The following is a 54,179-nucleotide window of genomic DNA, read 5'->3' as shown; positions in this document are numbered from 1 at the left end:
AGATCGACGCGCCCGACACGGACATGAACACGCTCACGGTCCGCGGGCAGGCGCGGGCGGTGCGAGCGGTGGTGCGGGCCGGCGACCGCGTCGTCGCCGACGCGGGCGACACCTCCGAGGAGCGGTTCGCGCGGCGGCTTCGCGAGTTCGTGGCCGACCCCGAACCCGTCGAATCCGTCGACGTCGACGCCGCCCACGGCGCGGACGAGTCCGACCCCGTCGTCGGCGCGGCGAGCGTCGTCGCGAAGGTGGCCCGCGACGCGCGGGTCGCCGCCATCGACGCGGCGTACCCCGACTACGACGGCGTCGGCAGCGGCTACCCGAGCGACCCGACGACGCGGGCGTTCCTCCGCGCGTACGTCGCCGACCACGGCGACGTCCCGCCGCACGCCCGGCGGTCGTGGTCGACGTGCGCGGACGCGCTCGCGGCCGCCGAGCAGTCGGGGCTCGACGAGTTCTGATCTCGTCTCTACGCCGCGCTCCTACGCTTCGCGCAGCGCCAGCGCCGCCAACAGCGCCTCGAGTTGGACCTGCTCGTTCGCGCCCTCGGCGATCCGGTAGTCTGTCTCGCCGATCCGCTCCATCAGCCGGACCGCCTCGCGCTCGTGGAGGTCGAAGTCCCACACCGAGCGGTGGAGCTGGTCTATCACGTCGCCGCCGGCCATCCCGGTGTCCGTGAGCAGGGTGTCGAGCGTCGCGCGCGCCTTGGTGAAATCGCCCGCCAGCGCGTCCGTCACCATCGACTCGATCTCCTCCGGGCGGGCGGTCGCCGTGATCGCGTACACCGCCTCCTCGTCGACCACCTCCCCGGTCGTCGCCGCGGCCTGAAGCGAGTTGATCGCCCGGCGCATGTCGCCGTCGGCGGCGTAGACGAGCGCGTCGACGCCGGCGTCGGTCACCTCGATCCCCTCCGCGGCGGCGATCTCGCGGGTCTGGGCGGCGATCGCCTCGTCGGAAAGGGGGGAGAAGCGGAAGACCGCACACCGCGACTGGATCGGGTCGATGATCTTCGAGGAGTAGTTACACGAGAGGATGAAGCGGGTGTTGTCTGAGAACTGCTCCATCGTGCGGCGGAGCGCTGCTTGGGCGTCATCGGTGAGCGAGTCCGCCTCGTCGAGAAACACGATCCGGAAGTCGCCGCCGAACGACGACCGGGCGAACCCCTTGATCCGGTCGCGGACCACGTCGATGCCGCGCTGGTCGGAGGCGTTGAGCTCGAGGAAGTTCCCCCGCCAGTTGTCCTCGCCGTATATCTCGCGGGCGATGGCGGTCGCTGCGGTCGTCTTTCCTACACCGGCAGGACCACTGAAAAGAAGATGGGGGACGTCGTCCTGGTCGATGTAGCTCTGGAGCCGCTCGACGATCTCCTCCTGGCCGTGGACGTCCTCGAGCGTCTGCGGTCGGTACTTCTCGATCCAGATCTCGCGTCCCGTCGCGGTCGCCGCCGGCGAAGACCCCTCGCTCATACACGGATCGAGGGGTCGGCGGGGTGATAAACGAACCGAGAACCCGACGGCGGGCGGTCGGTCACTCGTCCGCTCGCTCGTCCGGCACCGGCGGGGGCAGCCGTCGTTCGAGTTCGTCGCGGAACGCGGTCAGCGTCAACACGTCGTCTTCGGCCTCCTTCAGCGCGCTGCGCGTCTCCGGGTCGATCCGCGGCGCGAGAACGATCGCGGCGGCCCCGGTCGAGGCGGTTCGGGTCCGCCAGCCGACGTACCGCTCGCCGAGCCACGCCGGCAGGTCGGCGAGCAGCACGGCGTTGCGCCACGCGAACTCCCGGCTTCCCTCCAGTCCGAGGAGCATCAGTCGGTCGTCGATCGGGCTGAAAAGCGCCTCCGCGGCGGCGACGCCCGCGGCGTCGTACACCGCGACGAGCGCCTCCTGGACCGCCGCGACGAGGCGGGCGAGGACTGCGTTGATCCGGTCGTGGTCCGTCCGCTTGCGGCCGCGGTCCGGGTCGATCCCCACGTCCCGAAGCGTGTACGTGAGGTCGTAGGTGATGTGGGCGTTGATCCCCGAGAGGGCGTCCTGGAGGACGAGCCCCTCCCCGCGGACCGCGGCCGCGAACCCCAACAGCCACGCGCGGGGAAGCGCGTCGAACTCGCGGCGCTCGAAGGCGACGAGCGCCCGCCGGTACCGCTCCGCGAACGCGACGAGGTACGCCTCGACCCACTCGTCGTCGGCGAAGAAGTCGGCCTCGATCGCGTCCCCGACCGCTCTCGTCATCCGGGCGTACACCGTGAGGAACACCGCGCGGCGGTCGTCGCGCTCGCGGAGGTACGCCTCGGTTCGAGTCAGCCGGTCCGCGACGTCCGCCACGGAGGCGAACGGCTCGGCGAGCGGATCGAGCAGCGTCGCGTCCGGCTCGTCGTCGAGTTCCGCGGCGAGCGCCTCGGCGTCCACGTCGGTCGACCGCCTGTAGGCGGCGAGTAGCGCCCGAAGTTCGGCGGTCGTCGGGACCGTGGCGCGGATGGGAAGCATGTGATGTGAGAGATCGTGACGTGATGACGAGAACCGTCCTCGACGTCGGATACACGGCCGGACGCGAAAACGCTGGCGGCGGTGGCGGTCGCGGCTCCGGCCGCCGGTGTCCCGTCAGAGCCGCTGGAGCTCGTAGGCGAACACCCAGACGCCCATCAGCACCCCGACGGGAACGACGACCTCGGCGACCTCCTCGGAGATCGGCAGGCCGGCGACGTCGACGAGGAGCCGCGTCGTCGTCGCAGCGAGCTGCGCGAACAGTTCGAACTCCGCCCGGATCGTGTTCGTCAGCACCGACCCGACGACGAGCGTCACCATCGCCGCGACCCCGTGGATCGTCCCCCGAACATGTGGCATACCCAAGGGATCTGCGACGGGGAGTATAGGGCTTTCGTCGAGAGGAAAGAACGAGACGCGCTTCGCCGCGGGCCGCCGACACGGGCCGCCGATACGGTTCGTCGGGTCCGTCCGCGCCGGCCTCACTCGAACTCGGCGACGAGCTCGGGGACGACGTCGAAGAGGTCCCCGACGATCCCGTAGTCGGCGATGTCGAAGATGGGCGCGTTCGGGTCGGTGTTGATCGCGACGATGGTGTCGGAGCCCTTCATCCCGGCGACGTGCTGGACCGCCCCGGAGATGCCGACCGCGATGTACACGTCGGGGGTGACGACCTTCCCGCTCTGGCCGACCTGTCGGTTCTTCGGGAGCCACCCGTTGTCGACGATCGGTCGCGAGGAGGAGAGGGTCGCGCCGAGCGCGTCGGCGAGGTCCTCGACGAGCTCGAGGTTCTCCTCCTCGCCGATCCCGCGCCCGACGGAGACGAGCACGTCCGCGTCCGCGATGTCGACGTCGCCGCCGCCGACCTCCTCGAAGCCCTTGACGCGCGCGCCCGACTCGGGTGTCTCGACGTCGACGGACTCCACCTCGGCGTCGCCGACGCCCTCGGCGGGGGCGAACTCGCCGCCCCGCATCGTGAGACAGAAGCGGTCGCCCTCGACGGCGACGCTCGTCTCCACCTTCGAGCCGTACATCTCGCGGGTCACCGTCAGGCCGTCGTCGTCGTACTCGAAGCCGAGCACGTCGGTGACGAGCGGGAGGTCCAGCCGCTCCGCGACCGCGGGTGCGTAGTCGAGGCCGTTGACGGAGTTGGGCGCGAGCACGGCGGTCGGGTCGATCGTCTCCACGAGCGCGTCGACGGCGGCCGCGTAGACGGTGTGGTCGAACTCCTCGCCGTTCGCGACGGCGTGGATCCGGTCGACGCCCGGCCGGTTCAGATCGTCGGCGAACCGCTCGACGTCGCCGGCGACGACGGCGACGTGGAGGTCCCCGCCGAGGGCGTCCGCCAGCTCCCGGCCGGCGGTGAGCAGCTCGAGCGAGACGTCGCGAAGCTCCCCGCGGCGGTGTTCGGAGACGACGAGCACGTCGCTCATCACGCGTCCACCCCCTTCTCGCGCAGGACCTCGGCAAGGCGACCCGCGGCCTCGCCGGCGTCGCCCTCGATGAGCTCCGCGTCGGACTCGCTCTCGGGCTCGTACATCTCCGTCAGCGTCAGCGCGCTCTCGACGTCGGCGGGGGAGAGCCCGAGGTCGGCGAGGTCCGTCGCGGCGATCTCCTTGCGCTGCGCCTGTCGGATCCCCCGAAGGCTGGCGTACCGCGGCTCGTTGAGCCCGGTCTGGACGGTCAACACGGCGGGCAGGTCGACCTCCGTCAGCTCCTCGATCCCGCCCTCCAGCTCGCGGTGGACGTTCGCGACCCCCGCCTCGGCGTCGAGGTCGAGGTCGTTGACGACGGCGGCGTGGTCGAAGCCGATCCGCTCGGCGAGCGCGACGCCGGTCGCGCCGAAGGCGGTGTCGGCCGCCTGGACGCCGCTCAGGACGAGGTCCGGTTCCTCCTCGTCGACGATCGCCTCGAAGACGTCCACCTTCGAGGCGACGTCGGCGAACGATCCCTCGAAGGCGTCGTCCCACACCCGGACCGCGCGGTCGGCACCCTTCGCGAGGGCCATCCGAATCGTCTCCTCGGCGCGCTCGGGCCCGATCGTGACGGCGACGACTTCGTCCGCGATCCCGGCCTCCGCGAGCTGGACGCCCGCCTCGACGGCGTAGTCGTCCCACTCGTTGAGATCGTACTCGAGGTCCGACGCCGCGATGTCGGTCCCCTCGATCTCGAAGTCGTCGTCGGCCACTCCGACCTCCTTCACGGTCACGAGGACTTTCATGGACGTTCCTCCGGGGGTCGTGGTGTAATGGTTTTCGGAACGCGTCCCGCCGCGACGCCGACGCTCGCCGGCGGGGAGCGATTCCGATCCGGGGCCTGCTCAGTCGTCCGCGCTCGCGGGGTCGCCGTCGCCCCCCGTCCGGCTCGGGAGCATCGGGGTGCCGTCGGCGCGGGGGCCGAGCCGCGGCCCGTGCGGGGCGTCGTCGGGGTCGATCCGCCGGCGCGTGCGGTAGTCGGTCGACCGCTCGACGGGGGTCCGGCCGATCGCCGTGATCATCTCGACGTAGTCGTCGAACGAGCGGTACTCGCCGTACTCGCCGCCCGCGCGCTTCGTGATCTCCTCAGAGAGGATCGTCCCCATGAAGTCGTCCGCGCCGCAGTTGAGGAGTTTGAGCCCGTGTGCGTCGCCGGATTTCACCCACGACGCCTGGACGTGCTCGACGTTGTCGAGGAAGAGCCGGGCGACGGCGACGACGAGCTCGTCCTCGTCACGGGAGGGGCCGGAGTCGACGACGCCCTGCCGGTACAGCGGGGTGTTCCGATGGATGAACGACAGCGGCACGAACTCCGTGATCCCGCCGGTCCGGTCCTGGAGGTCGCGGATCACCGACAGGTGTTTCGCGCGGTGCTCGACGGTCTCGACGTGGCCGTACATCATCGTCGAGGTCACGTCGAGCCCCGCGGCCACCGCACCCGCCATCGCGTCGACCCAGTCGTCGGTGCGGATCTTCCCCGGACAGATCACGTCGCGCACCTCGTCGACGAGGATCTCGGCGGCCGTGCCGGGCGCGGAGTCGAGTCCCGCGTCGGCCAGTTCGCGGTAGACGGACTCGTAGCTCCAGTCGGTCCCCCGCCTCGCGTGATAGGCCTCCTCGGGCGTCATCGAGTGGAGGTGGACGCCGCCGACCGACATCGCGGCCATCTGCTCGAGGTAGGTTCCCGGATCGGTCGCGTACGCCTCGGGCGGCTTGTAGTTCACCGCGCTCGCGGGGTCGTCGTGAGCGGCGAGGATCTCGTGGTGCTCGTCGTTCAGCGCGAACGCGGGATGGAGCCCCGAGACCGAACACACCTCGTAGATCCCCATCGAGAGGGCGTCCTCGACCACCGCTCGCGACTCCGCCGGCAGCTTCGTGAACCCCGCGTGGTCGACGTCGCTGTCGGCCTCGAAGGCGTGTGCGGAGTCCTTGAAGTTACAGAACAGACAGCCGGTGTTACAGGCGGTGGTGACGTTGTTGTTGAGGTTGGCGACGAAGGTGACCTCGTCGCCGACCTCCTCGGCGCGGCGGCGGTCGGCGGCCTCCAGCACCGCCTCCTTGCGGACCGGGTCGATCCCCTCGCGGTCCGTGCCGGTCGCGAGCAGCTCGGTCGCGTCGTCGACGGAGAGCCGGATCCCGTCGCGGGCCTTCGCGAGGGCGTTCTCGAACGACTGGTCGGTCGCCGGCTCGGCGAAGCCGAAGTCGTTCGGGTCCAGGTCGGGCTCCGTCGTCATCCCCCTACCGTCCCCGCCCCACGAATAAAAACGGGGCGGTCACGGGAGCCGCGTTCGGAGCGACAGCGGTCACGGCACCCCCGGTCGCCGCCGACCACGTCCCCGACCGCCGCCCGCTCACCGAACCGGCACGCCGGTCCACCCCTCGCGGCCGCGCCGGTCGGACTCCGCTCCGGCGCGTTCCCGAAGCCGCCGGATCCGGTCGGCGGTCGGCGGGTGCGTCGAGAGCCAGCGCTCGATCGGGTCGCCGGTGTCGCGGTGGGTCGAAAGCGGCGCGAACGGCCAGGTGGGATCGGTCGCGCGCTCGATCCGACGCAGCGCCCGAGCCAGCGCGAGCGGATCGCCGGTCACCTCCGCCGCCCGGTCGTCGGCCGCGAACTCCCGCCTGCGTGAGCGGGTGCGCGCGAGCAGCGTCGCGAGGACGAACCCGGCGACGAGCCCCCCGGCGAGGAGGCGATGGAGCCGCGCGAAGACCCCCGAGCGGTCGCCGGGTCGCCCGCGGATCCACGCCGACCCGCCCGCGAGCCCCGACAGCGCCAGCAGGGCGGGAAGCGTCGCGAGCGCGACGAGGCCGACGGCGGTCCGCGCGAGGCCGTCGATCATCGCGGCCGCGAGCCCGTCCCGCGTCTCGAGGTGCGCGAGCTCGTGTGCGAGGATCCCCTCGAGTTCGGGCGGCGACAACAGCCGGAAGAGCGACCGGTCGATCACGAGCGCGCCGCCGCCGGCCCCGCCGACCGCGAACGCGTTCGGCGCGCGGGCGTCCGCGACGTACAGCGTCGGCCGGTCGACGTCCATCCGGGAGACGAGCGCGTCGATCCGGCGGTGGAGCTCCGGAGCGCGCGAACGGGGGATCGGGTCGGCGTCGACGGCGTCGAGCAGTCGCGCCGTCCCGAACCGGTAGCTCAGGTACGCGGACCCGAGCGCGGCGGCGACGAGCAGGACGACCAGTTCGACGGTTCCCGGCCGAAGCGCCCAGAGCGCGCGGAGCGTCCGGAGGACGACGAGCGCCGCCGCGAGGTACCCCGCGAGGAGAACGACGCCGACCGTCGCCGTCGCGAACCGGAAGGCGAGCCGGACCATGGGCCCCCTACGGGCCGCAGGGTCAAAACCCGTCGCGTCGCGACGGGAGAGAGCGGATTTAATCCCCCTGGGTGAGAAGCGGATCGTCATGGACCCACGCGTACGCGAGCACGCGGAGACGATCGCGAACCACTCGACCGGCATCGAGGCCGGGGACGACGTCGTCATCCAACTGCCGAAGGAGGCCGAGGACCTCGCGGTCGCGCTCCACGAGATCTGCGGCGACCGGGGGGCGAACCCGGTGTACCTCAACTACTCGAAGCGGGCGGACCGCGCGTTCAAACGCGCCGCGGACGGCTTCGAGGAACCCGGCCACCGGCGCGCCCTCTACGAGGAGACGGACGTGTTCGTGATCGCCCGCGGCGGCCGCAACGTCACGGAGGACGCGGACGTGGACCCCGAGACGAACGCCGCGTACAATCGCGCCATGGAGGAGGTCAAGCGGACGCGGCTCTCGAAGACGTGGTGTCTCACGCAGTTCCCCACCTCCGGACACGCCCAGCTCGCGGGGATGAGCACCGAGGCGTACGAGGACTTCGTGTGGGACGCCGTCTCGCTCGACTGGGAGGCCCAACGCGAGTTCCAGGCGGAGATGGCGGCGATCCTGACCGACGCCGACGAGGTCCGGATACGCTCGGGCGAGGAGACGGACCTGACGCTCGACGTCTCCGGAAACGCCGCGCTCAACGATCACGGCGAGAAGAACCTCCCCGGCGGCGAGGTGTTCACCGCGCCCGTCCGCGACGGCGTCGACGGCGAGGTGTACTTCGACCTCCCGCTGTACCGCTACGGTCGTGAGATCGAGGGGGTCCGGCTGCGATTCGAGGACGGCGAGGTCGTCTCGCACGCCGCCGAGCGAAACGAGGACTTACTCGCCGGCATTCTCGACACCGACGAGGGGTCGCGCCGCCTCGGCGAACTGGGGATCGGGATGAACCGCCAGATCGACCGGTTCACCTACAACATGCTGTTCGACGAGAAGATGGGCGACACCGTCCACATGGCGGTCGGGTCGGCGTACCCCGACACCGTCGGCGAGGGGAACGCCGTCAACGAGTCGGCCGAACACGTCGACATGATCGTCGACATGAGCGAGGACTCCGTCATCGAGGTCGACGGCGAGGTCGTCCAGCGCGACGGCACGTTCGTCTTCGAGGACGAGTTCTAATCGTCCTCGTCCGACTCCCCGGTCGAATCACCGTCCGTCGGCGTCTCGAGCAGTCGAGGCCCGATCCCGACGAGACGGGCGTACGGGAAGGAGGCGAACGCCAGCGCGCCGAGCGTGTCGTATCCCAGATCGGCGAGGGTGTCCGTGAGGTATCGTTCGAAGCTCCACCGGACGTAGAACTCGCGGAAGGCGTACTCGTACACCTCGAAGACGGCACCGATCGTGAACACGAGCGCGGGCAGAAGCAGGAACAGCCGTCTCGGGGTCGCGAACGCCGCCGGCCGCGACAGGTAGACGATGCCCGCGACCCCGAACCCGGACAGCGAGTGGGTGATCGCGTCCCAGAACCAGTAGCGCGTGTACGTCCCCCACGCCAGCCCGAGAAAGTGGAAGACGGTGACGGTAAGCGAGAGGAGGGCGACCGCGATCCAGGCGATCCGCCATCCGGGACCGGACGCGACCCCCGAAACGAGCCACGACAGGGGCGTCCGTCCCGCGTGGTCCCGCGTCGCGGGCGGCGGACGAGCCTCGCCGAGCGTCCCGGTGCCGGCGGCGAGGACCGAAACCGTCGCTCCGAAGACGATCGTCGCACCGACGACGACCATGACGCCGCCGTGACCGGGCGTGTACGTGACGAGAAGCGAGCCGGTGCCCCACAGCGAGACGAGCAACGCCAACGCCAGCCAGACGTCGTACCAGCGGCGGTCCGGAACGGTGTTCAACAGTCCGAGCAGCACGAGAACGCCGAGCAGAACCACCTCGGAGACCACGCCGAACGGAGCGATCCCGAGAAGCAGGAGTCCGCCGGTCGCCGCCCACTGGAGCCGTCGATCGTTGCGCCACGCCCCGACGGCCGCGATCGACGCCACGATCGGGATCGCGACCACCGCGAAGGCGAGCGCTATCGTCCCGACGGGAGCCGACGGCGGTCCGTCGGCGGCCGTCGTCGTCCCGGAGACGAGGGTGGCGGACAGGAGGACGGCCATCGGGATCGCGAGCAGGGTCGGGAGTGTGCGGAGGTTTCGACGGAGGGAACCCGGTGCGTCGACGGTTTCGGACACGTCTCGGATTTATCAGACGCACTACTAAACCTTGATCGGCGACCGGCACATACGTTTATCCGGCGAGGCCGCCAACGGGACGGTATGCCAGAGGAAGTCCTCTTCGAATCGGAGAGCCGTCGCAGCCGCGAGGAGATCGCCTCGTACCTCCGAACCGTCGCCGACTCGCTGGAGTCCGGCAACGCGATCACGCTGACTCGCGGCGAACAGTCGGTGACGATGGAGCCGCCCGAGCGGCCCACCTTCGAGGTGAAAGCCGAGCGGGAGGGCCCCGCCGACGGTCCCGGCGAGTTGAGCGTCGAGTTCGAACTCGAGTGGGGCGAGGACGGCGGCGCCGACGGGAGCGGGAACGACCTCGCGATCGAGTAGCAGTCGTCTCGGGAGGGATCCGGGACCGCCCAGCGGTCGATCCGGTCGATCCGCGACCGATCCGCTCGCCCCGCGGCCGGGCCGGTCGGCCTCTCAGGAGGAGTTCGTCGATATCTCGGCGAACGCGTCCGCCGCCGAGAGCCGATCGAGGGTCTCGTCGACCTCCGCGCGGACCGCTTCCATCCGCTCGACGAGGTCGTCGTACTCCTCGGTGTTCGTCGCTCCGGAGGCCTCGAGCGCGGCCTTCTTCGAGGCGAGCGCGAAGAAGCGCTGGCTCCGCTCGTCGAAGGCGGCGCGCTCCAAGAGCACCTCGACGAGCGCGAGGAGGTCCTCGCGGGTGACGGGCTTGGTCTTGTAGTCGTCGAACGGCATGTCGACGATGTCGACGTCGGGCTCGACCGCGGTCAACATCGCCACCCGGGCGTCGTACCCCGCCGCCCGGATCTCGGAGAGCACCTCGTGGCCGGAGAGGTCCGGCATCCGCCGGTCGAGGAGCACCACGTCGACGTCGTCGTCCATCGTCTCGAGGGCCCCCTCGCCGCTCGTGGCGACCCGAACGTCGTAGCGGCCGTCGAGGTAGACGCGGTACAGCTCGGCCAGGTCGGGCTCGTCGTCGACGGCGAGGACCGTCGGCGTCGATCCGTCGGGTGACGAACCACCAGGAACCGAGCCGTCGGTCATGGTCGACCGGGCGCGACGAGGCGGTCCCGCTCCGTCTCCGACGACGTGCCGCGCCGTGATCCGGTTCGTCCACTCATGCTCGACACCACGGACGGGAGTGGTATAAAACTCGTCGGGCGGGTATCACGACGGATAACCGGGGCCGAGCGCGGAACCCCCTCCGGATGTCGCCGTCGGTCCGCCGTGACCCAAAGGCACATTTACGCGCGTGCCGTATCGGGGCCAACGAATGTCTCATAGCCCCTCACTGCCGGACCGCCCCCGTCTCGAACTCGATCCGGAGATGAGCGAGGCGGAACGGCTCGAGGCGATCCGGCAACACTACCGGCGGATCGTCCATGTGAACGACGAACTCGAGGACCGCCTCGAGGACGCGCAGGGACGCCGGGGCGACCTCAAATCCGACGTCGACGAGCTGAAACGCGAGAACGAAGTGTTGAAGACGTCCTCACTGTACATCGCCTCGGTCGAGGAGATCACCGACGAGGGCGTCGTCATCAAACAGCACGGCAACAACCAGGAGGTGCTGACGCAGGCGGCGACCCGACTGGACGCCGACCTCCGTCCCGGCGACCGCGTCGCGATCAACGACTCGTTCGCGATCCAGCAGACCCTCGACGACGAGACCGATTCCCGCGCGCAGGCGATGGAGGTCACGGAGTCACCCGACGTGGAGTACGCCGACATCGGCGGGATCGACGAGCAGATCCGCGAGGTGCGCGAGGCCGTCGAGGACCCCCTCGAGAACCCCGAGCAGTTCGAGGCCGTCGGCGTCGAGCCGCCGAGCGGCGTGCTGCTTCACGGCCCGCCGGGAACCGGGAAGACGATGCTGGCGAAGGCGGTCGCGAACGAGTCGGACGCGACGTTCATCAAGATGGCCGGCTCGGAGCTGGTCCGAAAGTTCATCGGCGAGGGCTCCCGGCTCGTCCGCGACCTCTTCGAGCTGGCCGCGGAGCGCGAGCCCGCGGTCATCTTCATCGACGAGATCGACGCGGTCGCCTCGAAGCGGACGGACTCGAAGACGAGCGGCGACGCCGAGGTCCAGCGGACGATGATGCAGCTGCTCTCGGAGATGGACGGCTTCGACGAACGTGGGGAGATCCGCATCATCGCCGCCACCAACCGCTTCGACATGCTCGACGAGGCGATCCTGCGTCCCGGCCGGTTCGACCGCCTCATCGAGGTTCCCGAGCCCGACGTCGAGGGCCGCGAGCGTATCCTCGAGATACACTCCCAGGAGATGAACGTCGCGGACGACGTCGACGTGAGCGAGATCGCGGCGGATCTGGAGGGATACAGCGGCGCGGACATCGCCTCGATCGCGACCGAGGCGGGGATGTTCGCGATCCGCGACGACCGCACCGAGGTCGTCCAGGAGGACTTCGAGCGGGCCCGCGAGAAGCTCCAGGACGTCGAGGGCACCGACGAGCAGGTCATCCACTACCAGTACTGAGTCGGCCGTCCGTCGTCGCCGGCGCGGCCCGTCTCCAACGCCCCCAGCCGCTCGGCTGTACGACTTGGAGAATGCGATTGCGGAGGCTACCTCCAAAGCCCCACCCCGCACCTCACGCCTCCCCAACCTCGCGGGCTCCTCGTGCCCCGTTGGGGCACTCGGAGGCGCGCCACAGCGAAGGAGCGGTAACGGATCTCCATCGAGACGATCCGGTTCGTAACACCTTCCATCGAGCGGCGTCGATTGCGGTCCGATGAACACCATCCACGTCGCCGGCGGCGTCGGCGTCGCCGACACGGCGATGGCCTCCTACGACGCCGCGCTCGCGGACGCGAACCTCCACAACTACAACCTCGTCGCCGTCTCCTCCGTGATCCCCGCGGACGCGACGGTTCGGGCGGTCGACGCCGTCCCCGACCTCGGTCCCGCGGGGAACGCGCTCACCGTCGTGGAGGCCCGCCGGACGGTCGGGCCGGGAGACGAGGTCGACTTCCGCGAGGGCGGTCGCGCGGGCGCGGAGGACGCGGCCGACAAGCGCGCTCCCCGGCGTCGGCCGGACGTCGCCGCCGGACTCGGCTGGGCGACCGGACCCGGTCCGGGGATCTTCTACGAGGTGACCGGCGAGGACCCCGAAGCGGTCCGCGATCGGATCCACGCCGGGCTGGACGCCGGATCGTCGCTACGCGAGTGGGACCTCGTCGATCGGGAGACTCGCGTCGAGACCGCGACCGCCGAGCCCGACCGGTACACCACGGCGGTCACCGTCGCGGCGTACGGCGAGTCGGAGCCGATCCTCTGACCGTCCGATGTCGTCACGATCGATCGAGGTCGACTCCCTATCCGGGTTCGACGGGGACCGATGGTACTCGACGACGTGAGGCGGTACGACCCGGAGGCGGTCTCGACGCTCGGAGACCGGGCGGTCGTCCTCGGGGGGAGCGTGGCCGGGCTGTGCGCCGCGCGCGTCCTCGCGGACGCCTTCGACGAGGTGGTGGTGCTGGAGCGGGACCCGATCCCGGAGACGCCGCGTCCCCGCGACGGCGCGCCCCAGACGAGCCACCCGCACGCCATGCTGGAGGCCGGCCGGGCGACGATCGAGGACCTCCTCCCCGGCTTCGGCGAGCGTCTCCTCTCGGCCGGCGGGCTCCTGATCGACGCCGCCCGCGAGATGCGCTACTACGACGGCGGCGATTTCCTCGCGGAGCCCCCCGAGCGGCTCCCGATGTACTGCGCGAGCCGGCCGCTGTTCGAACACGCGATCCGCGAGGGGATAGCGCGGCTGCCGTCGGTCACCCAGCGCGGGAACCGTCACTTTTCGGCCTACGAGACGGACGCCGCGAGCGACCACGCCGTCACCGGCGTCGAGTTCCGCGACGAGCGCGGCGACCCGACGACGCTCCCGGCCGACCTCGTCGTCGACGCGACCGGCCGCACGAGCCGGACCCCCTCGTGGCTCGAGGAACACGGGTACGAACCGCCGCAGACGGAGTCCGTCGAGGTCGACGTGACCTACAGCACGGTCCGGGTCGACCGGCCCGCGTCGGCTCGGCACGCGCTCGTCGTCCCGCCGGACCCGCCGCGGACGCGCGGGGCCGCTGCGATCCCGATCGAGGACGGCCGATGGGAGGTGATCCTCCAGGGACTCCACGGCGACGACGCCCCGACCGATCGCGAGGGGCTCGTCGCGTTCGCGGAGAGCTTCCCCGTCGCCGAGGTCGCCGAACTGGTCCGCGACCGCGAGTGGGCGGATCCGGAGATCCACCGCTACCCGTTCCCCTCGAGCGTCCGCCGCCGGTACGACCGGCTGGACCGGTTCCCCGACGGACTGGTCGTCACCGGCGACGCGGTAGCGAGCTTCAACCCGATCTACGGCCAGGGGATGTCCGTGGCGGCGCTGGACGCGCTTGCGCTCCACCACGCGCTCGCTGGCGGCGGCCTCGACGACCTCGGACGCCGCTTTTTCGACCGGACGGCCGACCTCGTCGAGGCCGTCTGGCGGGTGGCCGTGGGCGCGGACTTCGCGTTCGAGGCGACCACGGGGCCGAAGCCGACCGGGACCGACGCGTTCAACCGGTACGTCGACCGGCTGGTCTCGACCGCGCACGACGACGGGCGAGTGACCGACGCCTACTACCGCGTGTTCCGGCTGGAGCGGGGGCCGACATCGCTCCTGCGGCCGGGCGTGTCGTGGCGCGTGCTGACCCCGTGAGCGGTTTCACCGCCGCCGACGCCTTTTTGAATCGGCTCCGCGTACACCGGGTGTCTTCGATGAACGGCAACAATCCGTACGCCGGACCGCCGGGCGTCACCGACGCGGGCTCACCCGCGCCGGTCGACCTCTCCCCGGAACAGGAACGGCGACTCAGGCGGACGGTGGCGGGGATCGTCTCCCGCACCGAATCGTATCTCCCGGACGGCTACGCGGTCGGTTCGGAGCTCTCCGTCGGAACCGACGGCCCCCAAGCGACGGTCGCCGTCAACCCGCCGGCCGGCCACCCCGTCACCGCCGGGTTCACGCCGGACCTCGACGAGCTCGAGGCCGGGATCGCCGAGTCCGACGCCGACGAGGTCGCTCGCGGACTGGCCGCCAGCGCCGCGATCCAGGTCATGGACGCCATCGGCGACGTGACGCCGACCGCGAAGTGACCGGCTCGACGGCGCGACGTGGTCGCCGACCGATTCGACGTAATCGACGCCTCCACGGTACGGCAGAGACGGAAAGAGCCTTGAGATAGCTCGAGAAACGTCCCGACGTGAACGGCCTCGAGATCGGTCTCCGACTGCTCGCCGGCGTCCTGCTCATCCTGGCAAACGGCTTCTTCGTCGCGATCGAGTTCGCCCTGACTCGCGTCCGCCAGTACCCCGAGTCGGCGTTCGACACGCCGGGGTTACAGCGGGCCTGGGAGATGACCGAGGACCTCGAGATCTACCTCACGAGCTGTCAGGTGGGCATCTCCGCGACGAGCATCGCGGTCGGGATCGTCGCTGAGCCGGCGCTGGCGACGCTGATCGAGCCGGTCTTCGAGAACACGCTTCTGGCCTCGATAGGGGCCGGCGGGATCGTCGGCTTCCTGATCATCAACCTGCTCCACCTGACCCACGGCGAGCAGACGCCGACGTACCTCGGCGTCGAGCGGACGCGGTTCGTCGCCCGCTACGGCGCGACTCCGCTGTACTGGTTCGCGAAGGCCATCTCGCCGATGATCGCGATCGGCGACGGCGTCGCCAAGTGGACGCTCGGGCTCTTCGGGATCGAGATGACCGGCGCGTGGCTCGAGGCGGAGTCCGACCGGATCGAATCGCGAGCGGACCTCAGACACCGGCTCGGATCCGTCCTCGACCGGGGCGGTCTCCCGGAGGAGCGCAAGACCGAGATACTCAACGCGCTCACCGTCGGCGAGCGTCCCGTGAGCGAGGTGATGACCGCCCGCGAGGACGTCGTCTTCCTCTCGACGACCGCGAGCGTCGAGGAGAACCTCGACCGGATCGGTGGCAGCCCGCACACGCGGTTCCCGCTGATCGGCGACGACCCGGCGGACTTCCGGGGGATCGTCTACGTGCCCGCGGTCGTCGACCGGATCGACGCCCTGCGAGAGGGGTCGACGAGCTTCGAGGAGGTCGCCGCAACGCCGATGACGATCCGCGAGGACACGCCGATAAGCGAGGCCGTCGACCGGTTCCAGGAGGAACGTCAAGAGCTCGCGCTCGTGTGTGACGGCGGTGACGACGACGGCGGTGACGACGACGGCGGTGACGACGACGGCGGGAACGTCGTGGGCTTGGTGACCGCCACGGACGCCCTCGAGGCGGTGATGGGCGAGATCGAGGACCCGCTCGACGTCGCGCTGGGCGGACGACCGGAGGGCGACGGGTCGGGAACGTGAGCCTCAGCGCAGCGACGCCGCCCGGCGCGTGAGCACGCCGAGCGCGAAGGCGAACGTCCCGCACACGAGAACCGTCGGGATCCAGAACGCGACGGCCCCGTGACCGTAAAACGAGAGCGGCAGCGCCACCGGGGCGGCGTCCTGCCGTGTCGTGAGCCACGTGTAAAACGCGAGCGTCCCGGCGACCGGAGCCGACACGAGCGCCCAACAGACGAGTAGGCCGGCGTTCCGGAACCCGTGTACGACCGCGAACCCGATCCCGACGACGACGAGCAGATACTGGAACGGACCCCCGGCGGATACGGAGAGCAGGTGGGTGACGGAACTGGACGCGAGCGCGACGACGAACAGACCGACCGCGACGACCCCGGCACGGACCGCGTCCCGACGGTCCCGTCCGAGCACGGCCGCGCGGACGTCGGTTACGGAGACCATACGAAGGGGACGGTCGTCTCACACAAAAGGGTGAGGCGGTGGCCGTGAGAGTTCGACCTCCTCCCGCCGTTCGGCCTCGTTCCGGTCGCCGAAATACATCACACATCATACCCTCTACGAACTCCGTGGGTAATAGTGGGCAACACATATCAACGACGGGTCCGTACCGTTCCTCGATGAAAGTCGACGCAACGGACCTCAAAACGACCGAGACGGACGACCGGGGTCGCGTGTATCTCGGCACCGAGTACGCGAACAAGCGCGTGACCGTCGCCGTCGTCGAGGTCGAGTCCGACAGGCCGGACGACGAGAAGCTGGCAGCCGCCTATCGGGAGGCCTCCGAGAGCGCGGAGGCACTCGCCGAGGAGTGGAGCGAAGCCTCCGACGAAGCGTGGGAACGCCTCGATGAGTGACGGGACGGACGTGCGACGGGGCGACGTGGTTATCGTTCGACTCGACCCCGCCGAAGGACACGAGATGAAGAAGACGCGGCCGGCCGTGGTCGTTCAAAACGATATCGGAAACCGAAACGCCAGTACGACCATCGTCGCGCCCGTCACGGGAACCTACCGCGAGTATCCGTTCGAGGCGTTCGTCGAGGCGGACGGGTCACCGCTCGAAAAGGATTCGTCGATCCGGCTCGACCAGATTCGCACCGTCTCGGTTCCGGAACGGATTCACTCGGTCATCGGTTCACTCGACGGACCCACGATGGCTGAAGTCGACGAGGCGTTACAGCTGAGTCTCGACCTCGATTGAGCTACCGACTCTGCCGCTGTTCGGCCTTGTTCAACTCGATCAGCAGCCGGAAGATCGCCTTCACGAGGTTCACGTCGACGTCGAACTGCTCTGCGTTCTCGCCGGCGCGGTCCATCACGCGGGCCTCCTGTGACTCGTCGGTGGTCGGGAGGTTCCGCTTCTCTTTCACCTGCGCGACCGTGTCGGCGACGTACGTTCGGCGGGCGATCAGTTCGACGATCTCGTGATCGATGTCCTCGATCTCCTGACGGAGTTCGTCGAGGCTCATCTCTTCGGGGTCGGATGTGTCAGTACTCATGGTGAATCACCGGCGTACGCGCCGTCGTTTCGCGTCGTCGTCCGCCGAAGGGCTCCGGGTCGGTCGCCCCACACCTCCGCGAGGGAAGCGAGGTCGGCGTCGGGGTCGGCCGCGTCCGCGACGGCGACGACGCTCGGCCCGGTTCCCGAGAGCGACACCCCCGACGCGCGGGGCATCGCCTCGACGGCGGGGTCCGTATCGAAGCCGAGCGCGGCCGAGAAGGCGAGCCCGTTGACGGTCATCGCCTCCGCGTACCGTCCCTCGGCGGCCAGGTCGGCGACGAGGTCGGCCATCGGCGCGACGGCCCCGCAGCGCTCGACGTCGGCGTCGGCGCTGTAGGCCCGCTCGGGGGGCGTCCACACCAGCACCTCCCAGTCGACCGGGTCGCGGGCGCGGAGGCGGTCCTCGCCGTTGTCGGTGAGACAGACGCCGCCCAGCATCGACGCGGTCGCGTCGTCGAACGCGCCGGTGACGGTGACGCCGGCCTCGCGGGCGGCGCGCACGCCGAGCCGGCACGCCTCGAGTCGGGTCACGTCGACCGCCGAATCGTCGGCGTCGTCGCCGACGGCCAGTCCGAGCGCGTCGCAGGTCGCGAGGACGGTCGCGTTGGCGGCCGCGCTGGAGCTTTTGAGCCCCGCCGCCAGCGGCACGTCGCTGTCGGTCCGGACGACGCCGCCCTCGCCGTCTCCCCATCGATCGGTCGCGAGCGCGACGCAGCGTTCGACGAGCGCCGTGTCGCCCTCGGGGTCCTCCGCGATGGTCCCCTCGACGGCGTCGGCTTCGGGGTCGAGTTCGACGGTCGCGCGCGTCTCGACGTCGAGCCCGAAGGCCGAACCCGTCCCCGTCGCCAGGGCGTTCAACACGGTTCCCGCGCCGAGCGCGGCCGCCCGTCCCTCCATACACGCACTCGCGCCGAGGGCCCTGAAAGGGTTAGCGGTCGCGGCGAGGCTGTCGAGGGGGCGACGCTCCGTCCCGACGGCTCGTCCCGTCGCGCCCGCGAGCGCGGTCCTTTTCACGTCGGCGGCCGGAGCGACCGACATGTCCGCATCCGCACCCGGCGACGTCCCGCCGACCTCGATCGGCGTCGACCTCCGCGAGGAGGGCGTCGTCGTCGAGTACCTCGACGGCCGAACCACGCTCTACCGCGGCGTTCCCGACTCGGTGGAGGGGACGGTCACCGCGGGGCCGGGCAAGGAGACGCACGTGCTCGTCACCGACCCGACCGAGACCGAGGGCGTGATGACGTACGTGAACGACTACAACACCGGCGAGGAGATCCTCCGCGACTCGGGCGTGGGCCGAGTCGTGGTCGATTCCGGCGAGACCGACGAGGTGTTCCCCGGCGTGATCGTCGGCCGCGACGGACAGCGAAACCGGGTGATCGCCGACCCGGAGGTCGCCGGCGGCCGCGTGTTCGTGTTCGTCGAGGACGGTTGGACGGAAGAGAGCTACGAGATCGTCTCCGGCCCCGAGGAGGGGCTCGACGCCCACCGGTGAGGGGACGACCGTGAGCCTCGCGAAACCCTGGCGCGACCTCGATCGCTCGACCGTCGGGCGCGCCCCGAACCGATACGGCCTCTACGAGCTCGGCGACGACGGGAAAGAGACCGTGGGGTTCGGGACGGGCGTCCTGCGCGACGAGCTGAAGGAGGCGCTCGCCTACGGCGACGCGACACGCGTCCGATGGGAGGTCGCCGACTCGGAGGCCCACGCCGAGCGCCTCCTCGCCGAACACGTCGAGGAGTGAGAGCCTCGCTACGACGACTCGGCGTAGATCATCGCCCGTTCGACGTCGAGGCGGACGGATTCGACCCGCCGGCCGACCGCGGCGACGCCCGCGAGGACCGGATACGTGACCGACAGGTCCTGGTAGAGGTACGTCTGGACGTCCGAGGCGCCCTCGCCGACGTTCGCCCACTGCTCTCCGTCGATGCGCGCCCGCTGTCGCCGCGCCGCCACCTCGTCGCACTTCTCGGCGAGGACGTTCAGTCGCGCGCGGTACGCGTCGAGCGCGCCGAACCGTTCGGTCTCGAACTCCCGTCGTGAGAACGACCCGATCTCCTCGACGATCGACGAGAGGGTCTCACGAGCGCGCGAGACCGACGCGGATTCGGACTCGAGCCGCTCGAGGAACTCCTCCCGCCGACGTATCGCCTCCGTCGTCTTCGTCAGCAGCGACGAGCGAGACTGCTCGCGGAGCGTCGGCTCGCGGGTGAGCGCGACCGCGAGTTCCGGGGTGAACTCCTCCGCGAGGCTGCGTTCGTAGGTGTCGTTGTACTCCTCCTCGTAGTGGGGGACCGACATGACCGTCTCCGCGTAGGCGTTCCGGATCGCCACGAGGCCGGGGCCGGTCCCCCCCGTTCCGCCCCTGAGCCGCGACGGATCGGCTCTCGCCGCCGACGCCGTCGCCGCGGAGGCGGCGAGAGCCGATCCCGCCGTCGGCGTCGCCTCCGCTGGGATCCGCCGGACGCGCGACCGGAACGCCTCGAAGGCTTCCCGTTCGTCCACGGTTCGCCGCCGTTCGACGCGGAGGGCGTCGCCGGCGTCAGCCAGGGCGGAGTCGGCGCTACGTAGTCCCTCCCCGATGCCGGAATCGGACCCGTTGGCTGGATCGGTCGTCGCCATATCTCACGGAATACGTCGATGCGTCATAATCGATTATATGTGCCGTATATCTCCCGTTAGAGTCCCTTGTACGGATATATATCGTCGATCTGAAGACGAGATGAGGCCCATCTCTCCGATATATTCACCGCCAGTATTCCAATCTATATAGTATTTATAGTCCTACATAGGACTATCGTTCACTACGCCCCGTCGTATATCCATCATAGCATGGTATTTACGTGCTCTTCGTCCACGATCCGGTGATGGCACCCAGCCAGAACCTGGACGCGGAGGGAATCACGCGGCGGCAATCGCTCGCGGCGCTCGCCGGCGCCGGCGCGCTCGGGCTCGCGGGCTGTACGCAGAGCACGGGTAACGGCGGAGACGGCGGCGACGGTTCCGGTGACGGTTCGGGTTCGCTCTCCGGCTCGATCAACATCGCCGGGTCGAGCACGGTGTTCCCGTTGATGAGCGCGATCCTCGAGGACTTCGCCGAGCAGCACCCCGACGTGGACCCCGACATCAGCCAGACCGGGTCCGGTGGCGGGTTCTCGAACTACTTCTGTGTCGGCGAGACGGACTTCAACAACGCGAGCCGGCCGATCCAGCCCGAAGAGGAGGAGCTGTGTGGGGAGAACGACGTCGAGTACATCGAGCTGGTCGCGGCGACGGACGCGCTCACGATCGTGGTCAATCCGGAGGCGGACTGGATCGACTCGCTCACGATCGAGGAACTCGCGTCGATCTGGCGGTCGGACGCCGTCGAGACCTGGGACGAGGTCCGCGACGACTTCCCGAACGAGGAGATAGAGCGGTTCGGTGCGGCCGACACGTCGGGGACGTACGACTACTTCATCGAGAACGTCATGGGAGACGAGGGCCACACCGACGACTACTCGGCGACGGAAAAGGACAACGCGATCGCCGAGGGCGTGGCGGGCAGCGAGTACGCGATCGGCTACTTCGGCTTCGCGTACTACTTCCAGAACCCCGACCAGCTGAAGGCGCTCGAGATCGACTCCGGCGACGGCCCCGTCGAGCCGAACCTCGAAACGGCGGCGAGCGGCGAGTACAGTCCGCTCTCGCGCTCGCTGTTCACGTACCCGTCGATGGAGTCGCTCGGCGAGGAGCACATCGCGGAGTTCGCCCGGTACTTCGTCGAACAGACGACCAACGAGGACCTCGTCGCCGGCGACGTCGGGTACGTTCCGGCGACCGAGGAGACCCAAGAAGAGCAGATGCAGAAGCTCGAGGACGCGATCGAGGAAGCGCAGGGCTGACCCGGCAGGATGAACCGGTGTATTGATTTACGACAACGTGCGATACCCTATCGCTTGTGACAGATAGTACCGAGAGTCCCGATCTCCAGCGACGAAACGGGCTCAGACGGCTGAAAGAGGGGACCTACGGCGGCCTCTTCGCCGCGTGCGCGGCGATCACTCTGCTCACGACGGTCGCGATCTTCGTGACCCTCCTGTCCGACGCAGTGGTGTTCTTCCAGGAGATCCCCATCTCCGAGTTCCTGACGGGTACCAGCTGGAGCCCGAATCCGTCCGGAGGCGGACAGGCGTTCGGCGTCGTGCCCCTGCTCATCGGGACGATCGTCGTGACGATCACGGCGGCGTTCGTCTCGTTGCCGACCGGGACGCTCACCGCCATCTACCTCAGCGAGTACGCGACCTCGAACGCGCGCTCGATACTCAAACCGCTCTTGGAGATCCTCGCCGGCATCCCGACGGTCGTGTACGGCTACTTCGCGCTGGTGTACGTCACGCCGGCGCTGGAGGCGACGCTGTTTCCCGAGATCGGCACCTTCAACGCGCTGTCGGCGTCGATCATGGTCGGCATCATGACGATCCCGATGGTGTCGTCGATCTCCGAGGACGCGATGAGCGCCGTGCCCGACGAGCTCCGGCAGGCCGGCTACGGGCTCGGCGCGACGAAGTTCGAGGTGTCGACGGGGATCGTCGTTCCGGCGTCCATCTCGGGGATCGCCTCCTCGTACATCCTCGCGGTCTCCCGCGCCATCGGCGAGACGATGATCGTCGTCGTCGCGATGGGTGCACAGGCGCGGATGCCCGCGGTTCGGGAGGCGGCGTTCGGCGTTCCGTTCATCAACCCCGCCGACGTGCTCCTGGAGTCCGGGATGACGATCACCGTCGCGATGGTCCAGATCGCCGGCGGCGACCTCACGGGAGGAACGATACCGTACGACTCGATGTTCGCGCTCGGTCTCGCGCTGTTCGCCGTGACGCTCGTAATGAACGTGATTAGTGACATCATCGCGGAACGCTACCGGGAGGAGTACTGATGGCGACCGACAACGCGAACGCGGGCGGGTTCGGCGAGGTCAGCCGAGTGCGGGGGATCGTCTTCGAGTACCTCTCGTTCGGCGCGAGCGTGTTCGGCCTCGTCGCGCTCGGCGTCCTGCTCGTGTACGTCTCGATCGACGCCTTCGACCTGGCGAACGCCAGTCCCGAGTGGCTGTTGACCTACTTCCTTACGCTCGTCGTTCCCTTCCTCGCGTTCTGTCTGTACAGCGCGAACGACTCCGAAGTCACGCGCCGCGCGCTCGCCGCGCTCGGCGGCGGACTCGTCGCCGTCGCCGCGCTCTTCACCGCGATCGAGGCGGTCGTCGCGCCGATTCCGCGACTCAACTGGCAGCTCGCGTACCTCTTCGTCGTCGCCGCGCCCGTGGCCGCGTACCTCGCGTACGTCGGCAGTCGCGGGCGCGTCGCCGCGGTCGGGTTCGGGCTGCTCGGCCGGCTCGTCGGCGGGGCCGCGATCGGCCTCGCGGTCGGGACCCTCTTTTTAGTGTTCGACGAGCTGGTGTGGTTCCTCGCGTACACGTTCGGGGTGGTCCCGGCCGCGGCGCTGTACGCGTACGGCCGCTGGCGCGCCGCGGACCGAGCGGCGACGGCCGCGATCCCGGTCGGGCTCGTCGGGCTCGTCACCGCGGTGTTCCTCCGCCGCGTGGTCACGGTGTACCCGTCGGATCTCGTCATCTACCTCTGGACGATCGCGATCCCGGTCGCGGCCGTCGGTGCGTTCCTCGTCGTCGACCGCAGCGGTCGAACCGTCGGGATCGTCGTCGCCGGTCTCCCGCTCACCGTCGCCACCGCCGGGGGGTTCCTGGCCGCCGGCGCCGGGCTGTCGGCCCCCACCGTCCTCCTCGTGCTCGTGTTGGCCGGCGTGCCGACGGCGGTGTACGTCTCCCGCGTGATCGAGGTCGGCGACGGGATCGTCGGGCTCGGCCTCCCGATCCTCCTCGCCGCCGGCGTGGCCGCCGGAGCGCTGATCGTCGAGGCGTGGGGAGTCCCGGCTCCGGACCCGTGGCTCGACCTGGGCTACGTCACGGAGGCCCCCTCGCGAACGCCGGAGGAGGCCGGGCTCTACCCGGCCATCGTCGGATCCGTCATCATCATCGCGCTCGTCGCGGTGCTCTCGTTCGTCCTCGGCGTCGGCACCTCGGTCTTCTTGGAGGAGTACACGCCGGAAAGCGGCGTTCTCGGCTCCCTGACGCGACTGTTACAGATCAACATCGCGAACCTGGCCGCCATCCCGTCGGTCGTCTACGGCCTCCTCGGGTTGGGGCTGTTCGCCAACCTCCTCGGGTTCGGCTTCGGTACGGCGGTGACCGTCGCGTTGACGCTGTCGCTTCTCATCTTACCGATCACGATCATCTCCGCACAGGAGGCGATCCGGTCGGTGCCGGACGACCTCCGTCGAGGGTCCGACGCCATGGGCGCGACGCGCTGGCAGACGACGAAGAACGTGGTCCTCCCGGAGGCGATGCCGGGCATCTTCACCGGGACGATCCTCGCGCTCGGCCGCGCGATCGGCGAGACCGCGCCGCTCATCATGGTCGGCGCGGCGACGACCGTGTTCAGCGCGCCGAGCAGCCTCTTCAGTCGCTTCAGCGCCATGCCGATGCAGATCTACGCGTGGGCGAACTTCCCGCAGGCCGACTTCCGGTACGGCGTCGTCGCCGCCGGCGTTATCACGCTGCTGGTCATCCTCATCGGCATGAACGGGACGGCGATCCTGCTGCGGAACCGTGCGGAACGGGGGAACTAACATGAGTAACACATCATCCGACACGACGGGAGACGAATCGCTCATCACCACGGAGGTCGAGACCGGCTCGACGCAACGGACGCCGGCCCGAACCGCGGTCGCCGCGCGCGACCTGAACGTCTACTACGGTGACGAGCAGGCGATAGACGACGTGACGATCGAGATCCCCGAAAAGCGCGTGACCGCGCTCATCGGTCCCTCGGGCTGTGGCAAGTCCACGTTCCTCCGGTGTATCAACCGGATGAACGACATGATCGAGGTCTGCCGCGTCGAGGGCGACGTGGAGTTCGGCGGGAAGAACGTCTACGACGACGACGTCGATCCGGTCGCCCTGCGCCGGAAGATCGGGATGGTGTTCCAGAAGCCGAACCCGTTCCCGAAGTCGATCCGCGACAACGTCGCGTACGGCCTGAAGATCCAGGGGTACGACGGCGACGTCGACGAGCGCGTCGAGGAGTCGCTGAAGGCCGCGGCGCTGTACGAGGAGGTGAAAGACCAGCTCGACTCCTCGGGACTCGACCTCTCGGGCGGCCAACAACAGCGGCTCTGTATCGCCCGCGCCATCGCGCCCGACCCGGAGGTCGTCCTGATGGACGAGCCGACCTCGGCGCTCGACCCCGTCGCGGCCTCCAAGATCGAGGACCTGATCGACGACCTGGCCGAGCAGTACACCGTCATCATCGTCACGCACAACATGCAGCAGGCGGCCCGCATCTCCGATCGGACCGCCGTGTTCCTCACCGGCGGCCGGCTCGTCGAGTACGACGACACGCCGAAGATCTTCGAGGACCCCGAAGAACAGCGCGTCGAGGACTACATCACGGGGAAGTTCGGGTAGATGCCCAGAGAGAACTACCAGGAGCGGCTCGCGGACCTCCGAACCGGGGTCGTCGGCATGGGAGACCTGGTCCTCGAGCGGTACGACGCCGCGCTCGAGGCGGCCGAGACCGGCGACGACGACCTCGCCCGCGAGGTGATCGAGGGCGACCACGAGGTCAACGAACGGTACCTCGGGCTCGAGGAGGAGTGTACGGAGCTGCTCGCGCTCCAACAGCCCGTGGCGGGCGACCTCCGACTGGTGACGGCCTCCTTCAAGGTCATCACCGACCTCGAACGCGTCGCCGACCTCGCGACCAACCTCGCGGGCTACGGCGGCGACGACGGCGGGCTCCACCCCGCCGTCGACTTCCGCGGGATCGGCGAGGAGGCGGGCGGGATGGTCGCCGACGCGGTGGCCGCCTACGAGTCCGGCGATCCCGACGCCTGTCGGGCGGTCGCGGCCCGCGACGACGACCTCGACGAGCGGTGTCGGCGCGCCAGCGAGGCGGTCGTCCGGGACCTCCTGGAGGCCGACCGCGCACGGGTCGAGGCGGCCGGCGGCGACCGGGACGTCGAGGCGGACGCCGACGAGCTCGCCGCCGCGCTCGACGAGGTCTCGCGCGCGCTGCTCGCGGTTCGCGACCTCGAGCGCGTGGGCGACCACGCCGTCAACATCGCCGCCCGCGCGCTGTACATGATCGAGAACGACGACGAGCTGATCTACTGAGTCGCGGACGGCCCCCCTTTTTTCCCGGACGCGACGCGAACCGGCTACTCGCCGGCCCGGACGACCCGCGTCCCCGCGACGTGGTCGCCGACGCGTCGGTCCTCGTCCGTGAGGACGACGACGGCGAGCCCGACGAGGTAGAAGACCGCGCCGTCGACGACCCGGAGCGGGTTCCGGACGAGCGCCGACCGGGGCCCGCACGGCGACCCGTCGGCCTCGAGGACGACGAGCCCGAGAAGTCGCTTTCCGGGCGTTCGCCCGAACGTTCCCTCGAAGGCGACGTAGTAGCCGAGGTACGCGACCGGGAGGAGCCAGCGCCCTGCGGAAGGGAGGGATCCGGCGAGGAGTCGAAACGCGATCGAAACGAGGCCGAACAGCGTCGCGACGAGCAGCGCGTCGGCGACCAGCGCGCCCCCGCGCCGGAGGAGCAGTCCAGCGTCGGCGTCCGTCTCGAGTCGGGGGCGGTCCATGTGGATCGCCAACTCAGGTCGGGGATAAAACGTCTCTGGAACGGGACCTCACGCGCCGTCCGGCTCCGCGGATCCGACCGTCCGCCGCCCACCGGACCGGCCGTTCCCGGCCGACTCGATCGAGAACCCGAGGTCCGCGTAAAACGGCGTCAGACCCGAATCGAAGGCCGCGGTGATCGCGTCGACGCCGGGGCTCGACCGTGCGTCCCGGACCGCGCGCGAGACGAGCGCGGACCCGATCCCTCGGCCGCGTCGCGCGCGCCGGACGGCGACCGCGTCGACGTGGCGGACCGCCGGCTCCGGGCGGGTCGCGACCAGCGCTCCGACGACGGACCCGGTCCGCTCGAAGCGGGCGACGAGCACGTCGCCGGCGTCGATCCGGGCGGCGATGTCGTCGGCGTCGGTCTCGAGCATCGCGGCGTCGAGCACGCGGAGGACGTCGAGCCGGTCGGCGGGGGTCGCCGACTCGATCGCGATCCCCTCGGGGAGCGGGCCGCGGTCCCCGGAGTCCGCGGGGTCGCGGTCGCCGTTCACGCGGTCCTCAGGGGCCGTCACGGGCCCACCCGCCGGTTTCGGGCAGCGTTCGACCCACCCTGGATCAGCCGGAGCAGCCGCACTCGGTCGGCGTCGACCGGGCGGTCGCCGGGGACGGGCGAGCCGTCGACGAGGACGGACGCCTCCTGTGGGTGAAAGCCCGCGGCGCGTATCAGGTCGGCGTAGGTCGCGTCGTCGTCGACGCCGTACGTCTCCGTGTCGCCGCCGACGACGTCGACGGTCACGTCCATGCGACTAGCCGTCCAGCTGCTCGCGCAGCAGCCCGTTCACCTGGCCGGGGTCGGCGCTGCCGCCGGTCGCCTGCATCACCTGACCGACGAGGAAGTTGATCGCGCCCTCGTCGCCGTCGTGGTAGTCGGCGACCGCCTCGGGGTTGTCGTCGATGGCGGACTCGACCGCGCGCTCGACCTCGCCGGCCTCGGCCTTCCCGAGCCCCTCGCGCTCGATCACGGCGTCGGGGTCGTCGCCCTCGTCGAGCATCTCGCGGAGGACGACCTCCTCGGCGTTCTTCACCGTCAGCTCCTCGGCGGCGACCAGCTCGATCAGGCGTTTGAACTCGTCGAGCCGGCCGGCCACGTCGGTGATCTCCAGCTCGCGGTAGTTGAGCTCGCCGAGCAGGTTGTCCGCAACCCACGTCGCCGCGAGGTCGGGGTCGTACTCGCCGGCGACGTCCTCGAAGAAGTCCGCGACCTCCTTCGTGGAGGTCAGCTTCGAGGCGGCCTCGGCGTCGAGCCCGTACTCGTCGCGGAAGCGCTCGCGGCGGGCGTCGGGCAGCTCGGGGATCGGAATCGACTCCTTCCAGTCGGCCACCTCCAGCGCGGGCAGGTCGGCCTCCCGGAAGTAGCGGTAGTCCTTCTCGGCCTCCTTCGACCGCATCGAGACGGTGACGCCGCGCGCCTCGTCCCAGTGGCGGGTCTCCTGTTCGATCTCGCGGCCGCGGCGGAGGACGTTGCGCTGGCGGGTGATCTCGTAGGCGAGCGCCCGCTCCGCGCCCTTGTGACTCGAGATGTTCTTCACCTCGGCGCGGTTGGCGTCGGCGAGGACCGACTCGGGGACGGAGCCGTCCGCTCGTACCTCGTCGGCGTCGACGAGCGAGACGTTGGCGTCGATCCGGAGGCTGCCGTCCCGCGTCGCGTCGAAGACGCCGAGGTACTCCAGCACCTCCTCGAGCTTCGCGAGGAACGCGCGGGTCTCCGCCGGCGACCGGAAGTCGGGCTCGGTGACGACCTCCATCAGCGGCGTCCCGGCGCGGTTGTAGTTCACGAGCGTGTGGGTCGCCGACTCGATGGAGCCGCCCGCGTGCTGGATGCTTCCGGGGTCCTCCTCGAGGTGCGCGCGGGTGATCCCGATGGTGCGGCGCTCGCCGTCGACGGACACCTCCAGTTCGCCGTCCGCGCAGATCGGCGCGTCGTACTGGGTGAGCTGGAAGTTCTTCGGCAGGTCGGGGTAGTAGTAGTTCTTCCGGTGGAACGTGGTCGTCTCGGGGATGTCGGCGTCGAGCGCCTTCCCGATCTTCACCGCGCTCTCGACGGCGGCCTCGTTGAGGACCGGTAGCGCGCCCGGCAGCCCGAGACAGGTCGGGCAGGTTCGCGTGTTCGGCTCCTCGTCGTCGGCCGGCTCCGTCGAACAGCCACAGAAGACCTTGGTGTCGGTCTCGAGCTGGACGTGGACCTCCAGCCCGATCACGACCGCCCGCTCCTCGCTCGCGGCCCGTGTGCTCATTGGCGGGTCGTTGCGGGCGGGTCACCTAAATCGTGTCGACACGGGTGGCCGCACTTCCACAAACCCTTATGCTCGCGCGGGCGACTCCCGACGTATGGGCGAACTCCCGGACGACTTCGACTGTACCGTGACCAACTGGGAGTACATCTACGGGCTCTGTCGGAACGTCTCGAACGCGGTGAAGCGTGCCGACTTCGAGCCGGACGTCGTCGTCGCGCTCGCCCGAGGGGGCTGGTTCGCCGGTCGCTGTATCTGTGACTTCCTCGGGCTCGACGACCTCACGAGCCTCAAGATGGAACACTACGTCGGCGCGGCAGACAAGAGCGACGAGCCGCAGATCCGCTACCCGATGCCGGAGGGGAGCGTCGAGGACAAGGACGTGTTGATCATCGACGACATCGCCGACACCGGCGGGTCGATCCGCCGTGCCGAGGAGTACGTCGAGGAGCGCGCCGCCGGCACGGTCCGCACCGCGACGCTCCAGCTCCTCTCCACCTCCGAGTTCGAGCCCGACTTCGTCGGCGAACGGCTCGAGACGTGGACGTGGGTGGTCTACCCGTGGAACTTCATCGAGGACATGATCGACATCATCGCCGGTGCGATGGACCGGGCCGACGCGACGACGTTCGACCGCGAGGCGGTCCGTCACCACCTCGAGGCCGACCACGGCGTCGGCCGCATCGAGATGGAGGTCGCCCAGCCCGGCCGGCTCGACGAGGTGCTCGCGGAGATGGAGCGCCGCGGCGTGGTCGAGGCGATCGACGAGGAGACCTGGGCGCTCGCGGAGTGAGCGATGGACGCGGACGAGTCCGGGAGCGAGGGCGCCCCGAACACGGGGTCCGAGGTCGATCCCGTCATCGACGCCGTCCTCGACGCGTACGCGCTGAAGGACGAGGGGCGGACCGGCTGGCAGCTCCGCGGCGTCGACGAGCCCGAGTCGGTGGCCGCCCACACGTGGGGCGTCGCGTACCTCGTGTTGGCGCTCGGCGACCGCTTTCGAGCGGATCTACCCGACGTCGACCTCGACCGCGCGCTCCGGCTCGCGGTCGTCCACGACGTCGGAGAGGCCGAGACGGGGGACGTGGCGACGCGGGCGGACTCGACGGCGGCGTCGGTCGACCGCGAGCGGAAGGAGGCGGCCGAGCGCGCCGCGATGGGGGACCTCGCCGGTCCGCTCCCCGACGGCGTCCGCGAGGCGTGGGAGGAGTACGAGGCGCGCGAGACGCCGGAGGCGGTCCTCGTCAAGGAGTGTGACCTCCTCGACACCTGCCTCCAGGCGATCGTCTACGAGCGCGACGACCGGTACGATCCCGGCGACGGAACCCCGGAGACGTTCGCGGAGTACGACGCGCTCGAGGAGTTCTTCGCGACGGCGGAACCGCGGCTTCGAACCGACGCCGGACGTGCGCTCTTCGAGCAACTCCGGGAGCGGTATCGGACGTTGCGATCCTGATCTCGCGTCGGCGGAGACCCCCTCGGTTCGACCTCCCGCGGGCCGATACTGGGACGATCGATCCCGACGGCGCGGAATAGGAAGTCAGTTAACTCCCAAGACGGTACTCTCCTCGAGACGGAGCCTCACGCATGTCCGACCACACCGACCTCATCGTCATCGGCGGGGGAATAAGCGGGGCATCGCTTCTGTACACGGTCTCGAAGTTCACCGACGTCGAGGACGTCACGCTGATCGAGAAGGAGCCCGAGATCGCGGCGGTGAACTCCCACCACACGAACAACTCCCAGACGCTCCACTTCGGCGACATCGAGACGAACTACACGCTCGAGAAGGCCGAGGAGGTCAAGGAGGGCGCGGAGCTGCTCGCGGGGTACCTCGAGAACGTCGACCCCGACCGCGAGATGCACAGCAAGCGCAGCAAGATGGTGCTCGCGGTCGGCGAGGAGGAGGTCGCGGAGCTGGAGGCACGCTACCACGACGAGGGGTTCGGCGAGCTCTTCCCCAAACTGGAGCCGATCGGCCGCGAGGAGATCGCGGAGATCGAGCCGAAGGTCGTCGAGGGACGCGACCCCGACACCGAACTCATGGCGCTCCAGACGCCCGACGGCTACGTCCTCGATTACGGCATGATCGCGGAGTCGTTCGTGGAGGCCGCCCGCGCCGAGGAGGGCGTCTCGGTCCACCTCGGAACGACGGTGACGAACGTCGAGGAGGGGCGTGACGGCTTCACCGTCGAGACCGACGACGGCGACTTCGCGGCCGACGCGATCGTCGTCGCCGCCGGCTCGCACAGCCTTCAGTTCGCACAGCGAATGGGATACGGCCAGGACATGTCGCTTCTGCCCGTCGCGGGGAGCTTCTTCCTCGCCGACGACCTGCTGAACGGGAAGGTGTACACCCTCCAGATGAAGAAGCTGCCCTTCGCGGCGGTCCACGGCGACGCGGACGTCCACGACGGGAGCGTCACCCGGTTCGGGCCGACCGCGAAGCTCGTCCCCGCGCTCGAGCGCGGCGAGCTCTCGACGGTGGGAGACTTCGCGGACGTGTTCGGCTTCACGCCGTCGTCGTTTCTCAGCTACGCGAACATCCTCGCGGACAGGATCCTGTTCCCGTACGTGGTCCGGAACCTGGTGTACGACCTGCCGGTAGCAGGCAAACGCGCGTTCCTCCCGCACGTTCGGAAGGTCGTTCCGAGCGTCGACGTCGAGGACATCGACCGAGCGAAGGGGTACGGCGGGGTTCGCCCGCAGATCGTCGACACCGACTCGAAGGAACTCGACATGGGCGAAGCGAAGATCCGCGGCGACGGGATCCTGTTCAACATCACGCCCTCGCCGGGCGCGTCGACCGCGCTGAAGAACGCGATGCTCGACACGCGGACGGTCCTCGAGTTCCTCGGTTCGACGCACGAGTTCGACGAGGAGGCGTTCCGCGCGGAGACGATCGACAACTTCCCACGGCTCGATGGCACTGCGGACGGCGGCGACGGCGGCGAGGACGGGAGCGCCGACGAAAGCGACGACGCGGCGGCGGCCGAGGAGGCCTCGACCGCCGTCGAGGCGGACGACTGATCGACCCGACCGACCGAGAGGTCACGAGCGGTTTCCGGAGATCCTCCCGCCGAGCGACACGCGTAAGACGCCGACGCGCGGATCCGACTCCGTATGTCCGGGGAGAACGGCGACGGCGCGATCGAAGGTGACGTGGTCGACGACACGGACGTCGCCGGTGAGACGCGCCTCGCCCGCCGCTGGCGGTCCCTCGACCGCGGCTGGCAGGCGCTCTGTCTGGGGCTCGCGATCGTCGCGATCCACCTCGTGGTCTACCCCGTCTGATGACGCTTCTCGACGACGTTCGGCCCTACGTTCCCGGATCGGTGCTGCTCGGCGGCGGCGCGCTGTTCGCGACGCTGCTGGGCGGGGCGGTTCCGGGAGTCCAGCCGCTCGTCGTCGCCGTCGCCGTCGGAGTCGTCGCCGCGAACACCGTCGGCACGCCGGCCGCCGCCGAGCCGGGCGTGTCGCTCCACAAGCTCGCCCTGGAGACGGGGATCGTCCTGCTCGGCGCGGCGATCGCGATCGAGGAGCTGGTGGCGGCCGGGCCGACGGTGGTCGGGCTCGTGGTCGTCGCCGTCGCCGGCGGCCTTCTGCTCTCGGAGGCGGTCGCTCGCGGTCTCTTCCGGCTCGAGGGGACGACCCCGTCGCTCCTGGCGGCGGGCGCGAGCGTCTGTGGCGTCTCCGCCGTCGTGGCGATCGGTCGGGTGCTGGAGGCGCGCGGGGCGGCGCTCACCTTCGCGGCCGCGACGGTCCTGCTCTTCGACGTGATCACGCTCGTGGCGTTCCCGCTGGCGGGCGAGTGGCTCGGGCTCACCGCGCGACAGTTCGGCGTGTGGGCGGGCGTGAGCATGTTCTCGACCGGCCCGGTCGCGGCCGCGGGGTTCGCACACTCCCCGGAGGCGGGCCAGTGGGCGACGGTCACGAAGCTCGCGCGCAACTCGCTTCTCGGTGGCGTCGCGGTCGCCTACTCGGTCGCGTACGCGGCCCGCTCGGCGACGGACTCGGAGGCCCGCGAGCTGTGGGCGGAGTTCCCGAAGTTCCTGCTCGGCTTCCTGCTCGTCGCCGCGGTCGCCAACGGCGGACTGCTCTCGCCAGCCGCGATCGAGTCCATCACCGCGGTGTCCGACGCCCTCTTTCTCGTCGCGTTCGTCGGGCTCGGGCTGTCGATCCGGGCGCGCGATCTGCGGGCGGTCGGCCTCGCGCCGGTCGGCGTCGTGTTGATCCACCTGATCGTCGTGAGCGCGCTGACGCTGCTGGCGGTGCGGACGCTCCTGTGACCCGATTCCGTCCGTGATGCGGGTGTACACGCCTCAGTACTCGTTTAATACCTCGGACGGCGTATAGTACCTCAGTCGCCCCGGCGCGATCGGACCACGAGAGATCACGAGAGAGGCTCTTTCCGACCGAACGCGTGGACCGGTTCGACGACCGAGTTGAGACCACATGACGACATTCGAACACACCATCGAGATCGCCGCACCCGTCGAGCACGTCTTCGCGTTCGACAGCACCCCCGAGAACTGGTCACGGACGATGGCCAGCCTGCGTGACCTCGAGGTCGTCGAGGAGACCGACCACGGCGCGCGGATGACCGGGACCTACGGCGTGTTCGGCATCGCGATGGAGATGGACATGGAGATGACGGTCGTCGAACCGAACGAGGAACTGCTCGTCACGATCGAGAGCGACGAGATGAGCGGCGAGATCCGGAACCGCTACTCGGGAACCGACGCCGGGACGAGACTCTCGCACCGGGCGACCTACGAGATGGGAGACTCCCTCCTGGATCGGATCCTGAAACCGGTCGCCAGCCGCTACAACGAGCGGCAGCTCGAGAACCACCTCCGGAACACGAAGGACCTCGTCGAGGCCGAGGTCGCGGCCGAGTCGGCGGCGCCCGCCTAGGTCGTCTTCCTCCGCGGAGGACGGGATCCGCGTCAACCCCTTTTTTCGGGCCCCATGGACGTCGCCGAGCGTCTCCGTCGATCGTCGCCGAACACTTCCGTCGATATAAGTAGCGAGCGGGCGGATCCGGAATATGAGCACCATCGGCTTCATCGGCGGCAGCGGGATCTACGAGGCGCTCCCCCTGAACGACGTGCGCGAGGTCGAGTACGACACGCCGTACGGCGAGCCCAGCGACGCGGTCACGATCGGCGAGTTCGCCGACACGGGCCGGGAGGTCGCGTTCCTCCCGCGACACGGCTCGAACCACGGCGCCTCGCCCACCGACCTCCCGTACCGCGCGAACATGTACGCCCTGAAGCGGGCGGGCGTGACCCACGTCTTCGCGTCGAACGCGGTCGGCAGCCTGAGAGAGGAGCTCGAGCCCGGCACGCTCGTCGTCCCCGACCAGATCTACGACCGGACCAAGGGCCGCGAGCTCTCCTTTTACGGCGACGGCGTCGTCGTCCACCAGCCCTTCGCGGACCCGTACAGCCCCGAACTCGTCGATCACCTGACCGCGGCCGCCGAGTCGGCCGTCGGCGGCGACGGCGACGACGCCACGCCCGTCGTGAAGGGAGGGACCTACGTCTGTATCGAGGGGCCGCAGTACTCCACGCGCGCGGAGTCGGAGTTCTACAGGGCACAGGGGTGGGACCTCGTCGGCATGACGGCGATCCCGGAGGCGAAACTGGCCCGCGAGGCGGAGATCGCGTACGCGACGATCGCGGGCGTCACCGACTACGACGTCTGGAAGGCGGACAGCGAGGTGACCCTCGAAGAGGTCCTCGAGAACGCCGAGCGGAACCAGGAAGCGATCAAGGCCGCGGTCGAGGAGGCGGTGCGGACGCTTCCGGAAGACCACGCGTGCGAGGCGCACACCGCGCTGGAGGGCACCGTCAACACGCCGACCGAGGCGATCCCCGAGGAGACCCGCGAGCGCGTCGAGCCGCTGCTCGGCGACTACCTGTAGACCGGCGACTGACGAGTTCCCGCAACCGAGGTTCTCGTTTCTCGCCAGTGCTCAGTCCGCGATCGCCTCGGTCTCGCCCGTCGCCGTCGCGGGATCGCGGATCCAGAGGTCGCCGAACAGATCGTCCTGTCGGAGCCGGACGCTTCCCCGGTGGGCCATGAACAACAGCGCGAGGAACGTCATGAACGGGCGGCCGCCGGACGACTCCACCTCGGCGAACAGTACCTCCGCACGCCCACCGTCGAAGTGCGGACGGAGGGCGGTCTCCACCTCCGCAATCACCTCCTCGATGTCCTCGTCGTGCGTGCGGTCCGTGGCCTCCCCGGCGGTCGGCTCGCCGTCGCGACGGAACTCGTCGCCCGCGTGGTAATCCAGGGTCTGGGTGCCCCGGCCGTAGCCGGTCGGCGACTCCGAAGTGTCGTACTCGCGGGAGTCTTTCCACCACGACCCGCGTTCGGCCTCGCGCAGTTCGCGGACCAGTTCGTCGAGCGTCTCCGGCGACCCACGGGTGTTCTTGCGGTCGAGTCGCCGGTCCATCTCGGCCTCCAGCCGGTCGACCGGGTCGAACTCCGGGTCGGCGGGGTCGGCGGCCCCGCCCTCCATCGCCACCTCCCACGGCTCCCGCTCGGGCTCGTCGTCCTCGTCGTCGTCGGCCAGCATTCCGTCGCTTTTCATCCGGAGCAGGACGCTCGCGTAGAACAGCGCGCGACCCGTCGTCCGGAGGTCGGTCTCGTCGAGCTTCTCGAGGAAGGCGTCGGTCACCCGGACGATGTCGATGTCCCACGGCTCGATCTCGCCCTCCTCGGCGAGCTGGACGAGCAGTTCGACGGGCTCGACCTCACCCTCGTCGGGGTCGGCCTCGGCGGTGTCGGGAGGGCCGGTCGCGGCCGCGGCGGGGCCGGCGTCGGCGGCGTCGAACGCCGGACCCTCGCTCGCGCCGTCGCGATCGCTCGTCAGGTCGAGGTCGGGCACGCCGCCGCCCGCCCCGGCGTCGGCCGAGCCGTCGTCAGTCATCCGCGCTCACCTCCGCCTCCTCGTCGTCGCCGCCGAACCGCATTCCGGTCACCGCCGAGAGGTTGTCGCCCTGCATCGTGACGCCGATGGCGCGGTCCGACCGTTCCAGAAGCGCCGAGCGGTGCCCGACCACGACGAACTGGGCGTCGGCGGCCAGCTCCTCTATCATCTCGCCGACCCGCTCGGCGTTGACCGCGTCGAGGAAGGCGTCGATCTCGTCGAGCGCGTAGAACGGGGCGGGGTTGTGCCGCTGGACCGCGAAGATGAACGAGAGGGCGGTCAGCGACTTCTCGCCGCCGCTCATCGCCTCCAGCCGCTGGACCGGCTTGTCCGCGGGCTGTGCCTTCATCGTCAACCCCTCCTCGAAGGGGTCCTCGGGGTTCTCCAGGAGGAGCTCGCCGCTGCCCGCCGACAGCCGCGAGAAGATGTCCCGGAAGTGGTCGTTTATTGACTCGAACGTCTCCATGAACGTCGCCTTCTTCTCGGCTTCGTACCCCTCGATCCGCTCGGTGATCGCGTCGCGCTCCTCGGCGAGCACGTCGCGGCGCTCCTGGAGCGTCTCGAGTTCGGCTTCGACCTCGTCGTACTCGTCTATCGCGAGCATGTTGACCGGCTCCAACGCCTCCATCTCGGACTCCACCTCCTCGATCCGCGACTCGACCTCGTCGATGTCGGGAACGTCCTCGGGGTCGTACTCGCCGACCTGCGACTCCAGCTCGTCGATCTCCCACTCCAGGCGGTCCCGGCGGTCCGTGAGGTCTCCGAGTTCGGACTCCGCGTCGGCGACGCGCGAGCGCTGTTCGTCGCGCCGCCGGGTCGCCTCCCGGATCTCCTCGCGGAGCGCCTCGCGGTCCTCCTTCAGCTCCGCGATCTCCGCTTCCAGCTCCGCGATCGACTCGCGTTTGACCTCCAGCGTCTCCTCCTTCTCGTCGATGGTCACCTCGTGTTCGGCGATCGCCTCCTCGGCCTCGCTCTTCTTGTTCTGTGCCTCCTCGACCGTGTCGTGGAGGTCGTCGACGGCGTCCTCGGCGTACTCCTTTTCGAGCTCCGACTCGTTCTGCCGGGCGTCGAGGTCGTCCATGCGCTCTTCCAACTCGGCGATCTCCTCGCGGATCCCGTCGGCCTCCTCGGAGAGCTCCGGAATCCTCGAGTCGGCGAGTTCGGATTCGATCTCCTCGATGTCCGTCTCCAGCCGCTCGACGTCCGCGTCGAGGGCGTCGATCGTCTCGTCGATCCCGTTCATCTCCTCGTCGACCGACTCGCGTTCCGCACGGAGTCCCTCGAGTTCCGTCTCCAGCCCCTCGATCCGAGTCTCGGTCTCCGCGAGCTCCTCTTTTGCGCGTTCGACGTCCCCCTCCAGCGACCGGACGCGGTCCGCGGCGTCCGCCTTTCGATCGCGGGCGTCGTCGATGTCGGCGTCCAGCTCGTCGATCTCGGACTCGAGCTCGCGCCGCTCGTCCTCCAGGTCGCCGATCGCCGCGGCGAGCCGCTCGAGCTTGCCGCCGCCGGACTTCGTGAACGCGTACCGGGATCCGCCCCCGGAGCCACCGGTCATCGCGCCGGACTTCTCGACGAGGTCGCCCTCGAGGGTGACCATCCGATAGTCGCCCATCAGATCGCGGGCGGTCGCCATGTCTTCGACGACGAGCGTCGACCCGAGCACGTACGAGAATATCGGCTCGTACCGCGAGTCGTACTCGACGAGGTTCCGCGCGAAGTCGACGACGCCCGGCATCGAGGGCTTCCGCGGCAGGCCGCGATCGTCCATCTTCGTGATGGGGAGGAACGTCGCCCGACCCGCGTTGCGCCGTTTCAGGTAGTCGATACAGGTCGAGCCGACGCCGTCGTCGTCGACGACGACGTTCGCGAGCCGCCCGCCGGCAGCCGTCTCACACGCTTCGGCGTACTCCGCCTCGACGGAGCCGAGCTCGCCGACCGCGCCGTGAACGCCGTCGATGCCGCCGTTTTTCACCTCGGTGACCGCCCGCGGCCAGGAGGTGTCGCCCCGTTCGCTCGCGGCCGCCTCCAGTTTCGCGTACTCGTTCTGTTTCTCGCGGAGGTCGTCCTCGACCGCCTCCAACTCCTCCTTCCGTTCGGCCTTCTCGGCGAACAGGTCGGCGACCACCTCCTCGATCTTCGACTCGTTCTTCTCGGCCTTGTCGAGCTCCCCGTGGAGCTCGGAGATCCGCGCTTTCAGGTCGGGGACCTCCTCGCGGGCCGCCTCGAGGTCCGCGCGGGTCTCCTCGACTGCGTTCGAGCGCCGGCGCGCCTCGTCGAGCAGCCGGTCCTTCTCGCGTTGGTGACGGTTCTTCTCCTCGCGGAGGGACTCGAGCCGCTCCTTCTTGTCGGCGAGTTCGTCCTTCAGCTCGTCGAACTCGGTGTCGACGCCCTCGATCTCGGCTTCCACTTCCGCCAGCTCCGACCGCTTCGTCGCGAGCTCGGATTTGAGCGACGCCTTCTCGACTTTCGTCTCCCGGATCTCCGACTCGAGGTCGTCTATCGTCTCCTGCTTGCGGTCGATCTGGACGAACGCGTTCCGCCGCTCGGTCTCGGCGTCCGCGGCGCGCTCCTCGGCCGCCTCGATCTTCCCCTCCAGCCGGGAGATCTCGCCTTTGATCTCCTCGATCTCCGACCGGATGGCGATCTGTTCGTCCTCGCCTTTCGTCTCGATCTCGTGGTTGAGATCGGCCAGGTCCTCCTCGAGGCGGGTGACCGTTCCCTGTCTGGTGTCGAGTTCGACGCGGAGCTCCTCGAGTTCCGCCTCGGCCTCCCCGATCTCGCGTTCGATCTCGGCGAACGAGTCGCGTTTGTCCTCCAGCTCCGAGGCCTTCCGGTAGCCGCGGTACTGTTCGGCCTCCTCGCGTAGCGACTGGTACTCGAGGGCGGTCTCGCGCTCCTCGGAGAGCCGATCGAGCCGTTCCTCTTTCTCCTCTATCCGGAGGTCGGCCTCGCCGATCCGGTCTTTCACCGTGTCGAGCTCCTCGAAGGCGGCCTCCTTCTTCTCGTCGAACTCCGCGACGCCCGCGATCTCGTCGACGATCCCCCGGCGCTGGTAGGGAGTCATGTTGATGATCTCGGTCACGTCGCCCTGCATGACGACGTTGTACCCCTCGGGGGTGACGCCCGCGGCCGCGAGTAGGTCGCGGACGTCGGAGAGGTTCACGGAGCGTCCGTTGAGGTAGTAGTACGAGTAGTAGTTGTCCTCGGTCTCCTTGACCCGCCGTTTGATCGTGATCTCCGAGACGTCGCCGACGTTCTCGGAGCCGGCCGCCGAGACGACCTGCGAGCGGTCGAGCGTCCCGTCCTCGTTCGACAGGACGACCGTGACGGACGCCTCCTTCGGACCGCCGGCGGTCTCGCCGTCGTCGTGGCCGGGGTTGTAGATGAGGTCGGTGAGCTTCTTGGCTCTGATCCCGCGGGTGCGCGCGAGCCCGAGCGCGAACAGGACGCCGTCGATGATGTTCGACTTCCCGGAGCCGTTCGGTCCCGTGACGACCGTGAAGTCCTCGTAGAAGGGGATCCTCGTGGTCCGCCCGAAGCTCTTGAAACCGTCCAGGACTACTTCAGTGATGTGCATGGCGGGATACGGACGCCGGGTTACGCGACGATGATGTCGCTGTCGTCCGACTCTCCATCCTCGGCGTCGCTCCCGTCAGCGCCGTCGGCGGCGGCTTCCCCGTCTCCCGCCGTCGTCTCGGGGGCGGGCTCCTCGTCGTCCGGGGCCGGCGAGTCGGCGTCCGAGCGTTCGGGGTCGCTCCCGGCCGCCTCCCCAGGGTTCGACGGTCCGCCGGTCCGTTCGACGACCTCGACGTGGTCGTCGGAGTGGGTCCGGCGTTCGCCCTCCGTCGGCGAGTCGGACGTGTCGGACGCGTCCGACGGTGACTCCTCGGGAGCGGTCGCGGCGGCCGCCGCCTCCGCGTCGACCGCCACCTCCTGTGCGTCCTCCACCTGTCGGACGCGCTCTTTCATCTCCACGAGCTCCTCCGTGAGCCCGTTGACCGCCGCCTGCAGCTCCGCGACCTGCCGTTCGAGGTCCTCGACGCGGTTACTCATGTGCTCACGTATGCCCGCGCGAGGCGTATAAACCTGTGTCAGACACACGTGTGATCACATGACACGATCCGCCCGCGGCGGCGGCGAACCCCGAACGCCGATCCGGCCGGATCGGACGTTTCGAGCCGCTGAAACGTGTCTGCCGCAGAGCGGACGAGGGGGGGAAGATACTTGTACTGGGATCGATATCGCTGCGGTATGAGCAAGATCACCTTCCGGGCCGACGACGACCTCGTCGAGCGGCTGGAAGCGTGTGACGCCTCGAAGAGCGAGGTGATGCGCGAGGCGCTCCGCGCGCACCTCGACGACCCGGTCGGCGGGACGGACGCGGACGCTCCCGAGGGGAGCGTGGACGCCGCCCTCTCCGATCGGATCGACGACCTGATCGCGGACCGGCTCGATGCCGCGTTGGACGATCGGCTCGGAGTCGCGAGTCGTCGCCGCCCTGAAGACGCGTATACGCCGTCTACACCCGGTGAGATCAACGTAAACGTCACGCTCGACGTCCCTGGAGCCGACGATGGGGACGCGCGTGTGACACGGGAAACGGAACCGGAGACCGAGTCGGATACGCGTAAGACACGCGCCGATCGCGGGATGCAAACGGACGACAGCGTCTGCGGCGGATGTGGCGAAAACGTCCCGGAGAATCACGTATACTGCCCGAACTGTGGTGAAAAGCAGTCCCATCGGGCCTTCTGTGAATGCGGCGACGAGATCCGGACGGACTGGGCGTTCTGTCCCGGTTGCGGTCGACGAACTCCCGCAGCGGACGTGCTGAAAGATTGACTATCGCCGAAAACGCTCGTTTCGAGCCGGTATACGCCAATTCTCGATTGTGTCTTACGACCGGCGTTAATTTTATAAGGGTAGCCTCGGTGACTACAATCGCGTAAGACGACCGTCTTACAGCCGCCGTCCGACGAAGGGACGTCCCCGCCGTCGGGCGGTTCGTGGCCGTAAGACGCGCGGCGTGTGTCGTGACCGTCGTCTTACCGGGGGAATACAACAAATGGAGCGTGTGACACTACGGATCCCGAAACAGCAGATAGACGAGGTCGAACAGATGGTCGAGACGGGTGAGTTCCCGAACCGGAGCGAGGCGATCCGATCGGCCGTCCGCGACATGTTGAGCGAACAGGACGGCGAGCGCGAGGAGCGCGGCCGCAACCGCAGTTGGGCCAAGGTGTAGATCGATGCAGGATCTCGTTCAGGATGCCCTCGACAACGCGGAAGCGGAGAAGCGCGAGATGGACGCCAACATGGACGACGACGAGTTCGGGGACCCCCGTATCGTCATCGTCGGTGCCGGCGGCGCGGGCAACAACACCGTCAACCGCCTGTACAACATCGGCGTCGACGGTGCCGACACCGTCGCGATCAACACCGACAAACAGCACCTCAAGATGATCGAAGCCGACACCAAGATCCTCGTGGGCAAGTCGCTCACGCAGGGGCTCGGTGCCGGCGGCGACCCCAAGATGGGCGAACGCGCGACGGAGATGGCCCAGGGGACGATCAAGGAGGTGCTCGGCGACGCCGACCTCGTCTTCGTCACGGCCGGCATGGGCGGCGGCACCGGCACGGGCGCGGCACCCGTCGTCTCGAAGATCGCCAAAGAGCAGGGCGCGATCGTCGTCGGGATGGTCTCAACGCCGTTCAACGTCGAGCGTGCCCGCACGGTGAAAGCCGAGGAGGGCTTAGAGAGCCTCCGCAACGAGGCCGACTCGATCATCGTCCTCGACAACAACCGCCTGCTCGATTACGTCCCGAACCTGCCGATCGGCAAGGCGTTCTCCGTGATGGACCAGATCATCGCGGAGACGGTGAAGGGGATCTCCGAGACGATCACCCAGCCGAGCCTCATCAACCTGGACTACGCCGACATGTCGACGATCATGAACCAGGGCGGCGTCGCCGTCATGCTCGTCGGCGAGACCCAGGACAAGAACAAGACCCAGGAGGTGGTCAACGACGCGATGAACCACCCGCTCTTGGACGTCGACTACCGCGGTGCCTCCGGCGGGCTCGTCCACATCACGGGCGGCCCGGACCTCACCCTGAAGGAGGCCGAGGGGATCGCGAACAACATCACCGAGCGACTGGAGGCGAGCGCCAACGTGATCTGGGGCGCGCGCATCCAGGACGAGTACAAGGGGAAGGTCCGCGTCATGGCGATCATGACCGGCGTCCAGAGCGCGCAGGTGCTCGGCCCCTCGACGCAGAAGCAGGCCGACAAGTCCCGTGCCGCGGTCGATGCCGACGACCTCGGCGACTCCCGCTCGCGGGCGACCGAGGCGAAAAACGGCGTTCAGGGATCCGGCGGCTCCGAGCGCGCCGCCTGGGAGTCCGACGGCGGCACCGAGCCCGTCGAGACGAACAACGGGCTCGACGTCATCCGCTGAGGCGGCACTCCCGAAGCCGTTCGCGGCACTCCGTTTTTTCGCGCTCGTCGACCCGCTCCCACGAGTTACGACGCCGCCTCGATCGAATCGAGCAGCCGGCACTTCCGGCACACCTCGCGGCTGGTCGTCGAGCCGCAACGCGTACACTCGCGCAGCGATCGGTCGTCGTTGCCGCCGCGGTCGGCCCCGTTTCCGGATCCGTCTTCTGCGTTCCCTTCGTCGCCCTCGCCGTCTCGATACCGCTCCGCCGTGATCCCCGATAGCTCCTCGTAGCCGGCCATGATCGAGTGGCGCGTGCCGGGGTGGTTCTCCTCGAGGTCGTGGATCACGGACTGGATCTCGCCGCGATACGCCTCGGCGGCGTGGGGGCACTCGGCCATGTGGACCGGGAGGTCCCGGACGTGACAGTAGAGCGCGACCTCCTTTTCGGGCACGTCCCGCAGCGGCTTGGCGCGCGGGACGAACGCGTCGGTCTCGCCGCGCTCGTCGAAGGGGCCGAGCGAGGCGTCGAAGTGTTTCGCGACCTGCCGGACGTCGCCCTCGAGGAAGTTCATCAGCGCGGTCTGGGCCTCGTCGTCGAGGTTGTGGCCGGTGAGGAGCTTGTCCGCGCCGAACTCCTCGGCGTACCGCTCCAGGACGTCCCGGCGGAACACCCCGCAGTACGCACACGGGGCCATGTTCTCCGGGTCCGTCTCGGCCACGTCGTCCATGCGGACGCCGAACTCGTCGTCGTAGGAGACGATCTCGTGGCGGATCGAGCGGGCCTCGGCGAGTTCGACGCAGGCGTCGAGGCTCTCGTCGCGGTACCCCTCGATCCCCTCGTGGATCGTGAGCGCGAGCATCTCGACGCGCGGGTCTCGCCCGAACACCTCCTCGAGGACGTGTGTGAGGACCACGCTGTCCTTCCCGCCCGAGAGCCCGATCACCCACCGGTCCGGGTCCTCGGGGGTCGCGTCGGGGTCGAGCAGTCCGTCCTCCCGTACCCGGCGTTTCACGCGCTTTTCCACCGAGCGACAGAGGTGCTCGCCACAGAGGTGCGCCCCCGAGTAGGCGGCGTGGTGGATCGCGTCGGCCCCGCACTTGTCACACTCCATCGGTGTCCGGTTGCGGACGCGCGGGGATACCGGTTTCGGGCGCTCGCGGGTCGCCGCTCGGATCGCCCCCGCGGACCGTGACGCCTCGCGGCAACCGGACGCGCGTTGTTTCGCGTTCCGATAGCGGTTTGTCGGCGCGGACGGCCGGGGTGGACGTGAGTGATTCCCCGACCGGGATCGACCGCGACCCGGAGCCGCGGCCGCTCGACCCGGATCCGCCGGCCGAGAGCCTCCGGACCCGCCTGTGGCGGCACGCGTTCAACCTGCTCCCCGCCTACCGCGGGACCGGCGGGCGGGTCGAGCACATCGGCGCGGCGTGGCGGTACGTCCGCGTGCGGGTCCCGTTCAACTGGCGGACGCGGAACGGGCTCGGCGTGACCTTCGGCGGGAGCCTCTACGGCGCGCTCGACCCGGTGTACATGACCATGCTCCGGCGGATCCTCGGCGACGGGTTCACCGTCTGGGACAAGTCGGCCGCGATCGAGTTCGTCGAACCCGGCCGAGACACGCTGTACGCGGAGTTCGAACTCGCGCCGGACGAGACCGGGACGCTCCGTGGGGCGCTCGCGCCGGGGGAGTCGACCGACCGCGAGTACGAGGTCTCGCTCGTCGACGAGGCGGGCACCGTCCACGCGACCTGTCGGAAGACCCTGTACGTGCGCCGCGACGGGTGAGCCGGCTCCGGCTCAGTCGCCGGCGCGGACGCCCGATCCGCCGTACTCCGACACCGAGATCAGGAGGCGGCCGTCGCTCGTCGTGCTCACCATCTTCGACTCCGGGAACGTGCTCCCGTCCGCCCGCAGCCCCGTGCTCCGTCCGGTCCACCGGTCGCCCTCCATTACGGCCGGGAGCACGTCGGTCCGGATGTGTTCGACCGCCTCGTCGGGGTGGAGCCGCTGCCAGCGCTCGCCGACCAGGTCGTCGGGGTCGTAGCCGTACAGCTCGCCGTACTCCTCACAGACGTACTCGAAAGTCCCGTCCGGCCCGACCGTACAGACGCCGTCGAGGGAGACTCCGCCCGCGTCGAACCCGTCGTCTCTCTCCTCGTCGTCGTCCATCGCGTGTTCGACCCGACGGATGAGCGTCGTGTACGCCTCGCTGCCGCCGCCCTTGCCCACGTAGTCGGTGACGCCGACGCGGACCATCTCGGCCGCGATCTCGTCGGGCTCCGTCGCCGAGAACAGCAGGAACGGAAGCTCAGGATGCGTCTCGCGGGCCGACGCGAGGAGTTCGACGCCGGTTCGGGCGGGCATGTCGTAGTCGGTGACGACGCAGTCGAACGCCTCCGAGCGGATCCGCTCGAGCGCCGCGTTCGGGTCGGTCTCGACGGCCGTCTCGCAGTCGAACCCGTCGTCGCGCTCGAGGTACGCCACGACGAGCTCCGCGAGTCCGGGTTCGTCGTCGACACAGAGCACACGAAACGGGTCATCGGTCATACTCCGCCTCCGCCGAGGCGACCTAAATCGTTTGCTCCCCGCTATTCAGTTCTGATAGCGGCGGCCGGGGCGGGAGAAGGAACGACCCGTCAGGCAGTCGCGCCCGCGACGAGGCTCTCGCGAACGGTCTCGAGGAAGCGGTTCGGGTGTTCGACGTGGGGCAACAGCGCGGCGCGGTCGAAGACGACGAGCCGCGCGCCCGAGGCGTCCGCGAGTTCGCGGCCGTCCGACAGCGGGCTCACCTCGGCCTCGCGGCCCCAAACGATGGTCGTCGGCACCTCGAGGTCGGCGAGCGCGGCTGCCAGGTCGACGTCGCTGTTGAGGTACCCCGAGACGAACGACGCCGGCGCGAAGCGCGCGTTCTCGACGTGGCTGGTCCGCCACTCGTAGTCGACCCACTCCTCCGTTGGATTCTCGGGATCGTAGTAGCCGTGGTCGGCGTTGAAATACCGGATGGAGGGTTTCGAGGCGATCAGGTTGAAGACCGCCGAGCCGACGAGCGGTGACCGGATCAGCTCCCGGAGCCAGGACTTCGGCGGGCTCGGCCCGGCGACGGCCGTGGGACAGACGCCGACGAAGCCGCTCACCCCGAGGTCTTCCCTCGCCGCGTCGCCCGCGATCGCCCCGGCCGCGTACGCCGCCGACAGCGACGAGGCGACCACGGCGGGCTCGTCGAACTCGGCGAGGAAGTCGCCGACGAAGTCCTCGTACAGCGCCGCGGAGTACCGGAGCGGCGGGCGGTCGGACCGGCCGTATCCCGGCAGGTCGGGCGCGACGACGTGGTAGTCGGCGGTGAGGTCGCCGAAGGTCTCGCGCCACTCGCCCGAGGAACCGGCGGCGTTGATCCCGTGGAGGAGCACGAGGTCGGGGTCCTCGGGATCGCCGCCCTCGGTGTACGCGACGTCCATGCCGCGCCAGCGGAAGGTGCCGTCGTCGCCGACGAGCGGCGATTCGAGATCGCCCTCGTAGCGGAGTCCGGCGTTCGTCGCCGCCAGCGCGCCGACGCCGAGGAGGACCGTTCCGGCGAGGTTCCTGAGTCTCATGGAATCCCGTTGGTTCGCCGGCGACTTATAACACGTGGAGTCGCAGCCCGCGAACCGGCCCCCCTGCCGCCGCCTACTCGTCGGCCGGGTCGTCGCGGTCCTCGAGACACGTCGCGAGCGGGTCGACGATCTCGGCTGCGAGGCCGTACGGGTCCGCCTCCTTCCGCCGAACGCGGTCGGCGAGCGCCTCGATCCCGCCGCGACGCTCGATCGCCTCGGACGCGAGCGCGCCGACGTCGGCGCGCACCAGCGTCCGGATCTCCTCTGCGTACCGTCGCCGCCGCGCGCGGGTCAGTTCTCCCGACTCCCGCAGGTACGCTGCGTGGGCGTCGAACACGGCGATCAGCTCCTCGACGCCCTCGCCGGTATCGGCGACGGTCTCCAACACCTCGGGGGTCCACTCGGAGGCGTCGTCGTCGGCTCCGTTCGGGTCGGGAGCGCCGGCCCCTCCCGACGCGTCGGTCGGCTTCCGTGGACCGTGGTGGCCGGTTCCGCGAGGACCCGCGGAGCCGTCGCGCCGATGGACCATCTCCTCCAACTCCGCGAGGGCGCGTTCCGCGCCGTCCATGTCGGCCTTGTTGACGACGAAGACGTCGCCGATCTCCAAGATTCCGGCCTTCAGCGTCTGGACGTCGTCGCCGGATCCGGGCTGGACGAGGACGGCGACGGTGTCCGCGGTGCGGACCACGTCGACCTCGTTCTGTCCGGCCCCCACGGTCTCGATCACGATCACGTCCTTCCCGAAGGCGTCGAGCGCCGTCACCGCGTCCGCGGTCGCCATCGAGAGCCCGCCGAGCTGGCCGCGCGCGCTCATCGACCGGAAGAACACGTCCATGTCGCCGACGTTCGAGGCCATTCGGATCCGGTCGCCGAGCACCGCGCCGCCGGAGTACGGCGAGGAGGGGTCGACGGCGACGACGCCGACCGTGTCTCCCCGGTCGCGGTAGGCCGCCGCGAGCTTGTCGACGAGCGTGGACTTCCCCGCGCCCGGCGCGCCCGTCACGCCGATCACGTCCGCCCCGCCCGCGTGGTCGTACAGCGCCGAGACGAGCCCGCGGTACCCCGGATCGCGCTCCTCGATCCGGGTGATGACGCGGGCGAGCGCGCGGTGGTCCCCGGCGAGGAGGCCCTCGAGGAGTTCGACGTCCCGGTCGCGGAGTTCGACCCGTCCCTCGGGGGACGCGGACCGCTCGCGATCCGGTCCCGTCCCCCCGTTCGCGTCCGGCCCTGGCATCTACCCGCGCTCCGGGGCGTTGTTCCGGACGAACTCGACCGTCTCCGACATCGGCGTCCCCGGTCCGAACACCTCCGCGACGCCGAGCTCCTTCAGTTCGGCCACGTCGTCCTCGGGGATTATCCCGCCGACGAGGATCAGGGTGTCCTCGAACGCGCCGTACTCTTTGAGCCCGTCGATGACCTTCGGCACGAGGGTGTTGTGCGCCCCCGAGAGGATCGAGATGCCGAGGACGTCGACGTCCTCCTGGACTGCCGCCTGGACGATCTCCTCCGGCGCGCGGTGGAGCCCCGAGTAGACCACTTCGAAGCCCGCGTCACGGAACGCCCTCGCGATCACGTGTGCGCCCCGATCGTGGCCGTCGAGCCCGACCTTCGCGACCAGACAGCGGACGGTCCGTTCCGTCCCTTCGACGCTCATACCGAAACCTGACACGCGTGACCGTTTGATTCTACCGGCCGTGTCGGGTCGGTCCGGTCGCGTTCGAGGACGCGGCCGGCCCGTCGAACCCCGCGATCGCTCCCGAACGACGCCGATAAACCGTCCGCGGGCCTACGGGGAGCAAATGAGCGGAAAGGACGACTACTACAACTACTCGGCCCGATCTGTTGTGATTACTAATTTCTAACAGCAGCAGTGTCGGTGACCACTATTGAGGAGGCAGGGATGATTGATCAGATGCAACTATCGGTTTTCCGGAGCCCCGGACAGTATTTTATGCTCGCTGGGAGAAGAGTTAGCATATGTCTTCAAATGAGCAGCTCCTCCGAGTCCTCCTCATCATCGTCGCGGTCGTTCTCCTCGTGCCGTTCCTCTTGATGGCAGTTATGATGCCCGCTATGGGGATGTGGGGATGGGGCCACATGGGTGACGTGGGAATGTGGGGCGGAGCTGGATGGATATTGCTCCTGATGTGGTTGATCGTCCTGATCGTCGCTCTCGGGCTCGGATACCTCCTGTACCGAGGGATTCGCCGAACAGGCGGTCAAAGTGAGGACGCCGCGCTCGAAGAACTGCGGGTCGCCTACGCCCGAGGTGAGCTATCCGACGAGGAGTTCGAAACACGACGTGAGCGACTACGACGGGAGGACTAACCGATATGTCCGACCGTCACGACCACCACGACGAACACGCGTCCCACCGTGAGAAGCCGACCGACCGCGAGTGTCCGTGCTGTCGCGTTTGCGAGTGTTATCGAGATGAATCCGACGAGGAGGCGTCGTCTCACGAAGGCCACCACGGGGGCGGTGGACACGACCACGGCGGAATGGTCGACCACTCCGGCCACGAGCAGATGTTCAAGCGCCGATTCGTCGTCTGCTTCCTGCTCGCATTGCCCGTCCTCTACTACAGTTCGATGCTGCAGGGCTGGTTCGGGTACACCGCTATCCAGTTTGCCGGCAGCGAGTTCGTCGGCCCTGTCCTCGGAGTAGTTATCTTCGCGTACGGCGGCGTCCCCTTCCTCCGGATGGGCGCGGTCGAAGCCAGAAACCGCGAGCCCGGAATGATGTTGCTCATCTCGCTGGCGATCACCGTCGCCTTCGTCTACAGTCTCGCCGCCATCGCCTTCGACATCGGCGAACCATTCTTCTGGGAGCTGGTCACGCTGGTCGTCATCTTCCTGCTGGGTCACTGGATCGAGATGCGGAGCGTCCGCCGGGCCTCGGGGGCGCTCGACGAACTCGCCGACCTGATGCCCGCCACCGCAGAGCGGATCGACGAATCCGGAGATACCGAGGAGGTCTCCGTCGTCGATCTCTCCGAGGGCGATCTGGTACTCGTCCGACCCGGGGCAAACGTCCCGGCCGACGGCGTCGTCGAGGAGGGCGAATCGAACGTCAACGAGGCGATGGTCACCGGCGAATCGAAACCGGTCGAGAAGACGCCCGGCGACGAGGTGATCGGCGGCACGACCAATCAGAGCGGCAGCCTCCGCGTTCGCGTGACCGCGACCGGCGAGGAGACGACACTGTCGGGGATTATGCGGTTGGTCGACGAAGCCCAACAGAGCAAGTCGCGAACGCAGGTACTCGCTGACCGTGCCGCGGGCTGGCTCTTCTACGCGGCGCTCGGCGTCGCGGCGATGACCGCGATCGCGTGGGGCCTCGCCGAGGGGTTCGGCCTGTCTGTGGTCGAACGGGTCGTCACCGTGCTGGTGATCGCGTGCCCGCACGCGCTCGGACTCGCAGTCCCGCTGGTCGTCGCGATCAACACCTCGCTGGCCGCCCGCAACGGGATGCTCGTCCGCGACCGGATCGCGATGGAGGAGGCCCGCAACCTCGACACCATAGTCTTCGACAAAACGGGAACCCTCACAAAAGGTGAACAGGGCATCGTCGACATCGCGACGACGGACGGCTGGAACGAGGACGACGTGCTCACGCTCATGGCCGCCGCGGAGGGCGATTCAGAACACATGATCGCCACGGCGATTCGAGAGGAGGCACACGACCGTGGCTTGTCCGTCCCATCCACGCGAGAGTTCGAGGCCCTCGAGGGACGGGGTGTCCGTGCCACTGTCGAAACCGACATCTCAGTGGGTACTGGCGAGTCCAGCGCCGTCCAGCAGGGAACGACGGTCTACGTCGGCGGGCCGAATCTCTTGCGGCATCTCGATATCGATCCCGGCGACAGCCTGACCGCCTTCGCAGACGAGGCCGGTTCCCGGGGGCAGGGAGTCGTCTACCTGCTGCGTGACAACGAGGCTGTCGGTGCAGTCGCACTCGCGGACGTGATCCGCGACGAAAGCCGCGAGGCAATCGACGCCCTCCACGAGATGGGGATCGAAGTGGCGATGTTGACCGGCGACTCCGAAGATGTCGCTCGTGCCGTGTCCGAGGAACTCGGCATCGACACCTACTTCGCCGAAGTTCTCCCGGAGGACAAAGACAAGAAAATCGTCGAGCTACAGGAGCAGGATCAACTGGTTGCGATGGTCGGTGACGGCGTGAACGACGCCCCCGCGCTGACGCGTGCGGACGTCGGCATCGCAATCGGATCGGGAACCGACGTGGCTGTCGAGTCAGCGGACGTCGTCCTCGTCGAGAACGACCCTCGAGACGTCGTGAGTCTCGTCCGCCTCAGCCGGAAGAGCTACCGGAAGATGCAGGAGAATCTCGTGTGGGCCGCCGGCTACAATGTCTTCGCTCTCCCGCTCGCTGCGGGAATCCTCGCCCCGATCGGGATCTTGCTTTCGCCCGCAGTCGGGGCCGTCCTCATGTCGGCGAGTACGGTCATCGTCGCGGTCAACGCGCAACTCCTGCGTCGGGCCGATATCACGGCGTAGGTTGTGATGCCCCTTCGAGAACCCACATCCGTGGGAATAGACGACTAGTCGCTAGTATACTCGCCAAGCCGATCACGAACCGCCGATTCGAGATCACGGTCACCTTCGATTGCCGCGAGGAGTGCCCGGAGAAGACGATTGTACGCAGACGGGCGTTCGATCATCGCGACGTGACCGGTGCGCTCCATCCGGCAGAACACGCCGTTAGGAAGCCGACGCGCAGTCCTACGTGCCGCACCGACCGGGACGATCCCATCGGCAGGGCCGTGGATGACGAGCGCGGGCACGTCGCTCCGCTCGGTATCGGAGCGTCCATCGTAGCCCCAGAACGCCTCGGTCACAGTCGTCCACGCCGAGCGGCGGCGCGGCAAGGGATTTGATTGCAGGAAATCCTCGACGACGGCCTCGGCTGTCTCCTCATGAAAGCCGACGCTGTAGGCCAGTTGACGGATGAGCGCGTCGTTCGCAGGCAGGTGATACAGTCGAAGCGCGAGGAACAGCCGTAACAGCGGTTTCTCCCACGCCGGTGTGAGGTCGTGATCACCCCCTGCGTGGAGTACGAGGCCAGCCGTCGGATGGCGTTTGGCGTATTCGAGCGCGATGGCGGTGCCGTAACTGTGGCCGTGGACGATTGGTCGGTCGACGTCAAGCGCATCGAGCAGATCTCGGAGGTCGGTGACGTGCCCGGTGAGCGACTGCTCGGGACGCGTCGTGGAGTTGCCGTTTCCGGCCAGCGAATACGTCACCAGCTCCTGCTCGCCCTCGAATGCGTTCAGTTGCGGATAGGGGTTCCACAGCGAGCCGAGACCGCCGTGAACGAACACGACTGCTGGATCCGACCCATCCACGTGTATCGTCTCTAATGCGACCGATTCGGAAACCTGCACCCGGCGTGGTTCCGGCATCGAGGTTCGGACGTCATCGAACCGGACGTACCCGGGAGGAAACGGTGACGTGGACATGGTCGATCAGAAGGGGAACTTGTCACGCGCCGATTGGAGGGCAAGACGGGAGAGCAGGCGGGCGGGCCCACGCTTGGGGAGGTCTCGGATCGTCTCGACCGACCCCGGTGGTTCACCGCCTCCAATGTCCAGTTCCCACCCCGTCTCGTCGGCAAAGCGTTTGACTGCCCCCTCCACGCGCTGCTGTACCGTGTCGGCCTCCATCGTCTCCGGTACCCCACCTTGCATCACGACTTCTCCGTCGACGATGACCGTCTCCACATCGGCTGGTGCGGCGTTGTTCACGACGTGGGCAGGCACGTTTGTCAGCGGCGTGAACTTCGGCTTGTCCACGTCGAGGAGGATGATGTCCGCCCGCTTGCCCGGTTCGATGCTTCCGATTTCGTCGCCGACACCCAGCGCACGAGCCCCGTCGATCGTCAGCATCCGCACCAGTTCCATCGAGGAGAACTGGCCGGTCGTCCGCTTGACGTTGGCCGCCAGACGGGCCTGTCGGGCCTCGCCGAACATGCTGTAGGAGTCGTGCCAGTAGTGATCGTCGATACCCAGCCCGACGTCGACATTCGCCTCTCGCAGTTCGGGGACGGGCGTCCACTGCATCTCGGCGTCCGGGTTCCAGTAGCAGAACACCGACGGGCAGTGTGCCACGGACGCGTCCGCCGCGGCAGTTCGCTCGATGTCCGCCTCGTCGGCGACGCGGAAGTGCGCCGCAACCAGCCGGTCGTCGAGCAATCCGACGTCATCGAGCAGATCGAGCGAGTCCTCGCCGCCGTTCGCCCGCGCCATCGTGTTGCTCTCCTCGAGTTCCAGTAAGTGGGTGTGGACGAGCAGGTCGGGATACTCGGCCGCGAGATCGGCCGTGCGCTCCCAGAGGTCGCGCGTACACGACCAGTCATCGTGCGGGCAGATCGTCGCCCGGATCCGGCCGTCGTAGGTATCGTGGTACTCGTCGATGAACGTTCGAGCGCGGTCGAACTGCTCGTCGACGGGGACGTCCCAGAACAGATCCGTGATTGTCGGGCCGAAGAAGCCGCGGAGGCCCGCTTCGCCGAACGTCTCCGCGCCCGCACTCGGCCGGACATCCATCGAGTTGATCGTCGTGACGCCCCCGAGGAGGAAATTCAGAGCGGCAAGTTCGTACCCCGCCCCGACCAGATAGTCGAAGTCACCCTCGCCAAGACGGCCATAGATGGCCGTCATACTGCCCATCATCTCCAGCAGGTCGAGATCGCTGAACGCACCGATTAGCGGCGTCAGTTCGAGGTGGGTGTGGGCGTTGACTAGCCCCGGCATCACCAGTTTTCCGTCGCCGTCGATCGTGTGCGTGGCTTCGATCTCCCCATCGCCGTCCTCGGACTTTCGCACCTCCGTGATACGACCGTTGTCGATGAGCACCGTCCCACGCTCGTACAGACGGTTGCGCTCGTCGACCGTGAGAACAAGCGCATCAGAGATAGCGGTGTCAACAGCCATATGTCCTCCCTGAAGCGGCAACCGCGTCAAAGTTGTCGGTAGTACTCCGGGGAGACCCTGTTGGAGCGATGGGACGAAGTGAAGAACGAGTGTCGTTCGGCGAATTCGGTGTTAAAAGCCCCAGCGGAGGCCGGACATCGTGGCGATGATGGCGATTATCAGAACGAGTTCGACCAGACTCAGCATTCCGTACTTCTAAGGAGTGTATAGAGATGGAGATTGAGTCACTTAGGTGATATAATGACGGTTGTGTCTAAGTCGTGGGTTCTCCCCGTCATATCCTTCTCAAATCCTAGAGGATTGCTGATTATATGTTCAGGATCGTAAATGAAGCAGATTAATTCGTCACAGTTCGGATGCTGACCGTACTGTTCTTTATCTTCAGCCAACTGGTTCTTCAGACGCTTTTCTTGAGTGTGTTCCTTGGCGTATTTGATCTCTATGCCGATGTCTTCCTCCTTGAGAACGAAATCAACTCGTGACCCACTTCCTGCATGACTTGGGGAATGTTCTTCGGCACGTATGTCGTCAAAATCTATCTTGAGTAGTGCATAAAACAGGTCTTGTACGTCGTGTTCATCCTCCATCTGCAGTGGTTCTTTGTCTCCGTAACGATTAGTGAGTTTTTCAGCGACCTTCGGAAACCGCTCGCAGAGTTGGGTGAGCCTATCATACACCGATGGAGAAAACTGAGACTCCCCGCTTGATGACGAAGATTGTGTTTCCTTTGTGGTGGACTCCTCTGGCGTGAATTCTTCTTGAAGATGCTTTGGGAAGTAGGGGAGACAACTTTCAATCAGTAATTTCAGCCATTGCTGCGGTCTAGCACCAATGTGGTGAGGGCGTGGAAGGATGATGAGACTACCATTCCCAGTGCCGTCTATTGACCGGAACGCAACTCCACCGGGTTTCCCATATTCGCCACGTCGAACTAACTCCGTACCCTCGTCAAAGTCGTGATCCTCGAATTTGAGGTAAGTACTCGTAGTGTTCGCAATCTTAAGGTACCCGTCAAGACTCTCGTTCTCAACGACTGATTGGCAACCGTACTCGCGGAAATTGACTGGATGTAACTGAATCCCCAGCTCTGTGAATATATTACTGGTATAAATCCCGTAACTGTCCCCATAGGACTCACCAGAGAGATGGAACGTTTTGTCGACAAGGGCAATTACTGTGCCATCCGAGCGGAGGAATCCATCAACTCCCTCTCGAATCCTCCAGAGCGAATTAACTGTATTCCCACTAGCCGAGTCAGTAGAACTGTTCGAAAAATCAAGGTCTACTATTAACAAATCATTATCGAGGTCGACTGTCCCTCGACGCCTCCAAGAATCCACCTTAACGTCTGAAAGATTGAAATCGGATTCCTCCACTCCATTACTGCGTATCTGCATCGGATTGTCGTGTAATTATCAGCAGTAGGTATAATACCAAATGTTTCTTTGAGACGCCCAGTACGACCTCTTTCACCTTGGATATCCTCGCTTGCTCCGCTCGCGGATGCTACGTACGCAGACCTACGGATCATTTGGAACTTCCGGTGAGTGGGCCGGCATTTATCCGAAGCCAGTGACGTCGGCGCCATATGCGAGGGCCCAAGTTCGACTCCAGCGAGGACGGCAAAGACACGCTGGCCACAGTTCATGGAATCAGTCGTGCGCTGATCGACAAACTGTTCGACAAAACCGACGAGGTCGCTCCCAAGCTCGTCGAAGAGTACGGTGTTGAAGACGAGGTCGACATCGATGTTGTGAGGGAGTACCTGAAGATTGGGCTCTGTAGTTTCGCTAGACGCGAAGCCGACGACTCCGTTATCTAGGTAGAAAGCGAAGAGACGGATCGGTGTGACATCCGAAATCCGTCTCTTCACGCGTGTTACGGTGGCGAAGGCTAAATCA

Annotated in this window: 59 protein-coding genes (1 of these 59 running past the window's edge); 31 read left to right on the top strand and 28 right to left on the bottom strand. The window is 68.2% G+C overall.

From position 1 onward, the window contains the following. Window positions 1–461, top strand: the 3' portion of a protein-coding gene (gene rnhB, locus NO889_RS12435) for a ribonuclease HII (protein WP_256412568.1). It extends 199 nt beyond the left edge of the window; 461 of the gene's 660 nt are visible here — the last part of the coding sequence; the start codon falls outside the window, past its left edge; it ends in the stop codon at window positions 459–461. A gap of 21 nt (window positions 462–482) precedes the next feature. On the opposite strand, the gene NO889_RS12430 is transcribed toward rnhB, so the two are convergent. The 7 genes from NO889_RS12430 to NO889_RS12400 form a co-directional block, all read right to left on the bottom strand. Beyond that, complete coding sequence (locus NO889_RS12430; protein ID WP_256412567.1) at window positions 483–1,466, bottom strand: replication factor C small subunit; 984 nt, start codon at window positions 1,464–1,466, stop codon at window positions 483–485. Window positions 1,467–1,527: 61 nt separating this feature from the next. Continuing rightward, a complete protein-coding gene (locus NO889_RS12425) occupies window positions 1,528–2,481 on the bottom strand; it encodes a DUF5995 family protein (protein WP_256412566.1) in 954 nt (317 codons plus the stop codon). A 114-nt stretch (window positions 2,482–2,595) separates the two neighbouring features. Then, entirely contained in the window at window positions 2,596–2,838 is a 243-nt protein-coding gene (locus NO889_RS12420) for a hypothetical protein (protein ID WP_256412565.1), read from the bottom strand. Window positions 2,839–2,960: 122 nt separating this feature from the next. Beyond that, complete coding sequence (locus NO889_RS12415; protein ID WP_256412564.1) at window positions 2,961–3,911, bottom strand: electron transfer flavoprotein subunit alpha/FixB family protein; 951 nt, start codon at window positions 3,909–3,911, stop codon at window positions 2,961–2,963. Further along, the gene (locus NO889_RS12410) at window positions 3,911–4,699 is read right to left on the bottom strand and encodes an electron transfer flavoprotein subunit beta/FixA family protein (protein WP_256412563.1); all 789 of its coding nucleotides are present in this window, start codon (window positions 4,697–4,699) and stop codon (window positions 3,911–3,913) included. Before NO889_RS12410 ends, NO889_RS12415 begins: the two co-directional genes overlap by 1 nt. Before the next feature lie 99 nt (window positions 4,700–4,798). Further along, entirely contained in the window at window positions 4,799–6,187 is a 1,389-nt protein-coding gene (gene cofH, locus NO889_RS12405; protein ID WP_256412562.1) for a 7,8-didemethyl-8-hydroxy-5-deazariboflavin synthase subunit CofH, read from the bottom strand. A 117-nt stretch (window positions 6,188–6,304) separates the two neighbouring features. Continuing rightward, a complete protein-coding gene (locus tag NO889_RS12400) occupies window positions 6,305–7,267 on the bottom strand; it encodes a M48 family metallopeptidase (RefSeq protein ID WP_256412561.1) in 963 nt (320 codons plus the stop codon). 88 nt (window positions 7,268–7,355) lie between these two features. On the opposite strand from NO889_RS12400, the gene NO889_RS12395 reads away from it, so the two are divergent. After that, entirely contained in the window at window positions 7,356–8,435 is a 1,080-nt protein-coding gene (locus NO889_RS12395; RefSeq protein WP_256412560.1) for an aminopeptidase, read from the top strand. On the opposite strand, the gene NO889_RS12390 is transcribed toward NO889_RS12395, so the two are convergent. Beyond that, window positions 8,432–9,496, bottom strand: a complete 1,065-nt coding sequence (locus NO889_RS12390) for a DUF2238 domain-containing protein (RefSeq protein WP_256412559.1) — start codon at window positions 9,494–9,496, stop codon at window positions 8,432–8,434. The two genes, NO889_RS12395 and NO889_RS12390, sit on opposite strands and share 4 nt — an antisense overlap. 84 nt (window positions 9,497–9,580) lie before the next feature. Between NO889_RS12390 and NO889_RS12385 the strand changes: the two genes are divergently transcribed. Continuing rightward, the gene (locus NO889_RS12385) at window positions 9,581–9,865 is read left to right on the top strand and encodes an amphi-Trp domain-containing protein (protein WP_256412558.1); all 285 of its coding nucleotides are present in this window, start codon (window positions 9,581–9,583) and stop codon (window positions 9,863–9,865) included. Window positions 9,866–9,958: 93 nt separating this feature from the next. On the opposite strand, the gene NO889_RS12380 is transcribed toward NO889_RS12385, so the two are convergent. Further along, window positions 9,959–10,546 (bottom strand): response regulator, encoded by a 588-nt coding sequence (locus tag NO889_RS12380; protein WP_256412557.1) that lies wholly within the window; start codon window positions 10,544–10,546, stop codon window positions 9,959–9,961. A gap of 229 nt (window positions 10,547–10,775) precedes the next feature. Between NO889_RS12380 and pan2 the strand changes: the two genes are divergently transcribed. The 5 genes from pan2 to NO889_RS12355 all read left to right on the top strand — a co-directional run bounded on the left by pan2 (window position 10,776) and on the right by NO889_RS12355 (window position 15,883). After that, window positions 10,776–11,999: a proteasome-activating nucleotidase Pan2 gene (pan2, locus tag NO889_RS12375; RefSeq protein ID WP_256412556.1), complete on the top strand. Its 1,224-nt coding sequence runs from the start codon at window positions 10,776–10,778 to the stop codon at window positions 11,997–11,999. A gap of 253 nt (window positions 12,000–12,252) precedes the next feature. Further along, on the top strand, window positions 12,253–12,798 hold the full coding sequence (locus NO889_RS12370; RefSeq protein WP_256412555.1) for a pyruvoyl-dependent arginine decarboxylase: 546 nt from the start codon (window positions 12,253–12,255) through the stop codon (window positions 12,796–12,798). Window positions 12,799–12,858: 60 nt separating this feature from the next. After that, the gene (locus tag NO889_RS12365) at window positions 12,859–14,208 is read left to right on the top strand and encodes an FAD-dependent oxidoreductase (RefSeq protein WP_256412554.1); all 1,350 of its coding nucleotides are present in this window, start codon (window positions 12,859–12,861) and stop codon (window positions 14,206–14,208) included. A gap of 59 nt (window positions 14,209–14,267) precedes the next feature. Continuing rightward, window positions 14,268–14,645, top strand: a complete 378-nt coding sequence (locus NO889_RS12360) for a DUF5811 family protein (protein WP_256412553.1) — start codon at window positions 14,268–14,270, stop codon at window positions 14,643–14,645. A gap of 107 nt (window positions 14,646–14,752) precedes the next feature. Further along, window positions 14,753–15,883, top strand: a complete 1,131-nt coding sequence (locus tag NO889_RS12355) for a CNNM domain-containing protein (RefSeq protein ID WP_256412552.1) — start codon at window positions 14,753–14,755, stop codon at window positions 15,881–15,883. Window positions 15,884–15,886: 3 nt separating this feature from the next. On the opposite strand, the gene NO889_RS12350 is transcribed toward NO889_RS12355, so the two are convergent. Beyond that, window positions 15,887–16,318, bottom strand: coding sequence for a hypothetical protein (locus NO889_RS12350; RefSeq protein WP_256412551.1), 432 nt, complete (start codon window positions 16,316–16,318; stop codon window positions 15,887–15,889). Between the two features lie 176 nt (window positions 16,319–16,494). Between NO889_RS12350 and NO889_RS12345 the strand changes: the two genes are divergently transcribed. Next, a complete protein-coding gene (locus tag NO889_RS12345) occupies window positions 16,495–16,731 on the top strand; it encodes a hypothetical protein (RefSeq protein ID WP_256412550.1) in 237 nt (78 codons plus the stop codon). Further along, entirely contained in the window at window positions 16,724–17,077 is a 354-nt protein-coding gene (locus NO889_RS12340; RefSeq protein WP_256412549.1) for a type II toxin-antitoxin system PemK/MazF family toxin, read from the top strand. The genes NO889_RS12345 and NO889_RS12340 overlap by 8 nt, the downstream gene beginning before the upstream one ends. 1 nt (window position 17,078) lies before the next feature. Here NO889_RS12340 and NO889_RS12335 read toward each other — a convergent pair whose 3' ends face one another. Beyond that, window positions 17,079–17,375, bottom strand: coding sequence for a chorismate mutase (locus NO889_RS12335; RefSeq protein WP_256412548.1), 297 nt, complete (start codon window positions 17,373–17,375; stop codon window positions 17,079–17,081). Further along, window positions 17,372–18,274 (bottom strand): shikimate kinase, encoded by a 903-nt coding sequence (locus NO889_RS12330; protein WP_256412547.1) that lies wholly within the window; start codon window positions 18,272–18,274, stop codon window positions 17,372–17,374. Before NO889_RS12330 ends, NO889_RS12335 begins: the two co-directional genes overlap by 4 nt. A 139-nt stretch (window positions 18,275–18,413) precedes the next feature. Here NO889_RS12330 and NO889_RS12325 point away from each other — a divergent pair, with 139 nt between their 5' ends. Further along, the gene (locus NO889_RS12325) at window positions 18,414–18,872 is read left to right on the top strand and encodes a DUF5796 family protein (protein WP_256412546.1); all 459 of its coding nucleotides are present in this window, start codon (window positions 18,414–18,416) and stop codon (window positions 18,870–18,872) included. Between the two features lie 10 nt (window positions 18,873–18,882). After that, window positions 18,883–19,122 carry a DUF7508 domain-containing protein gene (locus tag NO889_RS12320; RefSeq protein WP_256412545.1) on the top strand — a complete coding sequence of 80 codons (240 nt, stop codon included), beginning with the start codon at window positions 18,883–18,885 and terminating at the stop codon, window positions 19,120–19,122. 8 nt (window positions 19,123–19,130) lie between these two features. On the opposite strand, the gene NO889_RS12315 is transcribed toward NO889_RS12320, so the two are convergent. Next, window positions 19,131–20,000, bottom strand: a complete 870-nt coding sequence (locus NO889_RS12315) for a DUF7260 family protein (protein ID WP_256412544.1) — start codon at window positions 19,998–20,000, stop codon at window positions 19,131–19,133. 245 nt (window positions 20,001–20,245) lie between these two features. Between NO889_RS12315 and NO889_RS12310 the strand changes: the two genes are divergently transcribed. Genes NO889_RS12310 through NO889_RS12290 form a run of 5 tightly spaced genes read left to right on the top strand, consistent with a single transcriptional unit; the run spans window position 20,246 to window position 25,605 of the window. Continuing rightward, window positions 20,246–21,262: a PstS family phosphate ABC transporter substrate-binding protein gene (locus NO889_RS12310; RefSeq protein WP_256412543.1), complete on the top strand. Its 1,017-nt coding sequence runs from the start codon at window positions 20,246–20,248 to the stop codon at window positions 21,260–21,262. 56 nt (window positions 21,263–21,318) lie between these two features. Beyond that, window positions 21,319–22,293 (top strand): phosphate ABC transporter permease subunit PstC, encoded by a 975-nt coding sequence (pstC, locus tag NO889_RS12305; RefSeq protein WP_256412542.1) that lies wholly within the window; start codon window positions 21,319–21,321, stop codon window positions 22,291–22,293. After that, complete coding sequence (gene pstA / locus NO889_RS12300) at window positions 22,293–24,059, top strand: phosphate ABC transporter permease PstA (protein WP_256412541.1); 1,767 nt, start codon at window positions 22,293–22,295, stop codon at window positions 24,057–24,059. Before pstC ends, pstA begins: the two co-directional genes overlap by 1 nt. A gap of 1 nt (window position 24,060) precedes the next feature. Continuing rightward, window positions 24,061–24,897, top strand: a complete 837-nt coding sequence (gene pstB / locus NO889_RS12295) for a phosphate ABC transporter ATP-binding protein PstB (RefSeq protein ID WP_256412540.1) — start codon at window positions 24,061–24,063, stop codon at window positions 24,895–24,897. After that, window positions 24,898–25,605: a phosphate signaling complex PhoU family protein gene (locus NO889_RS12290; RefSeq protein ID WP_256412539.1), complete on the top strand. Its 708-nt coding sequence runs from the start codon at window positions 24,898–24,900 to the stop codon at window positions 25,603–25,605. Window positions 25,606–25,649: 44 nt separating this feature from the next. On the opposite strand, the gene NO889_RS12285 is transcribed toward NO889_RS12290, so the two are convergent. From NO889_RS12285 to gatB, 4 genes are read right to left on the bottom strand one after another with little or no spacing between them, the layout of a single operon-like run. Next, window positions 25,650–26,075, bottom strand: a complete 426-nt coding sequence (locus tag NO889_RS12285) for an RDD family protein (RefSeq protein ID WP_256412538.1) — start codon at window positions 26,073–26,075, stop codon at window positions 25,650–25,652. 48 nt (window positions 26,076–26,123) lie between these two features. Beyond that, entirely contained in the window at window positions 26,124–26,630 is a 507-nt protein-coding gene (locus NO889_RS12280; RefSeq protein ID WP_379787707.1) for a GNAT family N-acetyltransferase, read from the bottom strand. After that, window positions 26,627–26,860, bottom strand: a complete 234-nt coding sequence (gene samp2 / locus NO889_RS12275) for a ubiquitin-like small modifier protein SAMP2 (protein WP_256412537.1) — start codon at window positions 26,858–26,860, stop codon at window positions 26,627–26,629. Before samp2 ends, NO889_RS12280 begins: the two co-directional genes overlap by 4 nt. 4 nt (window positions 26,861–26,864) lie before the next feature. Then, window positions 26,865–28,352 (bottom strand): Asp-tRNA(Asn)/Glu-tRNA(Gln) amidotransferase subunit GatB, encoded by a 1,488-nt coding sequence (gene gatB, locus NO889_RS12270; protein ID WP_256412536.1) that lies wholly within the window; start codon window positions 28,350–28,352, stop codon window positions 26,865–26,867. 94 nt (window positions 28,353–28,446) lie between these two features. On the opposite strand from gatB, the gene NO889_RS12265 reads away from it, so the two are divergent. The 7 genes from NO889_RS12265 to mtnP all read left to right on the top strand — a co-directional run bounded on the left by NO889_RS12265 (window position 28,447) and on the right by mtnP (window position 34,278). After that, the gene (locus NO889_RS12265) at window positions 28,447–29,142 is read left to right on the top strand and encodes a phosphoribosyltransferase (RefSeq protein WP_256412535.1); all 696 of its coding nucleotides are present in this window, start codon (window positions 28,447–28,449) and stop codon (window positions 29,140–29,142) included. A gap of 3 nt (window positions 29,143–29,145) precedes the next feature. Further along, on the top strand, window positions 29,146–29,805 hold the full coding sequence (locus NO889_RS12260; RefSeq protein WP_256412534.1) for an HD domain-containing protein: 660 nt from the start codon (window positions 29,146–29,148) through the stop codon (window positions 29,803–29,805). A gap of 131 nt (window positions 29,806–29,936) precedes the next feature. Next, window positions 29,937–31,379, top strand: a complete 1,443-nt coding sequence (locus tag NO889_RS12255; RefSeq protein ID WP_256412533.1) for an FAD-dependent oxidoreductase — start codon at window positions 29,937–29,939, stop codon at window positions 31,377–31,379. A 93-nt stretch (window positions 31,380–31,472) separates the two neighbouring features. Then, window positions 31,473–31,643, top strand: a complete 171-nt coding sequence (locus NO889_RS12250; protein WP_256412532.1) for a hypothetical protein — start codon at window positions 31,473–31,475, stop codon at window positions 31,641–31,643. Beyond that, complete coding sequence (locus tag NO889_RS12245) at window positions 31,643–32,638, top strand: YeiH family protein (RefSeq protein WP_256412531.1); 996 nt, start codon at window positions 31,643–31,645, stop codon at window positions 32,636–32,638. The genes NO889_RS12250 and NO889_RS12245 overlap by 1 nt, the downstream gene beginning before the upstream one ends. Window positions 32,639–32,804: 166 nt before the next feature. Continuing rightward, window positions 32,805–33,266, top strand: a complete 462-nt coding sequence (locus NO889_RS12240) for an SRPBCC family protein (protein WP_256412530.1) — start codon at window positions 32,805–32,807, stop codon at window positions 33,264–33,266. Window positions 33,267–33,399: 133 nt separating this feature from the next. Then, on the top strand, window positions 33,400–34,278 hold the full coding sequence (mtnP, locus tag NO889_RS12235) for an S-methyl-5'-thioadenosine phosphorylase (protein ID WP_256412529.1): 879 nt from the start codon (window positions 33,400–33,402) through the stop codon (window positions 34,276–34,278). Window positions 34,279–34,329: 51 nt separating this feature from the next. On the opposite strand, the gene NO889_RS12230 is transcribed toward mtnP, so the two are convergent. Genes NO889_RS12230 through NO889_RS12220 form a run of 3 tightly spaced genes read right to left on the bottom strand, consistent with a single transcriptional unit; the run spans window position 34,330 to window position 39,345 of the window. After that, a complete protein-coding gene (locus NO889_RS12230; protein ID WP_256412528.1) occupies window positions 34,330–35,292 on the bottom strand; it encodes a segregation and condensation protein A in 963 nt (320 codons plus the stop codon). Further along, entirely contained in the window at window positions 35,285–38,869 is a 3,585-nt protein-coding gene (gene smc, locus NO889_RS12225; RefSeq protein ID WP_256412527.1) for a chromosome segregation protein SMC, read from the bottom strand. Before smc ends, NO889_RS12230 begins: the two co-directional genes overlap by 8 nt. A 20-nt stretch (window positions 38,870–38,889) precedes the next feature. Further along, on the bottom strand, window positions 38,890–39,345 hold the full coding sequence (locus tag NO889_RS12220; protein WP_256412526.1) for a DUF7518 family protein: 456 nt from the start codon (window positions 39,343–39,345) through the stop codon (window positions 38,890–38,892). 198 nt (window positions 39,346–39,543) lie between these two features. Here NO889_RS12220 and NO889_RS12215 point away from each other — a divergent pair, with 198 nt between their 5' ends. The 3 genes from NO889_RS12215 to ftsZ all read left to right on the top strand — a co-directional run bounded on the left by NO889_RS12215 (window position 39,544) and on the right by ftsZ (window position 41,750). Beyond that, entirely contained in the window at window positions 39,544–40,134 is a 591-nt protein-coding gene (locus NO889_RS12215; protein ID WP_256412525.1) for a double zinc ribbon domain-containing protein, read from the top strand. 223 nt (window positions 40,135–40,357) lie between these two features. Continuing rightward, window positions 40,358–40,537 (top strand): ribbon-helix-helix domain-containing protein, encoded by a 180-nt coding sequence (locus NO889_RS12210; RefSeq protein WP_066411425.1) that lies wholly within the window; start codon window positions 40,358–40,360, stop codon window positions 40,535–40,537. Window positions 40,538–40,541: 4 nt separating this feature from the next. Further along, window positions 40,542–41,750 carry a cell division protein FtsZ gene (ftsZ, locus tag NO889_RS12205; protein WP_256412524.1) on the top strand — a complete coding sequence of 403 codons (1,209 nt, stop codon included), beginning with the start codon at window positions 40,542–40,544 and terminating at the stop codon, window positions 41,748–41,750. A gap of 65 nt (window positions 41,751–41,815) precedes the next feature. Here ftsZ and ncsA read toward each other — a convergent pair whose 3' ends face one another. Further along, the gene (gene ncsA, locus NO889_RS12200) at window positions 41,816–42,844 is read right to left on the bottom strand and encodes a tRNA 2-thiolation protein NcsA (RefSeq protein ID WP_256412523.1); all 1,029 of its coding nucleotides are present in this window, start codon (window positions 42,842–42,844) and stop codon (window positions 41,816–41,818) included. 155 nt (window positions 42,845–42,999) lie between these two features. Here ncsA and NO889_RS12195 point away from each other — a divergent pair, with 155 nt between their 5' ends. After that, entirely contained in the window at window positions 43,000–43,518 is a 519-nt protein-coding gene (locus NO889_RS12195; protein ID WP_256412522.1) for a DUF4442 domain-containing protein, read from the top strand. A gap of 12 nt (window positions 43,519–43,530) precedes the next feature. Here the strand turns inward: NO889_RS12195 and NO889_RS12190 are convergent, their stop codons facing one another. The 4 genes from NO889_RS12190 to NO889_RS12175 form a co-directional block, all read right to left on the bottom strand. After that, a complete protein-coding gene (locus NO889_RS12190; RefSeq protein WP_256412521.1) occupies window positions 43,531–44,280 on the bottom strand; it encodes a response regulator in 750 nt (249 codons plus the stop codon). 89 nt (window positions 44,281–44,369) lie between these two features. Then, the gene (locus tag NO889_RS12185; RefSeq protein WP_256412520.1) at window positions 44,370–45,323 is read right to left on the bottom strand and encodes an alpha/beta fold hydrolase; all 954 of its coding nucleotides are present in this window, start codon (window positions 45,321–45,323) and stop codon (window positions 44,370–44,372) included. A gap of 73 nt (window positions 45,324–45,396) precedes the next feature. Further along, on the bottom strand, window positions 45,397–46,557 hold the full coding sequence (gene meaB / locus NO889_RS12180; protein ID WP_256412519.1) for a methylmalonyl Co-A mutase-associated GTPase MeaB: 1,161 nt from the start codon (window positions 46,555–46,557) through the stop codon (window positions 45,397–45,399). Further along, window positions 46,558–46,977 (bottom strand): cobalamin B12-binding domain-containing protein, encoded by a 420-nt coding sequence (locus NO889_RS12175; RefSeq protein ID WP_256412518.1) that lies wholly within the window; start codon window positions 46,975–46,977, stop codon window positions 46,558–46,560. It lies immediately after the preceding gene. Window positions 46,978–47,300: 323 nt separating this feature from the next. On the opposite strand from NO889_RS12175, the gene NO889_RS12170 reads away from it, so the two are divergent. Together NO889_RS12170 and NO889_RS12165 are read left to right on the top strand one after the other, a co-directional pair. Beyond that, complete coding sequence (locus NO889_RS12170; protein WP_256412517.1) at window positions 47,301–47,651, top strand: SHOCT domain-containing protein; 351 nt, start codon at window positions 47,301–47,303, stop codon at window positions 47,649–47,651. A gap of 5 nt (window positions 47,652–47,656) precedes the next feature. Next, window positions 47,657–49,843 (top strand): heavy metal translocating P-type ATPase, encoded by a 2,187-nt coding sequence (locus NO889_RS12165; RefSeq protein WP_379787713.1) that lies wholly within the window; start codon window positions 47,657–47,659, stop codon window positions 49,841–49,843. Window positions 49,844–49,887: 44 nt separating this feature from the next. Here NO889_RS12165 and NO889_RS12160 read toward each other — a convergent pair whose 3' ends face one another. The 3 genes from NO889_RS12160 to NO889_RS12150 all read right to left on the bottom strand — a co-directional run bounded on the left by NO889_RS12160 (window position 49,888) and on the right by NO889_RS12150 (window position 53,675). After that, window positions 49,888–50,805 (bottom strand): alpha/beta fold hydrolase, encoded by a 918-nt coding sequence (locus NO889_RS12160; RefSeq protein ID WP_256412516.1) that lies wholly within the window; start codon window positions 50,803–50,805, stop codon window positions 49,888–49,890. Between the two features lie 6 nt (window positions 50,806–50,811). Further along, complete coding sequence (locus NO889_RS12155) at window positions 50,812–52,278, bottom strand: amidohydrolase family protein (RefSeq protein WP_256412515.1); 1,467 nt, start codon at window positions 52,276–52,278, stop codon at window positions 50,812–50,814. Between the two features lie 224 nt (window positions 52,279–52,502). Beyond that, a complete protein-coding gene (locus NO889_RS12150; RefSeq protein WP_256412514.1) occupies window positions 52,503–53,675 on the bottom strand; it encodes a PD-(D/E)XK nuclease domain-containing protein in 1,173 nt (390 codons plus the stop codon). Window positions 53,676–53,866: 191 nt separating this feature from the next. Here NO889_RS12150 and NO889_RS12145 point away from each other — a divergent pair, with 191 nt between their 5' ends. Further along, complete coding sequence (locus NO889_RS12145) at window positions 53,867–54,100, top strand: hypothetical protein (protein ID WP_256412513.1); 234 nt, start codon at window positions 53,867–53,869, stop codon at window positions 54,098–54,100. The last annotated feature ends 79 nt before the right edge of the window (window positions 54,101–54,179 follow it).

Origin of the sequence: Halorubrum rubrum, from assembly GCF_024494685.1 — an archaeon.
GTDB classification, from domain to species: domain Archaea; phylum Halobacteriota; class Halobacteria; order Halobacteriales; family Haloferacaceae; genus Halorubrum; species Halorubrum rubrum.
The sequence above is the reverse complement of the archived record's forward strand: the minus strand, read 5'-3'. Positions and strand labels throughout refer to the sequence as shown.

Excerpts from the sequence above, each read along its gene's own strand:
- NO889_RS12430 (WP_256412567.1), bottom strand. The coding sequence starts at position 1,466 with ATGAGCGAGGGGTCTTCGCCGGCGGCGACCGCGACGGGACGCGAGATC.
- NO889_RS12425 (WP_256412566.1), bottom strand. The coding sequence starts at position 2,481 with ATGCTTCCCATCCGCGCCACGGTCCCGACGACCGCCGAACTTCGGGCG.
- NO889_RS12420 (WP_256412565.1), bottom strand. The coding sequence starts at position 2,838 with ATGCCACATGTTCGGGGGACGATCCACGGGGTCGCGGCGATGGTGACG.
- NO889_RS12415 (WP_256412564.1), bottom strand. The coding sequence starts at position 3,911 with ATGAGCGACGTGCTCGTCGTCTCCGAACACCGCCGCGGGGAGCTTCGC.
- NO889_RS12410 (WP_256412563.1), bottom strand. The coding sequence starts at position 4,699 with ATGAAAGTCCTCGTGACCGTGAAGGAGGTCGGAGTGGCCGACGACGAC.
- cofH (WP_256412562.1), bottom strand. The coding sequence starts at position 6,187 with ATGACGACGGAGCCCGACCTGGACCCGAACGACTTCGGCTTCGCCGAG.
- NO889_RS12400 (WP_256412561.1), bottom strand. The coding sequence starts at position 7,267 with ATGGTCCGGCTCGCCTTCCGGTTCGCGACGGCGACGGTCGGCGTCGTT.
- NO889_RS12395 (WP_256412560.1), top strand. The coding sequence starts at position 7,356 with ATGGACCCACGCGTACGCGAGCACGCGGAGACGATCGCGAACCACTCG.
- NO889_RS12385 (WP_256412558.1), top strand. The coding sequence starts at position 9,581 with ATGCCAGAGGAAGTCCTCTTCGAATCGGAGAGCCGTCGCAGCCGCGAG.
- NO889_RS12380 (WP_256412557.1), bottom strand. The coding sequence starts at position 10,546 with ATGACCGACGGCTCGGTTCCTGGTGGTTCGTCACCCGACGGATCGACG.
- pan2 (WP_256412556.1), top strand. The coding sequence starts at position 10,776 with ATGTCTCATAGCCCCTCACTGCCGGACCGCCCCCGTCTCGAACTCGAT.
- NO889_RS12370 (WP_256412555.1), top strand. The coding sequence starts at position 12,253 with ATGAACACCATCCACGTCGCCGGCGGCGTCGGCGTCGCCGACACGGCG.
- NO889_RS12365 (WP_256412554.1), top strand. The coding sequence starts at position 12,859 with ATGGTACTCGACGACGTGAGGCGGTACGACCCGGAGGCGGTCTCGACG.
- NO889_RS12360 (WP_256412553.1), top strand. The coding sequence starts at position 14,268 with ATGAACGGCAACAATCCGTACGCCGGACCGCCGGGCGTCACCGACGCG.
- NO889_RS12350 (WP_256412551.1), bottom strand. The coding sequence starts at position 16,318 with ATGGTCTCCGTAACCGACGTCCGCGCGGCCGTGCTCGGACGGGACCGT.
- NO889_RS12345 (WP_256412550.1), top strand. The coding sequence starts at position 16,495 with ATGAAAGTCGACGCAACGGACCTCAAAACGACCGAGACGGACGACCGG.
- NO889_RS12340 (WP_256412549.1), top strand. The coding sequence starts at position 16,724 with ATGAGTGACGGGACGGACGTGCGACGGGGCGACGTGGTTATCGTTCGA.
- NO889_RS12335 (WP_256412548.1), bottom strand. The coding sequence starts at position 17,375 with ATGAGTACTGACACATCCGACCCCGAAGAGATGAGCCTCGACGAACTC.
- NO889_RS12330 (WP_256412547.1), bottom strand. The coding sequence starts at position 18,274 with ATGGAGGGACGGGCGGCCGCGCTCGGCGCGGGAACCGTGTTGAACGCC.
- NO889_RS12325 (WP_256412546.1), top strand. The coding sequence starts at position 18,414 with ATGTCCGCATCCGCACCCGGCGACGTCCCGCCGACCTCGATCGGCGTC.
- NO889_RS12315 (WP_256412544.1), bottom strand. The coding sequence starts at position 20,000 with ATGGCGACGACCGATCCAGCCAACGGGTCCGATTCCGGCATCGGGGAG.
- NO889_RS12310 (WP_256412543.1), top strand. The coding sequence starts at position 20,246 with ATGGCACCCAGCCAGAACCTGGACGCGGAGGGAATCACGCGGCGGCAA.
- pstA (WP_256412541.1), top strand. The coding sequence starts at position 22,293 with ATGGCGACCGACAACGCGAACGCGGGCGGGTTCGGCGAGGTCAGCCGA.
- pstB (WP_256412540.1), top strand. The coding sequence starts at position 24,061 with ATGAGTAACACATCATCCGACACGACGGGAGACGAATCGCTCATCACC.
- NO889_RS12290 (WP_256412539.1), top strand. The coding sequence starts at position 24,898 with ATGCCCAGAGAGAACTACCAGGAGCGGCTCGCGGACCTCCGAACCGGG.
- NO889_RS12285 (WP_256412538.1), bottom strand. The coding sequence starts at position 26,075 with ATGGACCGCCCCCGACTCGAGACGGACGCCGACGCTGGACTGCTCCTC.
- samp2 (WP_256412537.1), bottom strand. The coding sequence starts at position 26,860 with ATGGACGTGACCGTCGACGTCGTCGGCGGCGACACGGAGACGTACGGC.
- gatB (WP_256412536.1), bottom strand. The coding sequence starts at position 28,352 with ATGAGCACACGGGCCGCGAGCGAGGAGCGGGCGGTCGTGATCGGGCTG.
- NO889_RS12265 (WP_256412535.1), top strand. The coding sequence starts at position 28,447 with ATGGGCGAACTCCCGGACGACTTCGACTGTACCGTGACCAACTGGGAG.
- NO889_RS12260 (WP_256412534.1), top strand. The coding sequence starts at position 29,146 with ATGGACGCGGACGAGTCCGGGAGCGAGGGCGCCCCGAACACGGGGTCC.
- NO889_RS12255 (WP_256412533.1), top strand. The coding sequence starts at position 29,937 with ATGTCCGACCACACCGACCTCATCGTCATCGGCGGGGGAATAAGCGGG.
- NO889_RS12250 (WP_256412532.1), top strand. The coding sequence starts at position 31,473 with ATGTCCGGGGAGAACGGCGACGGCGCGATCGAAGGTGACGTGGTCGAC.
- NO889_RS12245 (WP_256412531.1), top strand. The coding sequence starts at position 31,643 with ATGACGCTTCTCGACGACGTTCGGCCCTACGTTCCCGGATCGGTGCTG.
- NO889_RS12240 (WP_256412530.1), top strand. The coding sequence starts at position 32,805 with ATGACGACATTCGAACACACCATCGAGATCGCCGCACCCGTCGAGCAC.
- mtnP (WP_256412529.1), top strand. The coding sequence starts at position 33,400 with ATGAGCACCATCGGCTTCATCGGCGGCAGCGGGATCTACGAGGCGCTC.
- NO889_RS12230 (WP_256412528.1), bottom strand. The coding sequence starts at position 35,292 with ATGACTGACGACGGCTCGGCCGACGCCGGGGCGGGCGGCGGCGTGCCC.
- smc (WP_256412527.1), bottom strand. The coding sequence starts at position 38,869 with ATGCACATCACTGAAGTAGTCCTGGACGGTTTCAAGAGCTTCGGGCGG.
- NO889_RS12220 (WP_256412526.1), bottom strand. The coding sequence starts at position 39,345 with ATGAGTAACCGCGTCGAGGACCTCGAACGGCAGGTCGCGGAGCTGCAG.
- NO889_RS12215 (WP_256412525.1), top strand. The coding sequence starts at position 39,544 with ATGAGCAAGATCACCTTCCGGGCCGACGACGACCTCGTCGAGCGGCTG.
- NO889_RS12210 (WP_066411425.1), top strand. The coding sequence starts at position 40,358 with ATGGAGCGTGTGACACTACGGATCCCGAAACAGCAGATAGACGAGGTC.
- ftsZ (WP_256412524.1), top strand. The coding sequence starts at position 40,542 with ATGCAGGATCTCGTTCAGGATGCCCTCGACAACGCGGAAGCGGAGAAG.
- ncsA (WP_256412523.1), bottom strand. The coding sequence starts at position 42,844 with ATGGAGTGTGACAAGTGCGGGGCCGACGCGATCCACCACGCCGCCTAC.
- NO889_RS12190 (WP_256412521.1), bottom strand. The coding sequence starts at position 44,280 with ATGACCGATGACCCGTTTCGTGTGCTCTGTGTCGACGACGAACCCGGA.
- NO889_RS12185 (WP_256412520.1), bottom strand. The coding sequence starts at position 45,323 with ATGAGACTCAGGAACCTCGCCGGAACGGTCCTCCTCGGCGTCGGCGCG.
- meaB (WP_256412519.1), bottom strand. The coding sequence starts at position 46,557 with ATGCCAGGGCCGGACGCGAACGGGGGGACGGGACCGGATCGCGAGCGG.
- NO889_RS12175 (WP_256412518.1), bottom strand. The coding sequence starts at position 46,977 with ATGAGCGTCGAAGGGACGGAACGGACCGTCCGCTGTCTGGTCGCGAAG.
- NO889_RS12170 (WP_256412517.1), top strand. The coding sequence starts at position 47,301 with ATGTCTTCAAATGAGCAGCTCCTCCGAGTCCTCCTCATCATCGTCGCG.
- NO889_RS12165 (WP_379787713.1), top strand. The coding sequence starts at position 47,657 with ATGTCCGACCGTCACGACCACCACGACGAACACGCGTCCCACCGTGAG.
- NO889_RS12160 (WP_256412516.1), bottom strand. The coding sequence starts at position 50,805 with ATGTCCACGTCACCGTTTCCTCCCGGGTACGTCCGGTTCGATGACGTC.
- NO889_RS12155 (WP_256412515.1), bottom strand. The coding sequence starts at position 52,278 with ATGGCTGTTGACACCGCTATCTCTGATGCGCTTGTTCTCACGGTCGAC.
- NO889_RS12150 (WP_256412514.1), bottom strand. The coding sequence starts at position 53,675 with ATGCAGATACGCAGTAATGGAGTGGAGGAATCCGATTTCAATCTTTCA.
- NO889_RS12145 (WP_256412513.1), top strand. The coding sequence starts at position 53,867 with ATGCGAGGGCCCAAGTTCGACTCCAGCGAGGACGGCAAAGACACGCTG.